The organism is Polaromonas sp., assembly GCF_043778355.1.
Lineage (GTDB): Bacteria > Pseudomonadota > Gammaproteobacteria > Burkholderiales > Burkholderiaceae_C > Polaromonas.
This window is the reverse complement of the sequence record NZ_JAYWHI010000106.1, coordinates 1-44,317: the sequence shown is the minus strand read 5'-3', so window position 1 is coordinate 44,317 and position 44,317 is coordinate 1. Positions and strand designations below refer to the sequence as shown.

31 protein-coding genes are annotated in these 44,317 nt (G+C 60.9%); 15 read left to right on the top strand and 16 right to left on the bottom strand.

All coding sequences use genetic code 11. The features are described 5' to 3' along the window. The 5 genes from urtA to urtE all read left to right on the top strand — a co-directional run. On the top strand, positions 1-1,021 hold a 1,021-nt coding region (gene urtA, locus ACH2CW_RS15520; protein WP_395059747.1), incomplete at its 5' end, for an urea ABC transporter substrate-binding protein. Between the two features lie 200 nt (positions 1,022-1,221). Next, positions 1,222-2,796 (top strand): urea ABC transporter permease subunit UrtB, encoded by a 1,575-nt coding sequence (gene urtB, locus ACH2CW_RS15515; protein ID WP_395059745.1) that lies wholly within the window; start codon positions 1,222-1,224, stop codon positions 2,794-2,796. 1 nt (position 2,797) lies between these two features. Then, the gene (urtC, locus tag ACH2CW_RS15510; RefSeq protein WP_395059743.1) at positions 2,798-3,916 is read left to right on the top strand and encodes an urea ABC transporter permease subunit UrtC; all 1,119 of its coding nucleotides are present in this window, start codon (positions 2,798-2,800) and stop codon (positions 3,914-3,916) included. After that, positions 3,913-4,794: an urea ABC transporter ATP-binding protein UrtD gene (urtD, locus tag ACH2CW_RS15505; protein WP_395059741.1), complete on the top strand. Its 882-nt coding sequence runs from the start codon at positions 3,913-3,915 to the stop codon at positions 4,792-4,794. Before urtC ends, urtD begins: the two co-directional genes overlap by 4 nt. 624 nt (positions 4,795-5,418) lie before the next feature. Next, positions 5,419-6,111 carry an urea ABC transporter ATP-binding subunit UrtE gene (gene urtE, locus ACH2CW_RS15500; RefSeq protein ID WP_395059739.1) on the top strand — a complete coding sequence of 231 codons (693 nt, stop codon included), beginning with the start codon at positions 5,419-5,421 and terminating at the stop codon, positions 6,109-6,111. Between the two features lie 142 nt (positions 6,112-6,253). Here urtE and ACH2CW_RS15495 read toward each other — a convergent pair whose 3' ends face one another. Next, entirely contained in the window at positions 6,254-7,465 is a 1,212-nt protein-coding gene (locus tag ACH2CW_RS15495; RefSeq protein WP_395059737.1) for a cation:proton antiporter, read from the bottom strand. Between the two features lie 110 nt (positions 7,466-7,575). Beyond that, positions 7,576-8,388, bottom strand: coding sequence for a M48 family metalloprotease (locus tag ACH2CW_RS15490; RefSeq protein ID WP_395059735.1), 813 nt, complete (start codon positions 8,386-8,388; stop codon positions 7,576-7,578). A gap of 252 nt (positions 8,389-8,640) precedes the next feature. On the opposite strand from ACH2CW_RS15490, the gene ACH2CW_RS15485 reads away from it, so the two are divergent. Further along, complete coding sequence (locus ACH2CW_RS15485) at positions 8,641-9,078, top strand: DUF3597 domain-containing protein (protein WP_395059733.1); 438 nt, start codon at positions 8,641-8,643, stop codon at positions 9,076-9,078. A 6-nt stretch (positions 9,079-9,084) separates the two neighbouring features. On the opposite strand, the gene ACH2CW_RS15480 is transcribed toward ACH2CW_RS15485, so the two are convergent. The 7 genes from ACH2CW_RS15480 to gcl form a co-directional block, all read right to left on the bottom strand. Continuing rightward, positions 9,085-9,915: an urease accessory protein UreD gene (locus ACH2CW_RS15480; protein WP_395059751.1), complete on the bottom strand. Its 831-nt coding sequence runs from the start codon at positions 9,913-9,915 to the stop codon at positions 9,085-9,087. Between the two features lie 688 nt (positions 9,916-10,603). Next, positions 10,604-11,371 carry an ABC transporter permease gene (locus tag ACH2CW_RS15475; RefSeq protein ID WP_395059731.1) on the bottom strand — a complete coding sequence of 256 codons (768 nt, stop codon included), beginning with the start codon at positions 11,369-11,371 and terminating at the stop codon, positions 10,604-10,606. Further along, positions 11,368-12,216, bottom strand: a complete 849-nt coding sequence (locus tag ACH2CW_RS15470; RefSeq protein WP_395059749.1) for an ABC transporter ATP-binding protein — start codon at positions 12,214-12,216, stop codon at positions 11,368-11,370. Before ACH2CW_RS15470 ends, ACH2CW_RS15475 begins: the two co-directional genes overlap by 4 nt. Positions 12,217-12,332: 116 nt before the next feature. Continuing rightward, on the bottom strand, positions 12,333-13,364 hold the full coding sequence (locus ACH2CW_RS15465; protein WP_395059729.1) for an ABC transporter substrate-binding protein: 1,032 nt from the start codon (positions 13,362-13,364) through the stop codon (positions 12,333-12,335). A 280-nt stretch (positions 13,365-13,644) separates the two neighbouring features. Beyond that, complete coding sequence (locus ACH2CW_RS15460; protein ID WP_395059728.1) at positions 13,645-14,547, bottom strand: 2-hydroxy-3-oxopropionate reductase; 903 nt, start codon at positions 14,545-14,547, stop codon at positions 13,645-13,647. After that, complete coding sequence (gene hyi, locus ACH2CW_RS15455; RefSeq protein ID WP_395059726.1) at positions 14,544-15,323, bottom strand: hydroxypyruvate isomerase; 780 nt, start codon at positions 15,321-15,323, stop codon at positions 14,544-14,546. The genes ACH2CW_RS15460 and hyi overlap by 4 nt, the downstream gene beginning before the upstream one ends. A 38-nt stretch (positions 15,324-15,361) precedes the next feature. Continuing rightward, positions 15,362-17,149 (bottom strand): glyoxylate carboligase, encoded by a 1,788-nt coding sequence (gene gcl, locus ACH2CW_RS15450; protein WP_395059724.1) that lies wholly within the window; start codon positions 17,147-17,149, stop codon positions 15,362-15,364. 111 nt (positions 17,150-17,260) lie between these two features. On the opposite strand from gcl, the gene ACH2CW_RS15445 reads away from it, so the two are divergent. Next, a complete protein-coding gene (locus ACH2CW_RS15445; RefSeq protein WP_395059722.1) occupies positions 17,261-18,175 on the top strand; it encodes a LysR family transcriptional regulator in 915 nt (304 codons plus the stop codon). A 77-nt stretch (positions 18,176-18,252) separates the two neighbouring features. Here ACH2CW_RS15445 and ACH2CW_RS15440 read toward each other — a convergent pair whose 3' ends face one another. Genes ACH2CW_RS15440 through ACH2CW_RS15425 form a run of 4 tightly spaced genes read right to left on the bottom strand, consistent with a single transcriptional unit; the run spans position 18,253 to position 22,848 of the window. Continuing rightward, on the bottom strand, positions 18,253-19,476 hold the full coding sequence (locus ACH2CW_RS15440) for a M20 family metallopeptidase (protein WP_395059720.1): 1,224 nt from the start codon (positions 19,474-19,476) through the stop codon (positions 18,253-18,255). Then, positions 19,473-21,254, bottom strand: coding sequence for a 2-oxo-4-hydroxy-4-carboxy-5-ureidoimidazoline decarboxylase (gene uraD / locus ACH2CW_RS15435; RefSeq protein WP_395059718.1), 1,782 nt, complete (start codon positions 21,252-21,254; stop codon positions 19,473-19,475). Before uraD ends, ACH2CW_RS15440 begins: the two co-directional genes overlap by 4 nt. A 2-nt stretch (positions 21,255-21,256) precedes the next feature. Then, positions 21,257-22,186 (bottom strand): allantoinase PuuE, encoded by a 930-nt coding sequence (puuE, locus tag ACH2CW_RS15430; protein WP_395059716.1) that lies wholly within the window; start codon positions 22,184-22,186, stop codon positions 21,257-21,259. Continuing rightward, positions 22,183-22,848: a GntR family transcriptional regulator gene (locus ACH2CW_RS15425; RefSeq protein ID WP_395059714.1), complete on the bottom strand. Its 666-nt coding sequence runs from the start codon at positions 22,846-22,848 to the stop codon at positions 22,183-22,185. Before ACH2CW_RS15425 ends, puuE begins: the two co-directional genes overlap by 4 nt. Positions 22,849-22,920: 72 nt before the next feature. Between ACH2CW_RS15425 and uraH the strand changes: the two genes are divergently transcribed. The 5 genes from uraH to ACH2CW_RS15400 all read left to right on the top strand — a co-directional run bounded on the left by uraH (position 22,921) and on the right by ACH2CW_RS15400 (position 37,755). Then, positions 22,921-23,274: a hydroxyisourate hydrolase gene (uraH, locus tag ACH2CW_RS15420; protein WP_395059712.1), complete on the top strand. Its 354-nt coding sequence runs from the start codon at positions 22,921-22,923 to the stop codon at positions 23,272-23,274. Between the two features lie 346 nt (positions 23,275-23,620). Continuing rightward, positions 23,621-25,771 (top strand): peptidase domain-containing ABC transporter, encoded by a 2,151-nt coding sequence (locus ACH2CW_RS15415; RefSeq protein WP_395059710.1) that lies wholly within the window; start codon positions 23,621-23,623, stop codon positions 25,769-25,771. 196 nt (positions 25,772-25,967) lie between these two features. Continuing rightward, positions 25,968-27,332 (top strand): HlyD family type I secretion periplasmic adaptor subunit, encoded by a 1,365-nt coding sequence (locus tag ACH2CW_RS15410; RefSeq protein ID WP_395059708.1) that lies wholly within the window; start codon positions 25,968-25,970, stop codon positions 27,330-27,332. A gap of 962 nt (positions 27,333-28,294) precedes the next feature. Continuing rightward, positions 28,295-28,834, top strand: a complete 540-nt coding sequence (locus tag ACH2CW_RS15405; protein ID WP_395059706.1) for a hypothetical protein — start codon at positions 28,295-28,297, stop codon at positions 28,832-28,834. Continuing rightward, complete coding sequence (locus ACH2CW_RS15400) at positions 28,831-37,755, top strand: calcium-binding protein (protein ID WP_395059704.1); 8,925 nt, start codon at positions 28,831-28,833, stop codon at positions 37,753-37,755. The genes ACH2CW_RS15405 and ACH2CW_RS15400 overlap by 4 nt, the downstream gene beginning before the upstream one ends. A 200-nt stretch (positions 37,756-37,955) precedes the next feature. Here ACH2CW_RS15400 and ACH2CW_RS15395 read toward each other — a convergent pair whose 3' ends face one another. Then, the gene (locus ACH2CW_RS15395; RefSeq protein ID WP_395059702.1) at positions 37,956-38,477 is read right to left on the bottom strand and encodes a hypothetical protein; all 522 of its coding nucleotides are present in this window, start codon (positions 38,475-38,477) and stop codon (positions 37,956-37,958) included. 143 nt (positions 38,478-38,620) lie between these two features. Here ACH2CW_RS15395 and xdhC point away from each other — a divergent pair, with 143 nt between their 5' ends. From xdhC to ACH2CW_RS15380, 3 genes are all read left to right on the top strand, one after another. Continuing rightward, on the top strand, positions 38,621-39,517 hold the full coding sequence (gene xdhC / locus ACH2CW_RS15390) for a xanthine dehydrogenase accessory protein XdhC (RefSeq protein WP_395059700.1): 897 nt from the start codon (positions 38,621-38,623) through the stop codon (positions 39,515-39,517). A 125-nt stretch (positions 39,518-39,642) separates the two neighbouring features. Next, a complete protein-coding gene (locus ACH2CW_RS15385; RefSeq protein ID WP_395059698.1) occupies positions 39,643-40,881 on the top strand; it encodes a urate hydroxylase PuuD in 1,239 nt (412 codons plus the stop codon). Positions 40,882-41,083: 202 nt separating this feature from the next. Then, positions 41,084-42,214 (top strand): ABC transporter substrate-binding protein, encoded by a 1,131-nt coding sequence (locus ACH2CW_RS15380; RefSeq protein ID WP_395059696.1) that lies wholly within the window; start codon positions 41,084-41,086, stop codon positions 42,212-42,214. Positions 42,215-42,252: 38 nt separating this feature from the next. Here the strand turns inward: ACH2CW_RS15380 and ACH2CW_RS15375 are convergent, their stop codons facing one another. Next, positions 42,253-43,158 (bottom strand): dienelactone hydrolase family protein, encoded by a 906-nt coding sequence (locus ACH2CW_RS15375; RefSeq protein ID WP_395059694.1) that lies wholly within the window; start codon positions 43,156-43,158, stop codon positions 42,253-42,255. A gap of 114 nt (positions 43,159-43,272) precedes the next feature. After that, positions 43,273-44,208 carry a LysR family transcriptional regulator gene (locus ACH2CW_RS15370; protein ID WP_395059692.1) on the bottom strand — a complete coding sequence of 312 codons (936 nt, stop codon included), beginning with the start codon at positions 44,206-44,208 and terminating at the stop codon, positions 43,273-43,275. Positions 44,209-44,317: the final 109 nt, after the last annotated feature.

The following is a 44,317-nucleotide window of genomic DNA, read 5'->3' as shown; positions in this document are numbered from 1 at the left end:
GTTCGCCGAAAAAACCAAGCAGCTGCTGACCCAGGATAAGGTTTCGGTCATCTTTGGTTGCTGGACTTCGGTGTCGCGCAAGTCGGTGCTGCCCGTGGTTGAGGAAATGAACGGCCTGCTGTTCTACCCCGTGCAATACGAAGGCGAAGAGCTGTCCAAAAACGTGTTCTATACCGGTGCAGCTCCCAACCAGCAGGCCATTCCTGCGGTGGATTACCTGATGAGCAAGGCCGGCGGCGGTGCCAAGCGCTGGGTCCTGCTGGGCACCGACTATGTGTACCCACGCACCACCAACAAAATCCTGCGCGCTTACCTCAAGAGCAAGGGTGTGGCCGACAAGGACATCGACGAGAAATACACACCGTTTGGTCACTCCGATTACCAGACCATCGTGGCTGACGTGAAGAAATTCTCCGCCGGTGGCAAAACCGCCGTGGTGTCCACCATCAACGGCGACTCCAATGTGCCTTTCTACAAAGAACTGGGCAATGCCGGCCTGAAGGCCAAAGATGTGCCGGTGGTCGCTTTCTCCGTGGGTGAAGAAGAGCTGCGCGGCGTGGACACCAAGCCGCTGGTGGGCCACCTGGCTGCATGGAACTACTTCCAGTCGATCAAGAGCCCGGCCAACACCGAGTTCATCAAGAAGTGGGGCGACTACGCCAAGGCCAAGGGCATCGCCGGCCACAAGGACAAGCCTTTGACCAACGATCCGATGGAAGCGACTTACATCGGTATCAACATGTGGAAGCAGGCTGTCGAGAAAGCCAAGTCCACCGACACCGACAAGGTGATCGCAGCCATGGCCGGCCAGACCTTCAAGGCACCTTCGGGCATCGTCTCCAAAATGGATGAGAAAAACCACCACCTGCACAAGTCGGTGTTCATTGGCGAGATCAAGGCCGACGGCCAGTTCAACGTGGTCTGGAAAACACCTGGCCCGGTGAAAGCCAAGCCATGGAGCCCCTACATCGAAGGCAACGACAAGAAGCCTGACGAGCCGGCAAAAATGGCCGCCAAATAAGGCCGTCACCGCGGGTTTCCGGACCTGCGGTGCAAGCCGCACCTGGTTTGCAAAAACAGGTGCGGCTTTTTTTGGTTTGGCCCGGTTCTTGCACTACTCCGGTGCATGAAATGGCGCACTTTTCTCAAGGAAGTTGCAGTCTGGACACCGCAGCAAGCCGTACCCGCAGGCTGCTGTGCCCACCCTACAGGTTCTTTACCATGATGATGCGAACACTCCTTCTATCCGCTGTATTTCTGCTTTCTGCCGGCGCCCACGCCTTGACGCCGGAAGAGGCCAAGGGCATGGCGATCGGCGAAACCGAGACCCGGGTCGAGGCGTTGGTCAAGGCCTCGGCTGTGCCTGACGAAAAAACCGCCGCTTTCATCCAGGCCCTGGCCGACGACAGCGTGAAAACAGCGGGCGACAAGGTGTTTTTGATCAAGAACGAGAAAGGCTACGACCCAGTGACCGGCGCCGGGTTGACGGTGCCTGCCGACGCCGAGGACGTGATCAACAACAACCTGATGCGTGGCGAACTCGACAATGCTTTGGCCGCGCTCAAACTGTTCTCGAAGGAAGAAAAGATCAGGGCCGAGGCCATCAAGACCCTGTCTGGCGGCGCCGATGAGTCCCGCCTGCCGCTGATCGAAAAGGCCTATGCGGCGGAAACCGTGCCGGCCCTGAAAAACCAGCTCGAGATGGTGCGCGCCACCATCCTCCTGAGCAGCAGCGACAAGGCCAAACGTCTCGAAGCTGCCGCCCGGCTGTCGGGCAGCAACAACCCGATCAGCAAGACCGTGCTGATCGCGCGTTTGTCGGAGGAAGACGACCCCGAAGTCAAGAGTGCGTTGCAGGCTTCGCTGCGCAAGGTCGAGTCGGCGCTGGCCTGGGGCGACAAGCTGGGCGCGGTGTTCAGCGGCATCAGCCTGGGCAGCATTTTGCTGCTGGTGGCGCTGGGCCTGGCCATCACCTACGGCCTGATGGGCGTCATCAACATGGCGCATGGCGAACTGATGATGATTGGCGCCTACGCCACCTATGTGGTGCAGGGCTTGTTCCAGAAATACCTGCCCGGCATGTTTGACTGGTATCTGCTCGCGGCGGTGCCGGTGGCCTTCATGGCGTCGGCGTTGATGGGCGCGGCGCTGGAGCGCGGCGTGATCCGATTCCTTTACGGCCGACCGCTGGAGACGCTGCTGGCGACCTGGGGCATCAGCCTTATGTTGCAGCAATTGGTGCGTTCGATTTTCGGCGCGCAAAACGTCGGGGTTGAAAACCCGGTCTGGATGAGCGGCGGCGTGCAGGTGCTGGGCAATTTGTCGCTGCCTTACAACCGCCTCGTCATCATCGGTTTTGCGATTGCGGTGCTGCTGGGCATGGCCTGGCTGATCGGCAAAACGCGGCTGGGCCTGTTTGTGCGCGGCGTCACGCAGAACCGGCCGATTGCCTCGTGCATGGGCGTGAACACGGCGCGTGTCGACACCTATGCGTTTGCGCTTGGTTCGGGCATCGCGGGTCTGGCCGGCTGCGCGCTGAGCCAGGTCGGCAACGTCGGCCCGGACCTCGGCCAGGGATACATCGTCGACGCCTTCATGGTGGTGGTGCTGGGCGGCGTGGGTCAGTTGGCGGGCACCGTGTATGCCGCCATGGGCCTGGGCATTCTGAACAAATTCCTCGAAGGCTGGACCGGTGCGGTGCTGGCCAAGATTGCGGTGCTGGTGCTCATCATCATCTTCATCCAGAAGCGGCCCCAGGGCATTTTTGCAATGAAAGGTCGCTCAGCGGAAGCGTAGTATGAACTTGCCCATATCTTCCATCGTTCTTCCTTCCAAAGGTCCGATGTTCACCCGCGTCGGTTTGAGCGCTTTCATCGTGGCGCTGCTGCTGGTCTGCGCGCTGGCTCCTGCGCTCAACCTGCTGGTGCCCGAAACCAGCATGTTTCATATGAGCACTTACGCCGTGGCTCTGGTTGGGAAGATCATGTGTTATGCCATCGTGGCGCTGGCCATGGACCTGATCTGGGGATACACCGGCATTTTGTCGCTGGGCCACGGCCTGTTCTTCGCACTGGGCGGCTATGCCATGGGCATGTACCTGATGCGCCAGATCGGCCGCGACGGCAACTACAAAAGCGACTTGCCCGACTTCATGGTGTTTCTCGACTGGAAAGAGTTGCCCTGGCACTGGGCCTTCAGCGACAGTTTTGTCGCCACCTTGTTCCTGATCGTGCTGGTGCCTGGCGTGGTGGCTTTTGTGTTTGGCTATTTCGCCTTCCGCTCGCGTATCAAGGGCGTCTACTTTTCGATCATCACCCAGGCCATGACCTTTGCGGCAATGCTGCTGTTCTTCCGCAATGAGACCGGCTTCGGCGGCAACAATGGTTTTACCGACTTCAAGCGCATTCTGGACATGCCGATCGCCACACCCAACATGCGCATGGGGCTGTTCGTGATCACAGGCCTGACCTTGCTGGGTTTCTTCCTGTTTGCCAAATGGCTGGTGCGCAGCAAGTTTGGCCGGGTGCTGCAGGCGATCCGTGATGCGGAAACCCGCGTCATGTTCTCGGGCTACAACCCCATCGGCTACAAGCTGACGATCTGGACCATCTCAGCCGTGATGTGCGGTATTGCCGGTGCGCTGTATGTGCCGCAGGTCGGCATCATCAACCCGAGCGAGATGAGCCCGGCCAACTCGATCGAGATGGCGATCTGGGCTGCGGTCGGCGGTCGTGCCACCCTGATCGGCCCGATTGTTGGCGCCTTCCTCGTCAATGGCGCCAAGAGCTGGCTGACGGTGGCCTATCCCGAATACTGGCTGTACTTCCTGGGCCTGCTGTTTATCGCAGTCACGCTGTTTCTGCCCAATGGGATGGTTGGATTGATCAAAAAGCTGCGCAAGGGAGAGTCCAAATGACGCCAGATCTGCTGGAGCAGGGCGCGCGTCGTATCGAAGAACGCCGCGCTGCGCTGGAGGCTGGCCGCAGCAATACCGAGTCCGGCGGTCGCCACGCCGCAGCGGGCCGCATCGCCACGCCGGGTGAGGTCGATGTCACACACGGCCGGATTCTCTATCTCGAAGATGTGAGCGTCAGCTTCGACGGCTTCAAGGCCATCAACAAACTGTCGCTGGACATCGCGCCCGGCGAGCTGCGCTGCATCATCGGACCCAACGGCGCCGGCAAGACGACGATGATGGACATCATCACCGGCAAAACCCGCCCTGATGAAGGGACGGTTTATTTTGGCAGCACGATTGACCTGCTGCGCCACACCGAGCCGCAAATTGCACAGCTCGGCATAGGCCGCAAGTTCCAGAAGCCCACGGTGTTCGAGCAGCTCACGGTGTTTGAAAACCTCGAACTTGCGCTCAAGACCAACAAGGGCGTGAAGTCGTCGATGTTCTTCAAACTCGACTCTGCGCAAAGCGACCGGCTCACCGAGATTCTGGTGACGATTCAACTCGCCGACAGCGTGAACCGCATGGCCGGCAACCTGAGCCACGGACAAAAGCAGTGGCTGGAGATCGGCATGTTGCTGATGCAGGATCCGAAACTGCTGCTGCTTGACGAGCCGGTAGCCGGCATGACCGACGAGGAAACCGCACGTACGGCTGAACTGTTTCTCACGCTCAAGGGCAAACATTCGCTGATGGTGGTCGAGCACGACATGAGTTTTATCCGGACAATTTCCGAGATCGTCACGGTATTGTGTGATGGTTCCGTGCTGGCGCAGGGCACTTTGGATCAGGTGCAGGCGGATGAACGGGTGATCGAGGTGTACCTTGGGCGTTGATTCCGCCACACCCCCCAGCGGGACGTTCCCCACTTCCCGGGCTCGCCAACTAGCCGGGGGTTGCCCGGCGGCAACTCACTTTTCTTTGTCTCGCCAAAGAAAAGTAAGCAAAAGAAAGGCGACCCTGCTGTCTGCGTCCCTCCGCTTCGCTACGGGCAACCTGCGGTGCTCGGTCCAGCCGGGGCCGGGCTCGAACTCGCTTCGCTCAAACAATCGCCCGTCCTTATCCGTCTGGCCCTGCGCTCCTCGGCGCATACAGAAGGGTGGTGGAGACGGGAACGGATTCGCAATCGGGCCCCGCCGAGGACGCGCTTTGCGCGTCCTCGCCTTCCCCGTATCCGCATTTTCTTTTCCACCCGTCGGGCTGGGCCGAGGAGCGCAGCCGAAAACGGATCAGGGCGAGCGATTGTCTGAGGCCAGCCGAGTTCGAGCTCGACCCCGTTTTCGGCGAGCACCGCAGGTTGCCCGCAGCGAAGCGGAGGGACCCGGACCATCGGGTCGCCTTTCTTTTGGGTACTTTTCTTTGGCGACGCAAAGAAAAGTGCCTCGCCCGCCGGGGCGAGACCCGGCTTGCTGGCGACCCACAGCACCGCGACCCCACCACAAGCCTGACGAGAATTCCCCATGCTGACTGTCAAAAACATCAACCAGTACTACGGCGGTTCCCACATCCTTCGCGATGTGAGCATGGAATCACATCTCGGCAAGGTGACCGTGCTGCTGGGCCGCAACGGCGTCGGCAAAACCACCTTGCTCAAATCATTGATGGGCCTGGTGCCGATCAAGACCGGCAGCATCGAGTTCGATGGCAAACCCATCCAGAGCGCTACGCCGTATGAACGCGCCCGCGCCGGCATCGGTTTTGTACCGCAGGGCCGCGAGATTTTTGCGCGCCTGACGGTCGAAGAAAACCTGCGCATGGGTCTGGCTTACAAAAGTGCCGGCACGCCCATCCCGGCGGAGTTGTACGAGCTGTTCCCGGTTCTCAAACAGATGCTGAACCGCCGCGGCGGTGATTTGTCGGGTGGGCAGCAGCAACAGCTTGCGATTGCGCGTGCACTCGCGGCCAAACCCAAGCTGCTGATCCTGGACGAACCGACCGAAGGCATCCAGCCCAGCATCATCAAGGACATTGGCCGCGTGATCCGCATGCTGGCCGACCGCGGCGACATGGCCATTTTGCTGGTCGAGCAGTACTACGACTTCGCCGAAGAACTGGCCGACGACTACCTGGTGATGGAACGCGGCGAGTTCATCGCGCGCGGCCAGGGCAAGGACATGCAGGCCAACGGTGTGCGGCAACTGGTGGCGATTTGAGGGGGGCCATTGCCTCCTGCGTTGTCATTGCGGACTTGATCCGCAATCCATGCCCGCATACCGGCGATGTGTTTCATGTGAGATGGATCCCGGATTCCCGGATCAGGTCCGGGACAGGCTCGGTCCGGGATGACAAAGCTGCTCATTTCGACCGAAGAATGATTTCTTTCATGCGCTGAAGTTTGGGCGCCACCACGGGCACCGTCAGCATGGTGCTGGCAATCGCCATCAGCAGCAGGGCGGTGAAGGTCTCATTGGTGATGATCTGTTTGTCCAGCAGGATGTTGGCAAAAATGATCATGATCAGCGCCTTGGTCTGCAGCAGCCAGCCGATGATGGAACTCTCGCCCGGCGCCCACTTGAGCACCTTGCCGGCAATGTGAATGCCGATCAGCTTGCCGGCCACCGACGCCACCAGCAGCACCGCTGCGGCGATAAACACCGCTTCGCCACCGACCGACCAGTTGGTGCGCAGGCCGGTGCTCAGGAAAAACACCGGCATCATCACCAGCAGCACGTGATGGCGCAGCATGTCCATGTGCTCCTGGTTGAACCAGTCGCTGTCCATGACGGCACCGGCCAGGAAGGCGCCGACCATGTAATGCAGGCCGGCCCAGTCTGCTCCGAAGGCACAGACGATCAGCCAGATCAGGCCGGCGTACCAGCGGTCGCGCTCCGGCATCCACAGCATCAGTTTGCGGAAGACATAACTGAGCACGGCGAACGCGGCAAGAAAACCGGCTTGCCGGCCAACGCGTTCCCAGTCCATCAGGATTAAAGCCAGCACGCCCCAGATGGCGATGTCGTCCAGACTCGCGTAACGCAGGATGCGCTGTCCGATGGGCTGGCGCAGGATGGCGAGTTTTTCCATCAGCAGGATTAGGATCGGCAGGGCGGTCACGGCGCAGGCCATACCGACACCGGCGACAAATTGCCAGCGCATGCCTTGCGAGCCTACCCACCCCTCATACATCATCATGCCGGCTGCGGCCACGCAGCCGAACAGCAAAGGCATTCCCAGCGCCAGGCCCGCTGTGACACTGCTTTCGCGGCGGTGGGCCCAGGCTTTTTTCAGATCGAGCTCGATGCCTGCGATCCAGACAAATACCATGACCGCCCACCAGGCGATGCCATTGAGCGATTGAACGACGGGCGCGCTGAATACAAAGGCGTAGTAGTCGGGATAGACCTTGCCTAGGATGCCGGGGCCGAGCAGGATGCCGGCAATGATCTGCACCACCACCAACGGCGCGTAGTAGTCGGTCCTGAACAACCGCCAGATCAAATAGGGCACCGTGAAGATGATCGCCATGGCGATCAGGTAAATCTCGGTCGTGGTCATGGCCGTGTGCATGGATCTCCCTCCGTCTTGTTCTTTGTCAGAAGCGCAGGTCGTGGTGCGCCGGACCGAGGGTCACCCGTCAGGCGGCCCAGCAGGGCTGCCTCGCGATCAAGGGCGCAGGGTCAGCGCCGCGCTGCCAGATACAGCGGCGTCACGGTGGGCAGCAGGGCCTGAATTTGCTGAACCCGGCTGCTGTCGCTGGGGTGAGTACTCAGGAAGTCGGGCGCGCCACCGCCACTTCCGGTTGCGCTGCCCATCTTCTGCCACAAGGTCACGCCGGCTTGCGGGTTATAGCCTGCGCGGGCCATCAGTTCCAGGCCGATGCGGTCAGACTCGATCTCGTGGGCGCGGCTGAAGCGGCTGGCAACCAAGGCCTGGTAGGCGGCGCCGGTGATCTGGGAGGCACCGCCGCCCAAGCCCAGCAACTGGGTGCCAATGCCAATGGCGGTTTGTGCGGCAGCGGCCTGCGAGACCTGCTCGCGTGAGTGTTCGCGCAGGGCGTGGGCAATCTCATGGCCCATCACCACGGCGATTTCCTCGTCAGTCAAGTTGAGTTTGCGAACAAGCCCGGTGTAAAACATGATCTTTCCGCCGGGCATGCAAAAGGCATTGAGTTGCTCGCTCTCAATGACGTTGACCTCCCATTTCCAGCCGGGCGCGTCACCGCGAAAGGTGGCCGTTTGCGGCTGGATACGTGCAGCAACGGCACGAACACGCGCCAGCATTGCCGCGTCGGTATTGAGCGCGCCCTTGGCAGCAGCCTCTGTCTTGAGCTTGGCATAGGCCTGCTCCGCCATGGCGTTCAGTTCTGCGGAGGACACCAGCAGCAGCTGGGAGCGTGATGCTCCCACGGCTCCGCTTTCAGTGGTGCTGGAGCAACCGGCGAACACCAAAGTCAGGGCCATCACGACAGGGGTCAGCATGGAAGTTTTCATGGCGTCTCACAGAAAGAAGAAAAAATAAAGAAGGAGGAAAGTGGCTGTAGGGGCATTGGCCGACGAAAACTCATTGTGCGCAGCCCGCAGTCGTTGCAAGTAGGACGCTCGGGCCAGTCGGCGTAGGTGACCATCGTCGAAATCAGGATGCGGATTGAAGGTTTTTTCCGACAAGGGGGCGCGCTTTTGCCTGTTCCCTGGCAACACGTCCCAGGCCTAGGATAAGACTTCACTTCAAAAACGGACCATCCCATGAGCATCCTCAGCAAAATCTTCGGCAAAATTTTCCCTTCGGCTAACGCCCAGACACCTGCGCCTTCCGCAGGTGCTGGTGGCTCACTGTCGCCTGAAGAGGCGGCTGCCGCTTCGGCCGCCTCCGATGCGGCGTCACGTGCTGCAGGTGCTGCGGGTGCTGCTTCCGCGACCATGGCCGAGGTGGATGTGAAAGTGTTGCTGGATGACATGGCGAGCAAAAATTCCCAAAAGCTGAACTGGAAGACGTCCATCGTCGACCTGATGAAGTTGCTGGACCTGGACAGCAGCCTGGGCGAACGCAAGGAACTGGCCAAGGAACTCGGCTACACCGGCGACATGAACGACAGCGCGGCCATGAACATCTGGCTGCACAAGCAGGTCATGAACAAGCTGGCAGCCAACGGTGGCAAGGTGCCTGCCGAACTGCGGGACTGATCAGGCTCAGGCCGACCAGATGCGCGGGCTGGGCGCGGACTGGTCCCAGAAGTGGCGGCGCCAGCTTTTCCAGACCTGTCTGAGCAGACCCATCGCGGGTTCGACCAGAGGCGCCAGCACACGAACCACCACGACCTGCCCGTTCGGGCTGGTCGCCCCCGCTGTGTTGACCAGCGGATGCGCCTGCATCACCGCGCGCGCCACATCCAGCGCCAGCTCACGGCGCTTTCGGTCAAGTTTGCTCCCGCTGGCAAAAAACAGGGTGGCGATACAACGCTGACCGGCCAGGCCCAGCGGGCTGTCCATCAACAAGGGGTCGTCTGCACGAATGCGCGCCCGCTCCAGCCAGACGCCAGGCAACTCAATGTGTTGGCAGAAACTGCCTTCGATAAAGGGCTGACTGGCGCTCGGCAAGCCCAGTGCGGTCAGGTCCCAGCCCATCAGCTCCGCGCCAGGGGCCAGATCCAGCGTGAGGTGGTTTTCCGCCAGGCAGCCGCTGTAACACAGGGCTTCCATCGGCAGCCATTCAGCGCGTGCGCCGGCCTCCAGCCGGATGCGGGTGCGCTGCAGCGCCGTTTCACCCAGTGACTTGTAAAAGCGCGTGGCGCCGGGGGTGGTGATCAGGCCGTGGCTGCCAGTGGCGGCCGTGACTGCAATGTCCAGCGTGTCGCCTCCGACCAGGCCGCCCGGCGGATGCACCAGCACGTTGTGACAGACTGCATCGCCTTCGGGGTACAGGCTTTGCAGAATGCGCAAAGGGCCATCATGGCGGAAGTGCGCAACTGTTTTGCCGGCCTGCAGGGAGTAGTCGAGTGAGAGCGTTGCGTTCCAGGCCATGCGCGATTTTAACCGCGCAAGTGCATGGCTTGATGCGTCGGATGCTATTGAATTTGTAGCTGCTTGCGCCTGATTGGCGTGGGCTACGGGCATATTTGTCTTGTAAGCATAGCCTGAGCGCGGGCTGCTGCTGTTTGCCTTTGCATGTTGGCCGGGGGTTGCCCGGCGGCAACTCACTTTCTTTTTGCGTCGCCAAAAAGAAAGTAAGCAAAGAAAAAGGCGACCCGATGGTCTGGGTCCCTCCGCTTCGCTGCGGGTAACCTGCGGTGCTCGCCGAAAACGGGGTCGAGCTCGAACTCGGCTAGCGCCTCAGACAATCGCTCGCCCTGATCCGTTTTCGGCTGTGCTCCTCGGCCCAGCCCGACGGGTGGGGGAAGAAGAGAAACATCCAAACACCAATACCGAACTCCTCCGGAGTGCAGGAAGCGCGAAGCGCTTCCTGCACGGGAATCCCATCAGGCCGTCATGTTTGCACGCGAGCGCAGCGCACGTGGCCACATGAAGTTCCCATCCATCGCCCAGCGGGGCGAGGGAGGGGCTAGGGGTGGGAGTGGGGAGTTGAAACTACCGCCTGTGGCGGGCCGTGACCGCAGCATGATGCTAAATCTGCTACTAATTCAATAGCTGCCAACCCATACCCGACAAGGGCTGGGTCTCGATTTGATGCCTGAAACGCAGGCCGGCGGCCTCAACCGCCCTGCGTGCCGCGGTGGGCCCAGCCCGTCGTGTGTTTCTCGATGTAGCTGAACAGCTCGTACATGATCATCGCCATCGCACCGATCACCACCAGCCCTGCAAAGGCCAGCGCCATGCGCTGCTGCGATCCGGCGCTAAGCATCAGGTAGCCGATGCCGGAGTCGCCGGCCGTCATCTCGGCCAGCACGGTGCCGACAAACGCCAGCGTGATCGCCACCTTGAGTGAGCCGTAGAAGTAGGGCATGGAGCGCGGCAGGCCGACCTTGATCAGCACGTCCCAGCGTTTGGCACCCAGCACGCGCAACACGTCTTCAAGCTCCGGCTCCAGCGTCGCCAGGCCGGTGGCCATGTTGACGGTGATCGGGAAAAACGAGATCAGGAAGGCGGTCAGGATGCCGGGGCCGACACCGATGCCGAACCAGACGATCAGGATGGGCACGATGGCGGCCTTGGGCACGGCATTGAAAGCGACCAGCAGTGGGTAGACCGCAGCGTAGGCCAGGCGCGAGGAGCCAACCAGAAAACCGAGCATCACACCGACCACGATGGACAGGCCGAAGCCGACCATGGTGACCCAGAAGGTTTTCCAGGCAGCCTGGGCAATCGGGCCGGCAAACTCGGCCATGGACTGGGCAATCGCCAGCGGCGCGGGGAAGATGTATTCAGCGATGTTGAAGACCATGACCACTGCCTGCCACAGCGCAATGATGGCCGCCAGCAGCACAAACGGGGACCAGCGTTCAATTTGTTTCTTGCTCATGGCTGTGTGCCTCCAGCGGCGGGCGCCGGGTTGATGACGGGCGTGCGGATCGCGCCGATGTGACTGCGCAACTCGTGCACGATGTCGCCAAAGGCCTGGGTATACGTGACTTCAAGGTCGCGCGGGCGGGGCAAGTCGATCTCGCGTTTGACCACAAACCGGCCTGGGCTTTTGCTCATCACATAAACGGTGTCGGCCAGGAAGACCGACTCGCGCAGGTCGTGCGTGACCAGAATCACGTTGAAGCGCTGCTCGGTCCAGAGGTCGCGCAATATGCACCACAACTCCTCGCGCGTGAAAGCGTCGAGCGCGCCGAAAGGCTCGTCAAGCAGCAGCATCTTGGGCTCATGGATCAGTGCGCGGCAGATGCTGACGCGCTGCTGCATGCCGCCCGAGAGCTGCCATGGAAATTTGTCTTCGTAACCACCGAGGCCGACCTTTTGCAGCAGCTTGCGCGCGCGCTCCTCGAACTCCTTGCGCCGGCTCTTGAACTGGCTGCGGTAAGGCTCGACGATTTGCAGGGGCAGCAGCACGTTGTCTACCGTGGTCCGCCAGGGCAGCAGCGAAGGCGCCTGGAAAGCCATGCCGGAAATTTTCAGCGGACCGGTGACGGGCTGGCCGTCGATCAGGATGCGCCCCTTCGACGGCATCTTCAGGCCAGTGGTCAGCTTCATGAAGGTGGATTTGCCGCAACCCGAGGGACCAACGATGGCGATAAATTCGCCCTCGCGCACCTTCAGGTCAATGGCTTCGACCGCAAAATGGTTTTGCGCCAGCAGCTCGTCGTTGTAGGCCAGCCAGACGTCGCGAAAGTCAACAAAATGAGCGTCTTGCGTGTCGTGCATGGTGCGTGTCGTTTTCTGATTCACGGGTGTCAGTCAAGGCAACGGCCAGCATTCCGGTAGAAAGGCTGGCCGTGGTGTGATTGCCGCCGCCGGCAGGTTGTGCCGGCGGAGCGGGCTTATTTTTTCGGCAGGACGTTCAGTTCAGCGGTGGTTGGCAGGAAGGAACCGTTCCAGATGGCGGTCGGGTTCACACGCGTCTTGGTGGCAAAGGCATCGGACACCTGGGACGCCATCAGCGACAGGCGCGGGCCCTGGACCTGGCCGAAACCTTCGGCGCGGGCATCCGGGCTGTTGACCACGGTGTCAATGGCCAGTTGCAGGCGACGGGTTTCCAGCGCGGTGTTGATGATGCCGTCGCGGGCCTTGACGTCTTCAATCGCGGCCGCCGGCTTGGCGATCACGTCCTTGACACCCTTGGTGAAGGCCAGCAGGAAGGCCTTGATGGCGGCGGGGTTCTCGCGGATCATTTTCGGCGACGCGATGATGACGTTGCCGTACAGCTTGACGCCGTTGTCAGCATACGGCAGCACCACCACGTCTTCGGCCTTGACGCCGCGCGCTTCGAGGTTGAGCAGTGAGGTGAAGGTGAAGCCGGTGATGGCATCCACGTCACCGCGGGCCAGCATGGTTTCGCGCAGCGGCGGGTCCATGGCGGTCCACTGCACGCCAGAGATGTTGTTGGCCTTGGCGAAAATCGGGAAGGCGCGGCGGCCCGCGTCAAACACCGGGGCGCCGAGTTTCTTGTTGTTGAGGTCAGCGACGGTTTTGATGCCGGATTTCTTCAGCGCCATGACCGAGGCCGGCGTGTTGTTGTAGACCATCATTACGGCGACCGGTTTGTTGGCGGCGTCGGGGTTGTTGGCGTGGAATTCCATCAGCGCGGCCAGGTCGGCAAAACCCATGTCGTAGCTGCCCGAAGCCACACGGGTGACGGTGCCGCCCGAGCCGTTGCCCGCGTCAATCGTGACGTCAAGCTTGGCATCCTTGAAATAACCCTTGGCGGCCGGCGTGACAAACAGCGCGGCCGGACCTTCAAAACGCCAGTCGAGCTGGAACTTGATGGGGGTGTTTTGGGCAAAGGCGCTGCCGCAGGTGGCGGCAGTGACCGCCAGCGCGGCGAGGGTTTGGATAAAAACGCGTTTTGTCATGGGAACTCCAGATGGAAATGAATCGGCTGCTCAAACCAAGCAAAAACAATGCCTGTGCGTTTGCACACATGGTTTGTACACATTTTTTTCAGCCCCTATTCTCTGACATGTTGGACGGGAGAGGCGCGGCCAAGCCTCCGTACATACCCCTTAAAAAGTGGCTTCAAGCGTGCTCGGTGGGCGCTTTTTCCGGGTTTGTCCCGAAAGTGCGGGCAGTTCGCCCCGCGCAGAACAAAAAAAAGCAGGCTGCGCAGCCTGCTGGTTGGTGTCGCCCAGTCGCCTAGGCGTCAGGTGCCACCGGGTGCTGGGCCATGGCTTCAAGCGCCTTGACGAGTGCGGAATGATCGGCATGGCCGTGACCGAGCGCCACGCAGGACTGCATCAGTTGCGCTGCGCCGGCGGTTTGCGGCAGGGCAATGCCCAGCGTCCGGGCGCCCTGCAGTGCGAGGTTCAGGTCCTTCTGGTGCAGCGCGATGCGAAAACCCGGTGCAAAGGTCCGCTTGATCATGCGTTCGCCATGCACTTCCAGAATGCGCGATGAGGCAAAGCCGCCCATCAGTGCGGCCCGCACCCGTGCCGGGTCGGCGCCGGCTTTGGAGGCGAAAACAAGCGCCTCGCCGACGGCGGCAATCGTCAGCGCCACAATGATCTGGTTCGCCACCTTGCAAACCTGGCCGTCGCCGGGGCCGCCGACCAGGGTCACGTTCTTGCCCATCAGGTCAAACAGCGGCTTGACCCGGTCGAAAGTCTCCGGCTCGCCGCCGACCATGATGGTCAGGCTGGCGGCCTTGGCGCCCACCTCGCCGCCCGACACTGGCGCATCCAGCCATTCGCAGCCGAGGGCCTGGATCTTTTTGGCGAAGCCGCGTGTGGCAATCGGGTCGATGGAACTGCAGTCGACCACGGTTTTGCCTTTGGACAAACCCGAGGCCACACCGTTGTCGCCGAACAGCACCGCCTCCACGTCAGGCGTGTCGGGCACCATCACAAAGATGATGTCGGCACGTTCGGCCACGCCGCGCGCCGTGGTGCAGAGGGTCGCACCCTTGTCGGGCAGATCCTGGGGCACCTTGCTGAGGGTGTTGACGAAGAGCATGTGGCCGGCCTGCAGCAGGTGCAAGGCCATAGGCGCACCCATGATGCCCAGGCCGATAAAGCCCAGTTTGAGTCCTGATTTGGTCATGTGTTTGCGCCTGCCATCCAGCCGAGGCCGGCCGTCGTTATGGTTTTGGGTTTGTATTCGCAACCGATCCAGCCCGCGTAGCCGGAAGCATCGATGTGTTTGAACAGCCAGGTGTAATTGATCTCGCCGGTGCCCGGTTCGTTGCGTCCGGGGTTGTCGGCCAGCTGGATGTGGCCTATGCGCGCGATGTTTTTGCTCAGGGTGCTGGCGAGCTCGCCCTCCATGCGCTGTGCGTGGTAAATGTCGTACTGCACAAACAGGTTGGGTGATGCCACTTCGTCCAGAATGGCCAGTGCCTGGTCGGTGCGCGACAGGAAGAAGCCGGGAATATCGAACGTGTTGATCGGCTCGATCAGCAGCCGGATGCCCGCAGCTTGCAGGGCTGATGCCGCAAAACGCAGGTTGGCCACCAGGGTGGCATGGGCCTGCGCGCTGCTGGCGCCTTCCGGTAACTTGCCGGCCAGGCAATTGACCTGCGGGCAGCCCAGCGCCGTGGCGTAGTCAATGGCCCGGTTGACGCCTTCGCGAAACTCGGCAGTGCGTCCGGCGTGGCAGGCAATGCCGCGCTCGCCGGCGGCCCAGTCGCCCGCCGGCAGGTTGTGCAGAACCTGCGTGAGGCCGTTGGTTGTCAGCGCGGAGACGAGTTCTTCCTTGCTGTAGTCGTAGGGAAAAAGATACTCCACAGCGTTAAAACCAGCGGCCCGTGCCGCCGCGAAGCGGTCCATGAAGGGCAGCTCGGTGAAGAGCATGGTGAGGTTGGCGGCAAATTTCGGCATAGGGGGGTTTTCCGTTCGTCCAGAGTGTGTCGAAGGGATCAGTCGAGCATCGCGGCAGCGGCCGTGGGCGCATCTTCCCGGCTGGCGGCCAGGTCCTCGAACTCGATGATGTTGTCGATCTCGGTGCCCATGGCGATGTTGGTCACGCGCTCCAGAATCACCTCGATCACCACCGGCACCTGGAACTCCTTCATCCAGGCTTCGGCCTGCTGGATTGCAGGCGCCAGTTCTTCCTGGCGGTGCACGCGGATCGCCTTGCACCCCAGGCCCTCGACCACCTTGACGTGGTCCACACCGTAAGCCCGGACCGGTTCATCCTGGTCGGTATTGATGTTGTCGAAGCCGAGCTGCACGCAGTAGTCCATCTCGAAGCCGCGCTGCGCCTGGCGGATCAGCCCGAGGTAGGAGTTGTTCACCACCATGTGGATGTAAGGCAGCTTGAACTGCGCACCCACGGCCAGCTCTTCGATCATGAACTGGAAGTCGTAGTCGCCCGACAGCGCCACGATCTTGCGCGTCGGGTCGGCCGCGCGCACGCCGAGCGCGGCCGGCACGGTCCAGCCCAGTGGGCCGGCCTGGCCGCAGTTGATCCAGTGGCGCGGCTTGTAGACATGCAGAAACTGCGCGCCGGCGATTTGCGACAGGCCGATGGTGCTGATGTAGCAAACGTCTTCACCAAAGGCGCGGACCATGCACTGGTACACCCGTTGCGGCTTCATCGGCACGCTGTCGTAATTGGTCTTGCGCAGCATCGTGCCCTTGCGGTGGCGGCAGGCCGAGGCCCATTCGCCGCGGTCTTTCAGCTTGCCCTGAGCTGCCCATTCGGTGGCCACCTCCACAAAGAGTTCCAGCGCAGCCTTGGCGTCCGACACAATGCCGAAGTCGGGCGAAAACACGCGGCCGATCTGGGTCGGTTCGATGTCCACGTGCACAAACTTGCGGCCCTTGGTGTAGACCTCGACCGAGCCGGTGTGGCGATTGGCCCAGCGGTTGCCGATACCGATTACAAAGTCCGAGGCCAGCATGGTGGCATTGCCGTAGCGGTGGCTGGTTTGCAGGCCGCACATGCCGGCCATCAGCGGGTGGTCGTCCGGAATCGTGCCCCAGCCCATCAGCGTGGGGATCACCGGGATGCCGGTGATCTCGGCAAACTGCACCAGCAACTCTGACGCATCGGCATTGATGATGCCGCCGCCAGCCACGATCAGCGGTTTGTCCGCCTCGTTGAGCATGCTGAGCGCCTTTTCGACCTGCGCGCGTGTGGCCGCCGGCTTGTACACCGGCAGTGGCGCGTAGGTGTCGATGTCGAACTCGATCTCGCCCATCTGCACGTCAAAGGGCAGGTCGATCAGCACCGGGCCGGGGCGGCCGGAGCGCATCACATGGAAAGCCTGCTGGAACACACGCGGCACCAAAGCCGGCTCGCGCACCGTGACCGACCATTTGGTGACGGGTTTGGAGATGGACTCGATGTCCACGGCCTGGAAGTCTTCCTTGTGCAGGCGTGCGCGTGGCGCCTGGCCGGTGATACACAAAATCGGAATCGAATCGGCCTGGGCTGAATACAGACCGGTAATCATGTCAGTGCCGGCCGGGCCGGAGGTACCTATGCACACGCCGATGTTGCCTGCGGCGGCACGGGTGTAGCCCTCGGCCATGTGCGAGGCGCCCTCGACGTGGCGCGCCAGGATGTGACTGATCGTGCCCTGCTTGCGCAGCGCCGAATACAGCGGGTTGATCGCCGCGCCGGGGATGCCGAAGGCCTGCGTCACACCTTCTTTTTCCATCACCCAGACGGCGGCCTGCGCGGCTGTCATTTTTGCCATGTCTTGTCTCCTTGTTGGAGGCTCGACTGTAGGCAGCACTTCATCAATGCAGAAGGTGCCCCGAAACCATAAAAGCTATTCCGTGGAGGAATAAGTGACTATCATCAGGCCATGGACAGATTGCAGGTCATGCACATGTTTGTGCGGGTGGTGGAAACCGGCAGCTTCTCGAAAGCGGCGCGCGAATTTTCGACCACGCAGCCCACCGTCTCCAAGCAGATCGCGGCGACCGAAGAGCGCCTGAACGTGCGCCTGCTCAACCGCAACACGCGCGGTGTGAGCCTCACCGAATCAGGCGCGCTGTATTACGAAAAATGCAAGATCATCGTGCGCGAAACCGAAGAGGCCGACAACATCGTGCGTTTGCGCCAGAGCCAGGCGCAGGGCATGCTCCGCATCGGCACCTCGGTGGCCTTTGGCCGGCGCGTGATTGTGCCGCTGGCACTCGACTTCATGAAACGCCATCCGCAAGTCCAGCTCGACTTGAGCTTCGAAGACCGCTACACCGACCTGGTGTCGCAGGGCCTGGATGTGGCGGTGCGCATGGGCAAACTCGCCGACTCCAGCCTGGGTGCGCGTTACCTGGGCGCCAATCCCTGGGTGATGGTCGCCGCGCCGCGTTATCTCAAGAAATACGGCACACCAAAAAAGCCCAGGGACCTGAGCAGCCATGCCGCGTTGATCTACAGCAGCGTGCTGGGCGACGATGTCTGGCGCCTGGTCTCGCCCAAAGGCGAAGCAGTGACGGTGCCGGTGGCGGGCAGGCTGCGCTCCAACAATCTATCTGCCGTGCTCGCGGCGGCGCGTAACGGCCTGGGCATTGCCGCCATGCCGCGTTATGTGGCGGCGGATTCACTGGCGTCGGAGCAGGTGCTGGAAGTGCTCGGCGACTACAGCCTGCCCGAGCAGGAAATCCATGCGGTGTTCCCGTCACCCAAGCTGGTGCCCGGCAAGGTGCAGGCATTTGTGGCCTACCTCCAGGGGCATTTTGCCGAGCGCTGGTGGGAAACCCTGCCAAAGGCATAAAACGGGCATTTTCGTGACGAAAAATGCCCTCAGCCCATGTCCAGTGGGCGTGGGCAGCTATCAAAAAAAGAGCGTTGTCAGCGCAGCAGTTCGTGCAGCGTGCGCGCGATCACCTTTGTGGCCTTGCGCAGGTCGTCCAGCTTCAGGCGTTCGTCGGCGCGTTTGGCATGCGACTCCAGCACCGTGCGCGGCCCGGCGCCATAAATCACGCCAGGGATGCCGGCTTCGGCATACAGGCGCACATCGGTGTACAGCGGTGTGCCCATGGCGGGAATGGCTTCGCCAAACACAGCCTGCCCGTGTTTCTGAATGGCATCGACCAGCGGCTGGTTGCCGGGCAACGGCTTCATGGCGTTGGCCAGCAACAGGCGTTTGATCTCGACCTGGATGCCCGGACACAGCGCCGCCGCATCGGCAATCACTTTGCGTATGCTGGCTTCGACCTCCGCCGGGTTTTCTTCAGGAATCATGCGGCGGTCCAGCTTGAACATCACCTTGCCGGGCACGACATTGGTGTTGGTGCCGCCTTCGATGCGGCCGACGTTCAGGTAAGGATGCGTGATGCCGGGCACCTGCGAGCTGACTTCTTTGTACAGCGCGTTTTGTGCATACAGCGCATTCAAAATCTGCACCGCGCCCTGCAGCGCATCGACACCGCTGGCCGGTATGGCCGCATGCGCCATCTTGCCGTGCACGGTGACTTCCATCTGCAGGCAACCGTTGTGCGCCGTGACCACTTCATAACTGAAGCCAGCGGCGATCAGCAGGTCAGGTCGGGTCAGTTTGTTGCGCAGCAGCCAGCCAGGGCCCATCTCGCCGCCGAACTCCTCGTCATAGGTGAAATGCAGCTCAACACCGCCGTTCAGCGGCAGGCCCAGCGATTCGAGGGCACGCACCGCAAAGGTGAAGGTCGCAAAGTCGGACTTGCTGACCGCCGAGGCGCGGCCGTAGATGTTGCCGTCTTTGATCTCCCCGCCATAGGGGTCGCAGCTCCAGCCCTCGCCGGGCGGCACCACGTCGCCATGCGCGTTCAGTGCAATGGTCAGGCCTTTGCCGTAAGGGCGGCGCACGATCAAGTTGGTCAGTGACTCCAGCCCGTAAGCCTGAACCTCGGCAGCGGGAACCGGGTGTTTCTCAGCCTCGAATCCGAAGGCTTTGAGCAGTTCGGCGGTGCGTTCGGCGTGCGGCGTATTGTTGCCGGGTGGTGTCGGTGTCGCGACGCGGATCAGTTCCTGCAGGAAGCGCACTTCTTCGTCGAAGTGGGCGTCGATCCAGGCGTCAATCTTGTCATCGTCGGTCATGAAGTTTCTGTCGCGAGTTGGGTCAGGAGATGCTGGAAGGCCTGTACGGCCAGGTCGATGTCGTCGCTGGTGGTGCTTTCCAGCGGGTTGTGGCTGATGCCCGAGTTCTGCCCGCGCACAAACAGCATGGCCTGGGGCATGACCTCGTGCAGCTTCATGGCATCGTGGCCGGCGCCGCTGGTCATGGCGTAACGTGGCACGCCCAGGCTGTCGACCGCGGCGTCCCAGCGTTGCTGCCAGGCGGGTGCGCTCGGTGCGGCTGCCGCACGCATGGTTTCTTCCGCCGTGTGCGCCACACCGCGCCGCTCGCAGATGGCAGCGAGTTCCGCGAGCACATCGCTGACCAGGGCGTTGCGCTGCACGTCGTTGGGCGCGCGCAGGTCCAGTGTGAACTGGCAGCGGCCCGGCACCACATTGATGGAGCCACCGGGCACGTTGAGGATGCCGATGGTGCCGACCGAGTCGCCGTCGCGGGCGGCGCGCTGCTCGATATACAGCGCCAATTCAGCCACCGCGACAGCGGCGTCGCGGCGACTGTTCATCGGTGTGGTGCCGGCATGGCTGGCCATGCCGGTGACTTCGCACAGGTAACGCACACCACCATTGATCGAGGTGACGATGCCCAGCGGAATATCGAGTTCGTTGAGTACCGGCCCCTGCTCGATATGCACTTCAACAAAGCCGAGGTAGTCCGATGGATTCCGCTGCAGCGCTTTGATGGCTTCCAGGGTCGCCGGCAGCCCGGCGTGTTGCATGGCTTCGCGCATGCTGATGCCGTCGGCGTCTTTCTGCTCCAGCCAGGCCGGGTTGAACTGACCAATCAGTGCGCCCGAGCCGAGAAACGTCGCCTTGTAGCGCTGGCCTTCTTCCTCGGCGAAGCCGATAACTTCGAAGTCAAAGGGCAGGCGTTTCCCCTGGCGCGACAGTTCGGCCACGCAGGCTATCGGCGTGAAGATGCCGAGGCGGCCGTCGTATTTGCCGCCGTTGCGCACGGTGTCGTAGTGCGAGCCGGTCATCAGGGTTTTGGCGCCAGGCTTTGACGCCTGGTACCGCCCCACCACGTTGCCGACCGCATCGATGGTTACCTCGTCAAAACCGCTGTCACGCATGGCCTGGCTGATCATGGCGGCGGCCGAGCGGTGCGCATCGGTCAGATAGGTCACCGTGAGCTGGCCCTGCTCGATGTAGCCGGGGTCGCTGAAGGCGCCCAGTGCTTCCTGCCAGTCCCAGACCTGGTTGCCCAACAGTGGCTCGACGCCGAACTTGTCGTTTAAGCGCAGTTCTGCGATGCGGTGGATGTTGCGCAGCGACTCGGCCAGCTCGAAGTCGGGGTGGTGGGCCAGGCGTCGTTCGAAGGTGCTGATGATCTGCTGGCGGGTCAGGCCGGTGCCGCGCGGGCCGCGCACCGCGAGGATGAAAGGAAAGCCGAATTTCGCGTTGTAAGCGGCATTGAGTGCCTGGATTTTTTCGAACTCGTCGGGGCTGCAGTTCGTCAGACCCGCCTTGCTCTGTTCATTTGTCGATTCAGCCGTCAGCGACTGGCTGACCATGGCCTTGCCGGCGAGCTCGGGGTGCGCGCGGATCAGTGCCAGTTGCGCCTCATGCCCGGCGTCGTGAACCCGACGCGCCATCATGTGTTTCAGATGCGCCAGTGACCGGAAGGGCCGCTGCGCCAGCGCCGCTTCGGCAATCCACGGCGAGTGTTCATACAAACCGTCGAGCAGGGCGGCGGCCTCTGCAAGCGGCGCGGTATTGATGTGGGCGAGTGTCAGGGCCATGCTTATTCTTTGAAAGGGTGGACGTGTTGCCAGTGCCGGGCAATGTCGATGCGGCGGCAGATCCAGACGCGCTCGTGTTGCTGGATGTGGTCGAGAAATTTCTGCAGCGCCACGATGCGGCCGGGCCGGCCCAGCAGGCGGCAGTGCATGCCGATGCTGAGCATCTTCGGAGAGCTTTCGCCTTCTGCGTACAGCGCATCGAAGCTGTCGCGCAGGTAGGTAAAAAAATCATCGGCCTGCGAAAAACCCTGGGGCAGCGCAAACCGCATGTCGTTGGTGTCCAGCGTGTAGGGCACCACCAGCCGCGGCACCAGTGTGCCGTCGCTGCGTTCGACGTTCATCCAGAAGGGCAGGTCGTCACCGTAGTAGTCGCTGTCGTATTCGAGGCCGCCATCGTCCGCAACCAGCCGGCGCGTGCGCGGGCTGTCGCGGCCGGTGTACCAGCCCAGCGGGCGCTGGCCGGTCATCTGCGTGATGATCTCCAGGCCCAGGCGCATGTGTTCGCGTTCGGTGGATTCATCCACACTTTGGTAGTTGATCCAGCGCAGGCCGTGGCAGGCAATCTCATGGCCGAGCTCGACAAACGCGGCCGTCAATTCCGGATGCCGCTGCAAGGCCATGCTGACGCCGAACACCGTCAGCGGCAATTGGCGTTTTTCAAACTCGCGCAGGATGCGCCAGACACCCGCGCGTGAGCCGTATTCGTAAATGCCTTCCATGCTCAGATGCCGCTCAGGGTAGCTCGGCGGGTTGAACATCTCAGAGAGGAATTGTTCCGAGCCGGCGTCGCCGTGGAGCACCGAGTTTTCGCCGCCTTCTTCGTAATTCAGCACAAACTGCACGGCGATGCGCGCATTGTTCGGCCACTGCGCATGCGGCGGCGTGCGGCCGTAACCGATCAGGTCGCGAGGGTAGGGAGTGGCTTGGGTCATGACAAGGCCATTGAAATATCGTTGCTCGGGACCTTGCGGTCAAAGGTCAAACTCTGTTCGACGTGCAACAGGTGCTCGTCCATCAGGCGCACGGCGAGCTCCTCGTCTTTGGCAGCCAGCGCCTTGACGATCTCGGCATGTTCCTCGCTCGAGTGTTCTGCCGCGGTGGCGCTCTGGTACATCAGCATGATCAGGGCGCAACGCGAGACCAGTTCACCCAGCATCTGCGCCAGCACCTCGTTGCCCATCAGTTCGGCCATGCGCACATGAAAGTCACCGAGCAGCTCGGTGCGCCCGGCCACGTCGTTGCTGGCCACGGCGGCCTTTTCCTGCGCCACATGTTCCCGGAGCGCGCGAATTTTCGCAGGCGTTGCCTCGCGCACGAAGGCGCGTGTCATTTCGGCCTCCAGCATGCGGCGCACTGCAAATACCTGGCGCGCTTCGTTGACGGCAGGTGCCGCCACAAAGGCACCGCGCGCCGGTTCCAGCCGGATCAGCCGGTTTTGCGAGAGCTGGAACAAGGCCTGGCGCACCAGCGTGCGTGAGACGCCAAAATGGTCGGCCAGCTTTTGCTCTGCCAGCTTGGTGCCGGGGTGCAGCCGATGATCAACGATGGCGCGGGTCAGCGCCTCGACGATGGAACTGGTGGTGGATGTTTCCATGAATGCATGATAGCTGAACGCCCAGAAAGTGTATACACTTCTGTTTACCATAGACACACCGGGGAATCATCAATGGGCCTGAGCACACATGTCCTGGACACCATGCACGGCACGCCAGCGGCCGGCATGGCCGTTGAGCTTTACACCACCGACGGTGCGCAGGCGACGCTGGTCAAATCCTTTGTGCTGAACAGCGACGGCCGCAACCCGGATGGTCTGCTGTATAACAACAGCAGCCTGCAGCGCGGCACTTACCGCTTGGTGTTTGATGTGGCGGCGTATTTCAGCGCGCGCGGCGTGAAGTTGCCGGAGCCGAATTTTCTGAACAAGGTGAGCCTGGACTTCGGCGTCGCCGACACCAGCCAGCACTACCATGTGCCGCTGCTGGTCAGTCCGTGGAGTTATTCGACGTATCGGGGGTCGTGAAGAGGTGCGACGGGTTTGCCTGTCTTTATGGGCCTTCGACCTTCAACTGCTCTCGAGTCGGCATGCATGCCGGATCAGGTTCGACCTGAGAAATACCTTCCTGCGTTATTACGGGGTACATGCACAATCCGCGATGCTCCATTTTGGCTAAGTGATTACCCTTAATTCACGTCGCACCCCTGTCAACATTGACAGGGGTCAGCCAAACGCCTTCCTCGTTTTGTAGATAAATCACCATCGTTCGCGATGTGTCAAACGTATGCGTCAGGCATACGAATTGAGGGAGGACCCGCAAGGTATTGTGGGTTGGGGAGCAATGCAAAAAGAATATACACAAGCTGATTTCGTGTGGGCGCTGCAAACCCTGTGCGCGGTACACCGGCGTCAGTTTGATGCGCAATTGCTGCTTCAGCAGTTTCCGCCGCCGTATGACGAAGCCGCCCTGGTGCGCGCGGCGCGTGGCCTGGGTTTCAAGACGCAGCTTCGCGCCATAACCCCCCAGGTGCTGGACCAGTTGCCCATGCCCTTGCTGGTGGAGCTGCGTGATGCCAGTACGCAGCCTGCAGATGCACATGTGGCAGAGGGCGTTACCGACATCGCGCCGCACGTCTTCACCCTCGGCGTCGTGATTGCAGTCAGTGATGACCAGGTTGTCTGGCTACCTGCCAACACCGACTCGCCGTTGACCGACCCCAGGGCTGAATTTGCACAAGCCCTGAGCGGCCAAGCTGTGCTGCTGTACCCGAAAGACGAAGCCGTGCGCGACCCTGACGCTGCTTCTTCTATCGGTCCCTTCTTCGGCTTCAGCTGGTTTGTGCCAGAGCTGCTCAAGCACCGCAAGATCTGGCATGAGGTGCTGGGCGCCAGCCTGGTGCTGCAGCTGCTGGCGCTGGGTTTGCCCCTGTTTACACAGGCCATCATCGACAAAGTGGTGGTCAACCGCACCGAGAGCACCTTGATTGCCTTGGGTATAGGCATGGTGGTGTTCATGCTGTTTACCGCGCTGCTGACCTGGGTGCGCCAGTATGCGATTCTGCACACCGGCAATCGGGTGGATGCGGTGCTGGGTGCGGCGGTTTTTCAGCACCTGTTTCGCCTGCCGCCCAGGTATTTTCAAAACCGGCCCACCGGCGTCATCGCGGCCCGCCTGCACGGGGTGGAAACCATACGCGAGTTCATTGCTTCGGCAGCGGTCACCATCATTCTGGATGTGCCGTTTTTGCTGATCTGTATGGGCGTGATGTTTTATTACTCCGTCACGCTCACGCTCATCGTGCTGGGCATTCTGGCTGTCATTGCACTGCTGTCGTTTCTGGTTGCGCCCATCTTCCAGACGCGGCTGAACCAGCAGTTCATGCTGGGTGCGCGCAACCAGGCTTTTCTGACCGAATACATCGCCGGGCTGGAGACCGTCAAAAGCCTGCAGTTTGAGCCGCAATTGCAAACCCGGTATGACGGCTACCTGGCTACCTACCTGCAGTCGGGCTTTCAAACCAAACAGATCGCCAACACCTACAACGTGGTGGCCAACACGCTGGAGCAGATGATGACGCTCTTGATATTGGTCACCGGGGCCTGGATTGTGATGCACCCCGACACTGTTGCGCTGGCAGCGGGCACCGGCACCGTGTTCACCATCGGCATGCTGGTGGCTTTTCAGATGTTTGCCGGCAAGCTCAGCCAGCCCATGCTGCGTATGGTGGGCCTGTGGCAGCAGTTTCAGCAAGCCAGTCTGGCGGTGGACAGGCTGGGCGATTTGATGAACGTGCCGCCCGAGCCCTACCGCCTGGCGCCCAGCCGCAAAAGTGAGGCACGTTGCGAGATTAAGCTGATAGACATCGGCTTTCGCTACGCGGCTGATTTGCCGCTGCTGTACCGCAACGTCAACCTCACTATTGAGCCCGGCCAAACCGTTGCCATCATGGGGCCCAGTGGCACCGGCAAATCAACGCTGACCAAATTGCTGCAGGGCTTCTACCGGCCTACCGAGGGGCAAATCAAGGTAGACGGCATCGACATCCTGCACCTGAGCGCCAATGAGCTGCGCGCGAACTTTGGCGTGGTGCCGCAAGAGACGGTGCTGTTCAGCGGCACGGTGTACGACAACCTGATCATGGCCAACCCGCACGCCAGCTTTGACGAGGTGGTGCAGGCCTGCCAGATGGCAGAAATTCATGACGCCATCCAGGCGCTGCCGCAAGGCTACCAAACCGAAATTGGCGAGCGGGGCGCCGGCTTGTCAGGCGGACAAAAACAGCGGCTGGCCATTGCCCGTGCCTTACTCAAAAAGCCCAAAGTACTGATTTTTGACGAAGCCACCAGCGCGCTGGACGCACAAACCGCCAACTCCTTTGCCACCACCGTAAACGCCTTGCGCGGCAAGGTCAGCATGTTGTTCGTCACGCATGCGCTGCCCAAGACCCTGCAGGTGGACGAGATATTTGTGATTGGCGGTGGGCATCTGAAAAAAGTTGTTCAAACAAAGGCGGTCGCGTGATAACTACGCAGCTCGTACTGCCCCACCGTCATGCCGGACTTGATCCGGCATCCATGACGCGCGAGAATGGATTGCGGGTCGAGCCCGCAATGACAGCCAGACGAACAGTATTGCTCCTGACCCTCACCCCAGCCCTCTCCCAAAAGGCGAGGGGGCAAGAAAAGCGTATTGCGCGCACCGAGCTGGGTGAAGTGGCATGAGCAATCTGACCCAAGCCCTGACCAAGCGCCTGTTGCCAGACGCCGCAGAGTTTTCCCCCGGCCTGCTGGCCATTCAGGAAAGCCCCATGCCCAAGCTGCCGCGGCTGATCTTTTATATCGTCGCCGTGCTCTTTACCATCCTGCTGGCCTGGGCCATCTTTGCGAAGGTCGATATCGTTGCCGTGGCCGAAGGCAAGCTGGTGCCCATCAGCTACACAAAAATCGTGCAGCCGGCCGAGGCCGGTGTGGTGTCCGACATTCTGGTGAAAGAGGGCGATCAGGTGCAAGCCGGGCAGGTGCTGATCCGCCTGGACCCCACCATGACAGGCGCCGACAGCCGCAGCCTGGCCAGCGAGTTGACTTTGAAGCGCCTGACGCTGCGCCGGGTGGACTCAGAACTGGCGGGCATACCTCTGGCCATCAAAGACGGCGACGAGCCCGCCATGATCGCCCAGGTGCAGGCCCAGGCCAACGCCCACCGCCAGGCCTTCACCGACGCGCTGGCGCAAGAGGTGGCCACCCGCGAGCGTGCTCAAAACGAGCTGCGCGCCGCGCAAGAAACCTTGACCAAGCTCAAAAGCACGCTGCCCAGTTATGAGCAAAGCGCCAAAGCGCACAGCAAGCTGGTGGCGGAAGGCTTCTTGAGCCCGATAGCTGGCAATGACAAAGAGCGTGAGGCGATTGAAAAGTCCCAAGACCTCAAGGCCCAGGCCGCCACGGTGCAAGGCCTGCTGTCCACCATCACCGCGCAAGACAAAAAAATCGCAGGTCTCTCCAGTACCTTCCGCAGCCAACTGCTGATCGAGCGCACCGAAGCCATGGGCCAGCTCGCCAAGCTGGAACAAGACACCCAGAAGATGGGCTACAAGACCGGCCTGCTGGAGCTCAAGGCGCCACAGACCGGCATCGTCAAAGACATGGCCACCACCAGCAAGGGCGCGGTGGTGCAGCCCGGCATGGTCTTGCTCACCCTGGTGCCCAAGGGTGAGCAACTGCTGGCCGAGGTGCAGGTTAAAAACGAAGACGTGGGTTTTGTCCAGGCAGGCCAGCAGGTGCGCGTCAAGGTGGCAGCCTACCCATTTCAAAAGTATGGGCTAATCGAAGGCCACATTCAAACGCTGGCACCTGACGCACAGACCAACAATAGCTACCCCGGCCAGCCTGCACCGCAGGGCTACAAAGCGCTGGTCAAGCTCGACACACAGTTTCTCGAATCCCTCAACGGCGACACCAGCCAGCGCAAGGGGCTGGAGGCCGGCATGCAAGTCGCCGCAGAAATCCACCAAGGTCGCAGGACCATCATGGAATATTTGCTGAGCCCGGTGCAGAAGGTGTCGGCTGAGGCTGGGAGGGAGCGGTGAAACGAGTGTTGAAAGCTGGATTTTTAATTTTCTGGCAAGGAGAAATCGCTATGAGGAAACCGAGGTCTCTGAAGATACTGCATATCGAGGGTCAGGTCTTGATGCTGTCCGCTTCCCGAATCCCGTCCATTCAGAAGTTCCAAGCGTCGAGGAATGCATCGCTGTCTAAGCCTGCTGAGTGCGTCGATGGGATCAAGCGCCAGCACAGGCAACACACGGAGGAACCAAATGCAGACCCCTCATGACGAACAACCGCAACCATCCCCTGACAAAGGGCCGACTCAAACAGGCGGTACCACTTCTCAGGTGGTCGCAATTACTTCCACGAGGCGCCGGCTTTGGGTCGTTCCGTGGCTCTTTCCAATCGTCGCGGTGGTGGCATATAGCCTGTATGTCCAAGACCTGAACAGGCGCACCGCCGAAGCGGATCGACTGGTTGATGAGCTGTGCGAGAAGTACGCCGGCATCACGGTGTACGAACAGGTTGAGGCGCCGGCACATTACTTTCGAAGTCATATGCCAGGAGAGCAGCCCATTACGCCTGGACCGGCAATATTCAAAGAGAGCAACCCGTACGTTTATGCCCCAACCATAGAAGAAGTTGTTCTAAAGGGAAATCCTCATCGAACTGGCTATCCAACAATCTCAATCAGAAAAATACTAATCATCAGAAGAAGTGATGGTTCTGTCTTGTCGAAAAGCACGGACGTACATCTAGTGGGCGGGAACCATTTTTTTGAAACCTTGTTTCTCGACATCATTTCTCCATCGCCAATGCGGTCTAACCGATCGTGCCAGATAAACACCGGAGGGAGCCACGACCAGACCGCCAGTGTTTACACCAACTCACCCCCGTATCAATCCAAATTGTTTCCAGCCACACCCGCTCCGAGGATCACCTATGAACTCCGCGCAAAACACAGTGGTACCCGTCTAGCGGCAGTTTGCTCAAGGAGTGCTGAATGCCCAACGCCCTAACCCTCGTAAAACACTTTTTACCCTGGACCATCATGCTAGCGTTCTTGGCTGGCTTGGCCTCCTGCCCGTACAGCCAATGGCAAATAGATAATGCGGACAAATTGGTCAATCAACTTTGCGAGAAGGATGCGGGCATCTACATCTACGAGCGAGTTGAGGCGCCTGCAAGTTACTTCAAAGTGAAGGGAGAGCTTCCCCAAACGCCGCGGGAACAGAACCCGCCCGACCTGAGCCATCCATATGTGACGAGGCTGAGCGCACCCGAATATTTTCTGAAGGGCAATCCCGCGGTGGTCAGAACAGAAGTCTTGATCGTCAGGCAAAGCGATCAGAAGATCTTGTCGCGCCAAGTCGGGTACTCGCGCTATGGTGGAGAGCCAGCATTGCTTCAGTCCTTTTCACCCATAGCATCACAGCATCACTGCAGACATTTTGTTGGCAGCGGAAGTGATCTTAAATCAGCGACCTACGTCAACTCGCCTTCGTTTGATTTGGCAATCAATAAACCGAGGATTTTTCGATGAATAATGCGAAACACCTTCTCGATCTAGCCGAGACCGCACACGCAGCCTACGGTCAATACTTAACGGCAGGTGACATAGAACAGTTGGGGCCGCTGCTCAATCTCAATGGCTCTGGTCACGGTTTCGCAACCGCTCAAGCAGACCGCTTCAGCAAGCGCTTTGCAGTTGCAGTCCCAACCTACAACGATATTTCACCTACCGGTGCCAGCAACTCCAGCTTTGATGCAACCGTTTTTCGCGGAATAGCGGCAGACAATCTCAACCAAATCACTCTCGCAATCCGCGGCACACAGCAGCTGCTCGACCTCCCAGAAAGCGCGTCTATCAGCCGTCACGGCGCCGCATTCGCGCAAATTGTCGCAATGCACAACTGGTGGCAGCGCGTTGGCACGCCGGCTGGAACAGCCGTAGCACAGTTTCGTGCTTTAGAACACACCGTAGGGTCCTCCACGTATTCTGTATTTTTTGAAGTAACTCGCGTTGCCGACGTGACATCGACCGGTGAGGTTGCGCAGCTGCTCATGGAGGATCCCGACAGGAAACTGAATGTGGTTGGCACATCTTTGGGTGGACACCTCGCCATGGCTTTCGCTGGCCTATTTGGAAGCCAAATTAGTCAGGCGGCGGCATTTAACAGTCCTGGCTTTGCGCCCAACAGCGACGTGGCTAATCTGTTCTCGGCATTGGGAGGTCGCGTGCCGATAGCTGGTTCACCGAACGTCCTGAATTTCATATCAGACGAAGCCAACAAGTCCGGAGCGAGCCTCGAGCTTATTGCGGGCATGCACAGCATTCCTGGGCAACGTGTCAATGTCCCCATAGAGGACCAATTTTTGACAAATGTCCCGGACCCAAAGTTCCCTAGCTACAACCACGATCAACGGCAGGTAGATGACGCCCTCACGCTCTACGCCGTTCTCTGCCGTATGCAACCTGATTTCGGCCTGGACTCCCTTCGGATTTTGATGAGAAATGCTGCAGTCGGTCCGGCAGCAAGCCTGGAGAATCTGGTTAACGCTACGGAGTCCTTCCTGGGACTGTCCAGGTCTTTGTTGCCGGCCAGCAACGCTGGCCGTGATGCCCTGCACTCTGCAATGGGACGGCTGGGCACGGCCCTGGATGGGCCACTGTTGGCCAGTTTAGGAAATCTCCTTGTGCGTGCCAGCAGCGCGGACCTGCGCGCTGCCGCCCGCAATGACTTCTCTGCCCTGGTTGCCTTGCAAGACCTCTCCCCGATTTGGATCAGCGGCAAAACCGCCGCAGCCGATGCGACCTTGGCGACGTTGTGGCAAAGCAAACACGCAGCTGACTACGCTGCTTGGCAAGCCGATAAGACAACAGCGAATGCTGAAACCTTCACCGATCAGTGGATCGCCGACCGGGCAGCGATGCTTGGCGCCCTGGTCGAACGCAACAAGACAGATGCCGGCATCGTCTCCAGCACTCAAAACACTCTCTACGACGACAAGGCCAGCAATACCCAAGTACTGCTCGGTGCAGGCGACGCGCAGCGTACCCAGTACCTGTTTGGCGGTGAAGGTGCCGACCCGCTGGACGGCAAAGGCTACGCCGACCATTTATACGGCGGCGCAGGCAACGACACCCTGGACGGCAAAGGCGGAAACGACCACCTCGAAGGCAACACCGGCGACGACAACTTACAAGGCGGCGAAGGCCAGGACACCCTGCTGGGCGGGTTCGGCGACGACCAGCTCGACGGCGGAGCCAGTGTCGACATCCTCAAAGGTGGTACCGGCACAGACACCTACACCCTGCGCGCCAGCGACAGCGGCATAGACACCATTCTTGATGCAGACGGCTTGGGTCAGATCAAGGTGATTGCCTCCGGCGACGGCGAAACTGTTTTAGGCGTAACCGCCATTAAAAAATTAGCCAACGGCTCGTCTGCCGAAACCGGCACCTGGCAAAGTGAAGACAAAAGGTTTACCTATACCGTACGCGCCGAACCGGATGGCAGCAACACGCTGAGCATCAGCGGCGGCGGCATCAACGCCGTTGTGCAAAATTTCAACTCCGGCAATCTCGGCATTACCCTGCCCGGGACAGCGCCCAGCTCGCCAACGCCCACCACAGGTCAGCAGATTCTGGGTGACCTGGCTCCCGTGGATTTCGATGCCGTTGCAGAGGGCGTTCAGACACAGCGTGACGCGCTGGGGAACATCAGCGCCGATCCAGAGCAGAGCAAACCAGGCCTCGCCGACACCCTGTACGACAGCCCAGACAGCGACGAGATCATTGCAGGCGGGGGCAGCGACCGCATCAACGCAACACGCGGAGGCGACGACTGGATCAAAAGCGGCAGCGGGAGTGACAGTGTCGAGGGGGGCGCTGGCAACGACCTCATCGAGCTGGGCACTGAGCGCGACTACGGCTCGGGCGGAGCTGGCGATGACCGGATATATGCCGACACACTGCGCCCGATCGACGAAGTACTGGCGCAAACCGTCGCAGCGCTTGACGATCAGGCCGATACCCTGGACGGCGGTGATGGTGACGATACGCTGGTGGGGGATGCGGGCAGTGACACGCTGTACGGCGGTTCAGACCAAGACCTGATGGTGGGCGGCGCCGGAGACGACCGTGTGTTCGGCGGCACTGGTGCGGATACCCTCTTGGGCGGCAGTGGCGCCGATAAACTGGACGGCGACGGCACCACACACGACCCCAGCTTGCCCGACCACGCCGCCGCCACTGAGCATGGCAACGACTACCTCGATGGTGGTGAGGGCAATGACGTCTTAAACGGCGGTGGCGGCAATGACACGCTGCTGGGAGGCCAAGGCAACGATGCGATTTTTGGCGATGAGGCCTTGGCCGCCCACAGCCCAGGCTACCTCAGCGGCGAGTTCCATGGCAACGACTATGTCGATGGCGAAGAAGGCAACGACTACATCGAAGGTAACGGCGGCGCCGACACCTTGTACGGCGGAGTGGGTGATGACACTTTGTGGGGCGATGCAGCGGCCACCCTCAAGCTGGCGGGTCAGTTTCATGGCGCAGACTACATGGATGGGGGGGACGGTAACGACAGCCTGAGCGGTGGCGGCGCGGACGATACCTTGTATGGCGGAGCGGGCAACGATCACATCTCTGGCGACCAGTCTGAGAGCGGGAACCCTGCTGATAGGGTCCTTGCGGGCGACTTCCATGGCCGCGACTACATCGATGGCGAGGACGGTGACGATAGTCTCTTGGGAGACGGTGACGACGACACCCTACTAGGCGGCGCGGGCAAGGATCTGCTCTACGGGGACAGCACCGAAACCTTCCTGTCTGGCCAGTACCATGGCAATGACTACCTTGACGGCGAAGGCGGCGACGACACCCTGTACGGTGGCGGTGGCGACGATACCCTGCTTGGCGGAGATGGCGACGACATCCTGTATGGCGACGACAAGCCGGAGAACCTGGCCAGCGAGTTCCACGGAAACGACAACCTCTACGGCGGGGCCGGCCACGACACCCTGATAGGAGGTAGCGGGGCTGACTATATGGACGGCGGGGAAGGCGACGACCGCTATGAAGCCGGCGCTGGCGACACCGTTACCGATGCCAGCGGCAGCAACACCTTGACGCTGGACGACGGCGAGCCTTACACGGTCAGCGCCAATGGAAACGACTTGCTGCTGCACTACGGCGACAGCGGGGACCTGCTCTTAGGCGGCGCGTTGAACGGCAGTATCTCCACTATTGACGGTGTTGAACTGAACGAATGGGTACAGGGGCGTTTACGCCAAAGCGTCAGCCTGTCCACCACCGGAAACAATCAAGTCCTGAGTGGCGGCTCTGGCGCCGACCAGTTGACTGCCTTGCACGGTGGAGCCATCTTGCTCGGTGGTGGGGGTAGCGATAACTTGCAGGGCAGTGCAGGTGACGACTCACTGGAAGGTGACACGGGCAACGACAGCCTATCCGGCGGAGACGGCAACGACATGCTGCACGGCGCCAGCGGCAACGATGTGATCGACGGTGGTGCGGGCGATGACTGGCTGCATGCGGGCAGTGGCCTAGACACTTTGCGCGGCGCCGCCGGCCTGGACACCTATGTGCTGGGCTACGGCATGGGCCAGATGACATTGATCGATGATTCGGCGGAAGGCTCAACTATTCAACTGGATACGTCTGGCCTCCAACTGCAAAGCCTGAGCGCCAGGCGTGCCAGCAACGATCTCTTGGTTGAAGTTCGCGGCACCGAGACGAGCATGCGAATCAAGGACTACTACGGCGCGCCGCAAACCTCGTGGTTGTTCAAGGACTCAGCAGGCAATACGCTGCCGGCGCAGGCGGTGATCGATGCGTCAACACCCCAATGGGGCAGCTTGCAGAGCGGCCTGATCCAGGAGTTCAAGGCTTGGGGAAGAAGCAGCATAGGGAATAACTATTTTGAGCAAGGTTATACCCAGCAGGCCGACGGTAGCTGGCTGCGCCCCGCATATTCGAGTGGGAACGACAACCCCGAGTTCTACAATACTGGCCGCGAGACGGTGCTGCATATTTCGTACAACCATCGCTTACTTTCGGACCCAGGCAATACCTGGACCACAACGTCTTCCAGCGTGATCAGCGCATCGTGGAACACTAGCCAATGGACGCAAAGCAATCACATAGCCAACGACACACGTATCTCCTTTGACGAGCAGTCGCAGGCCATTTCTGATGAATTCATTACCTTGAACCCGGTAAGCAGCAGTTCCGCCGATCAAGCCGCATGGAGCGCCGTGACTTGGCTCAACTATTCAACCGCCACACAAACGTCCGCTTGGAGCGCACCCTACGCGTACCAGTGGCCGCAAAACGGGTCGGCGGTCGAGGTAATCACGGAGCAGCGCAGAACAATTTCCACCTACAGGGACTACCTCGGCAGGGGCAGTGCCCTGTCGGTAGAGGACCCAGGCGCGACCGCCGTGTCTGGGCCTTTGCCAGGCTATGTTCCGATTGCCCTCACCCACAACTACCTGAACTACAACCTGGGGGAAACCATACTTTCAGACGGCAACCACACCGTGGTGGCTGACGCTTATTCGGCAGTGGTGGGAGGGGTTGGCGACAGCACCATTTACGGCGCCGGTTTTGCGTATGGCGGTACCGGCAATGCCCGACTGATTGGCGGTGAAGTTCTGATGGCGGGCAACGGCGACCAGTATCTGGAGGGCGGCCGAACCATGGTGGTTGGCGATGGGCACACCACGGTGGTAGGCCGGGGTGGCAGCCGCATTCTGGTAGATCCGAACAATGCCGGCATGGATCTGATCACGAGCGACTTTAGCCAGCCACAAGACAGCGATGAAAACGGACTGGCCGATGTTCTCGATTCGATTTATCGGGCGCAAGGCATTGAGGACTGGGAGGTCAGCTACCAGTACGGGGGAAAGTACTTTCTTGATGTGTACGAGTATTACCGAGGTTACTTTGATTCTGTTGAAGATGCGCGTGGCGTTCTGGATAGCTTGGGCTTATCTAACGATGCGCTCAGTTTTGTCGAGCCATTGACAGTTCTGCTCAAAGCACCTTACGCGGGTGATGGATTTGAGCTTCCTCGTACACGAAGCGAATACTACGAGACGCATCCGTTTGAAGTGGTTAGGCTGACTGCGAACAATTTCGCGGCGCTCCAGCCCTTCTTCAATGCCGAGTTATTGCCGATCGAAACTGTCACCTTCGGCCCTGGGCTGGCATTGGCTGATATCTCGTTCAACTGGGGCGAAGAGATTGCTTCGACCGATGGCATATTGCGCGTGACGCTAGATCTGCGGTGGGGTAGCGACCAGGGCATCCGCATCATGATTCCCCGCACTGGCGACGTTCTGAATAGCACGGTGCAGCAGTTTGAATTTACGGACGGCACCACCCTGACCCTCGCCGATGTGATCGCGATGGCGCCGCCGGCGCCCAGCTTCAATCCCGGTTATTTCCAGTTTCAAGCGGGCGATGGCCACCAAGTGCGCGACCCGAGAGGCATGGCTGGTATCGAAGCAGGTGCCAGCGCGATAGGTGATGTTCAAGTTCAGGTCGATGGTCTGGACTTGCTGGTTTCCATCAATGGCGGGAGTGACAGCTTGCGGCTGACGGGCTGGTACAGCGACCCGGACGACTTGCCCGGCACCTTGCTGGCTTTGGGCAACGGTGCTTTTGTCACCTCTAGCGAGTTGACCGTCTTAGGACTCGTGATGGACGGCAGCGCCGGAAACATGACCTTGTACGGCGTGCCCGGTTTCGCCACGACCTTTATAGCTGGCCTCAACACAAGTTTGATAGGCCAGTCTGGCAACGATACCTATGTATTCAATGCTGGAAGCGGAGCGGTTCATATCTCCGACCCGGGCGGTGGGACACTGCGTTTTGGCAGCGGCATAACTCCAGGCATGGTGAGCCTCGGTTTGGGCTCCTTGCTGCTCACCATAGGAGATCAGGGCGACGCGATTCACCTCGACGGGTTTGATGCGTCTGAAGCGGATAATTTTTGGAGCGTCCAGAGTTTTGAGTTTGCCGATGGCACCGAACTCGACTTTGACGAACTTCTGGAGCGAGGCTTTGATATTCGCGGCACGGCGGGTGCCGACACGCTGACTGGCACCAATGTCAATGACCGCTTTCACGCAGGCGAGGGGGCGGACCGAATGACGGGTGGTGACGGAGACGACACCTACTACGTTGACAACACTGGCGACGTGATTGTGGAAAGAGCGGGTGAAGGCACAGACACCATCATCAGCACGGTCAGCAAGACTCTGAGCGCCCATGTGGAGAACCTTACCCTGGCCGGTAGTGATGCCATCAACGCCACCGGCAACAGCCTGGACAACATCGTCATTGGCAACGCCGCCAAAAACACTTTGAGCGGTGGCGCAGGCGCTGACCGTATGCAAGGCGGTGCGGGCGACGACAGCTATTACGTTGACAATGCTGGCGATGAAGTGCTTGAAGAGCAGGGCGAGGGCACAGACCGCGTCATTTCCCCCATCAGCTTCACCCTGGGTGCTGATGTGGAAGACCTGCAACTCTCAGGCACAGGCAACATCAGCGCCACTGGCAATGCGCAGGCCAACAAACTCACCGGTAACAGCGGCGCCAACACCTTGACAGGTGGTGCAGGCGACGACCGCCTGACCGGCGGCTTGGGTGCCGACCAGATGCTGGGCGGCGAAGGCGACGACTTGTATGAAGTGGACAACACGGCGGACGTGGTTACCGAATTCGCTGGCGAAGGCGTTGACACGGTAGAGGCCAGCGTCACCTACACCCTGGCCAGCGAGGTCGAGAACGTCATTCTCACGGGCCTGGCCGCCATAGACGGTACAGGCAATGCGTTGAACAACCTGCTGCAAGGCAATGCGGGCGACAACACCCTCACAGGCGGCGCGGGTAACGACACCCTGAACGGCATGAAGGGTGCGGACACACTGATAGGTGGGACGGGCAACGACACCTACCTGTTTGAAGACGATGTCGACACGATCGTAGAAGAGCTTGATGCCGGGCGCGACACCCTGATCAGCCGCCTGTCCGCCAGCTTGGCGGCCAACGTCGAAGACGGCGTGCTGCTCGGCTCAGCGACCCACTTGACGGGCAACGAACTGTCCAACGTACTGACCGGCAACAATGCCGCCAACACGCTCGACGGCGGTACCGGCGCCGATGTGCTGATGGGCGGCAAAGGCAATGACATTTACCTAGTGGACAGCCAGGCCGACACCGTCGTTGAGAATGCCGCAGAAGGATCAGACACCATCCAGTCCAGCGTCAGCTACAGCCTGGGTGACAACGTCGAACACCTCACGCTGACCGGTAACGCCGAAGCAGGCATGGGCAACGAGCTGAACAACAAACTCACAGGCAACGCCGGCTCCAACAAACTCTGGGGCGGTGCTGGCAACGACGAGATCGACGGCGGCGCGGGTGCCGACATCCTGTTCGGCGGGCTGGGCAACGACAAGTACTGGGTGGACTCGTCCGATGACCTGGTGGTGGAGAACGCAGACGAAGGCACAGACACCGTCTACGCCAGCGTCTCCTACGCCCTGACTGACAACGTTGAACGCCTGACCCTGACCGGCAGCGACAACATCAACGCCATTGGCAACGCAGGCAACAACCGCCTGGAGGGCAATGCTGGCAACAACATCCTGTTTGGCGGGCTGGGTAACGACACCTATGTGTTTGGCCGTGGTTCGGGCCACGACATCATTGCCAACTTTGACGCTGGCAAACCTTCGGGCGACATGGTGCAGCTCGGGGCCGGCATTGTTGACGCCGACATCAGCATGCTCAGGCAAGGCAACGACCTGGTGCTGAGCATCAATGGCACCGCGGACCAATTGACGGTGGCCAGCTATTTTGAAAACGGTGGCAAAGGCGCCAATGCCCTGGAGAAGATCCGCTTTGCCGACGGCAGCAGCCTGAACCACGCGGCGGTGCTGAGCCGAACCGCCGTGGACAGTGGCGGGACATCCGAAGCCCAGGCCTTGCCGGTAGAAGTGCGCACCGGCAACCCGACAGCCCTGTTTGATGCACCTGACCCAGCGGCCACAAAGACCGGCGATGCAACAACCGAGCCGCAAACCGTGGCCGAATCGATTGCAGCGGCACGGGAGCGCTTTGAGCAAGGCCTGCAGGCGTTGAAGTACAGCGTAGATGAACAAGGCAGCTTCGGCCGCAGTGAGTTTGCCCAGCGCAGGGCTTTGCCTTTGCTGTGGAACCTGCAGGATGCCTTGCTGGACATGCAATTGGCCAAAAACCCGGACGGACGCTTTACGGCAGACATCTCGATGGACAGCCGGGGTTCGCGCGACCTGGGCCTTGCCATCGGCCTGCTGGGTGGGGTAAGGGGTATGAGCGGGCGGCTGGACCAGGTGGCCAGACCGTCAGAGGTGCAGCAGTTTGATCTGGCTCGGATGCAGTGAGGTGTCCTCGCAGGTCGATGGGTCACTGCGGCAGGCATGCCGGCTCGGGTCCGGCATGACAAGCGTGGGCCACTCTGAGTGCTCTCTCACTCAACCAGGGGCCGCGGGTCCGGCTTCGCCGTCCCGCAGGCGCAGCGGCTCCCTCGGGGGACACCCTTCGACAGGCTCAGGACGAACGGAATATCGCGAAGGTGGAGGCCTTAATTTTGGCCTTCAGTCAGCGTATCCAGCTGAAACTTCCCGCTTTTGTGCCAAAGCCAGGTGTCGGTATAAACCACCTTGCCCATGCGCACCGGCGCTGGAAACGGCGAGGCGGCCTTGATGGTGCGTTCGATCTCGGCAATCACTTCCGGCGCATGGCGCGGTGCGCGCATCCAGTCGAGTTTGGTGACGATGCCGACCTGGTTGATCTCGACGTTGATCACGCCCACCGCATACAGAAGTGGCGGCATCCTGCCCTTGTAGATGCGGTCGGCGTTCAGGCCGTAAATGTGGGTGGCGCCGCTTTCGCGGTAGAGGCGCGGGGTCGGGGCTGCCGAGTTGCGGGCCGAGCCACTGGGGCCGGCTATCGGGCCGATCACAGGGCTGGGCGTGGGCGTGGGCTGGGGTTGCGCCACGGACGCTGCGGGTTCGGGCGGTGTTTTGCAGGCGGAGATGACGGCGGCAACTCCAGCAGAGGCCAGGGCCAGCAGCCAGAAACGGCGGGGAGTGGGCTCAGACATACGTCTCCTTGTGGTTCGTCGGGTCGCGGCTGTTATTGTGCAGGCTGACCGGGGTGCGCTTGTCACCGACACCGGCTGCCCGGAGACTGAATTATGCGTTCTGCGAGCCTTTGACAGAGGCCGCGTATCAGAGGGTTTATACCGTGAGTCAGCTCAATGATTTGTTTTTAGCCCGGCTGAATTTGGCCCCCGCCGTGCTGGTCAGTGTGACTGCCACCGAAGGGTCGGTGCCGCGTGAAGCCGGCACCTGGATGGCGGTGTTTGCCGATGGCGTTGTCGGCACCATCGGTGGCGGCCACCTGGAGCACCAGGCGATGGCGGCGGCACGCGCGCAGTTGCAGGCGGGGCCGGCCCAGGCCGAAAGCCGCTTCGTGCTCGGACCCTCGCTGGGGCAATGTTGCGGTGGCGTCATGAACTTGCGTTTTGAAACAGTTGGGCCGGCGGATGTGGCTGCGTTGCGACAGCAACTGCCCGTGAATTTACAGCCGCTGGCCTTGTTCGGCGGCGGCCATGTTGGCCACGCGCTGGTGCAGGTGTTGTCGCGGCTGCCGTTTGCGCTGACCTGGATCGACAGCCGCGACGGGATTTTCCCGCCGGAGCTGGCCAGTTTTTCCGCCGGACCGCCCCAAGGAAAAATGCACCCCCTCGGGGGGCAGGAAGCTACACAAAGTGAGCGACCGTGGGGGCCCAATATCACGTGTGAGCATTCGGACCCGGTGCAAGGCGCGGTGCGCGGCCTGGCGCCGCAATCCAGGGTGCTGATCATGAGTTTCAGCCACGCCGAAGACCTGGACATCGTCGCCGAGTGCCTGAAACGCCAGCGCGCACACAAGGACTTGCCCTACATCGGCTTGATCGGCAGCAAAACGAAGTGGGCGACGTTTCGCCACCGCTTGCAGGCACGCGGTTTCAGCGATAAAGAGCTGGCGCAGGTCACCAGTCCGATTGGCTTGCCCGGCATCCACGGCAAGGAGCCCGAGGTAATCGCGGTGTCCGTGGCGGCACAGTTGTTGCTCATGCCATCGGCAACGAAGACCTGAGTTTTTGCATCATGCACTCAGTTTGTATACACTTTAGTGGACAGGTCGCAGCGGAGCATCCAGTGTTCGTGGCCGAAATTCTGCTCAGAGCGCCCGCAGTGGTGAGCAGGCTTGAAAGTTGAGTCATGGAAAGTTACTACCTGGACTGGGCCAACCTGCTGCTGCGCTGGGTCCACGTCATCACCGCCATCGCCTGGGTGGGCTCCTCGTTTTACTTTGTCTTTCTCGATTCGAGCCTGACGCCGCCGGTCGATGAAGACCTCAAGAAGCAGGGCGTCAGCGGCGAACTGTGGGCGGTGCATGGCGGCGGTTTCTACCACCCCGTCAAATTTGCCGTCAAGCCGCCTGAACTGCCGAAACACCTGCACTGGTTTTACTGGGAGAGTTACAGCACCTGGTTGTCGGGTTTTGCGCTGTTTACCGTGTCCTACCTGTGGAACGCCAGCACCTACCTGATCGACAAGTCGCTGATGAATTGGTCGTCTGGCGCCGCCATCGGTGTGGCGCTGTCGTTTTTTGTGGTGTTCTGGATGTTGTACGACGGCATCTGCCAGGTCTTTGGCAAGCGCAAAAACGGCGATGCCATCGTCGGCGCCTTGGTGTTTCTGTTGGTCTGCGTGGCGTCCTGGCTGGCTTGTCACTGGTTTGCCGGGCGGGCCGCGTTTTTGCTGGTGGGCGCGATGATCGCCACCGCCATGAGCGCCAACGTCTTTTTCTGGATCATTCCCGGCCAGCGCAAGGTGATCGCCAGCATCAAGGCCTGCCAGCCGGTGGACCCGGTGCACGGCCAGCGCGGCAAGCAGCGCAGCGTGCACAACACCTACTTCACCTTGCCGGTGCTGTTTGCCATGCTCAGCAACCATTACAGCTTCACCTATAGCCACCCGCAGAACTGGCTGGTGCTGATTGTCATGATGCTGGCCGGCGCGCTGATCCGCCAGTTTTTTGTGATGCGCCACGGCTTCAAGCTTGGGTGCAACGGCAACCCCTTGCCCTATGCGCTTGTCGGTGTGGTGCTGATTCTGGGCGCGATCGTCTGGATGAGGCCACCGGCGCCCGCCGCAGTCGCGGTTGCTATTAATTCAGGAGCTAGTCACGAAGGACTGGTAGGGGCTGGAGGCCAAAATGACTATATAAATCTGCAGAAGGTGATGGAACAGCGCTGTTACCAGTGCCACGGTGCCCAGTTGCAGATGAAAAATGTCCGGCTGGATTCGCCCGCGCTTCTCAAGCAGCATGCGCAGGCTGTGTACCAGCAGGTGGTGGTGAGCAAAATCATGCCCATGAACAACGCCACCGGCATGCTCGATGAAGAGCGCGCGCTGGTCCGGCAGTGGTTTGAGGGCGGCGCGAAGACGCCCTGAGCGTATGCACCGCCTTCGCGCAGCGTAAGCCCAGTGCATGGCTTGCGTCGGCATGCCAACTGAGGCTGTAAGTTCTCCGTAATATCGCGTATCGACGCTGGCCTTGTGGCATGCTTCAATGCGCTACCGCAGCAAACAGCTTGCTGTGGGCAGGTCGGCACCGTCGAAGTGCCGCCGTCGTTGACAACCGAGGAGACAAAACATGACGCATACCCAGTTACTGGTTCGCACGCTCGTTAGCACCGGCCTCGTGGCTGCCTCGCTGGCAGCAGGCGCCGCCCAGATTGTTATCGGGCAGGTGGCGCCCCTGTCGGGGCTGGAAGGCACACAGGCACGGGCTTACTCCACCGGTATCCAGCTCGCCTTGACCAAGGCCAACAAGGCTGGCGGCGTCAATGGCCACACTTTCAGCCTGGTGCGCAAGGACGATGGCGGGCGCCCCGCCGACAACCTGGCTGCCACCAAGGCACTGCTCAGCGAGAACCGGCCGCTGGTGCTGGCCGGCTACTTCGGCGACCGCATCGTCGGCGAGCTGGTGAGCTCGAAACTGCTGGAAACCGAAAACATCGCGCTGGTCGGTTACCGGGTCAACGAGATTCGCAGCGAAGCCCCTTTGGTCTACAGCGTGCGTGCCAACCTGCGCGATGAAATCAACAAAATCACCGAACACCTGGTGACCGTGGGTGTGACCCGGCTGGGCCTGTTCTACCCGGATGGCGCTGGCGCGGCAACGCTGCTGACGGCCATGGAAGAGGTGATGAAAGCCCGCGGCGCCAAGCTCACGGCCAAGGCCACCTATGTGCAGGGCACCAACAAGGTCCCCAACGCGGTGGTCGACACCTTCATCAATGCTGCGCCGCAGGCCATCATCGTGGTCGCCAGCGGCGCTGCTGCCGCAGCTTTCATCGAGAAATACCGGCTCGATGGTGGCACGGCGCAGTTGTTTGCCCACTCCGGCGCGGACATCGAGCAGATTTCCCAGCGTCTCGGTGAGGACCAGCTCAAGGGGTTGGCGATCACGCAGGTCACACCCAACCCGTACAAAATTTCCGGGCGGCTGTCCAAGGAGTTCAGCGACATCGCCGCCAAGACGCCCAACCTGGAGGTGCCGGTCAGCTACGCCATGATGGAAGGGTATATCGCCGGCGCGGTGATCGTCGAAGCCGCACGGCGCATGGGTCCAAAAATCTCGCGTGAGGGTTTTGTCAACGCACTCGACAGTGTTGATGTTGATCTGGGCGGCTACAAGGTCGGTTTCAAACCCGGCATGCGTTCCGGTTCACGTTTTGTCGAGCTGAGTATCGTGACCGCCAGCGGGCGCATCCGGCAATAAGGTTTGGCTTGGCGCCGGGCGGACAGCAGCGTTGTTGGTTACGGCTTTTTGAGCAGGCCTGAGACAAACTCGGTGGTCACTTTGTAGGCGTCGGCCATTGCTTCGGGATTGTTGCCGACCATCACCGGGCCAATTTTTCGGTTGACATTGTTGATGTGCGGCGGCATCGGAGCGTCGAAGCTATGGTACGCGTCCGGGTAGATCTTGATGGAAAAAGGGGCGCTGCCGGCTTCCTGCCGTTGCGACAACGCCTGGCAGGGTGCCGCCGGGTTCCACGTGTCTTTCTCGCCCACAAACATCTGGACGGGCGCGTAAGGCGCAAAGCGATTTTCCACCTGGGTGCAATCGGGGTAAAACATCACCGCGCCTGCAAAGCCGGCCCCAGGCGCTGCGGCCAGTGCATTGGCTTTGTTCATGCCTTGCAAGCCCGCAGTAGCTCCCCATGTGACCGTCACAATCTGGTCGCCCGCCACAGTTTGCAAGCCGCGCAGGTAAGCCAGGCCGCCCAACGAGTCTTTCAGTCGCGTGATCGGGTCGATGTGCGCCCGGGTACAGACCTCGTCGAAGCCCCTTGGCGTAAACCCGTCCACCATCAAAACGGTCACGCCCATGTCGTTGAGCAGTTTGCCCATGCGTCGGTATTTGACCTTGATGCGTTTGCCGTCCGGCGCCATCAAGCCTTCGCAGGCCGGGGTCAGCACGGCTCCCGGTGTCTTGCCGCCTGATTCGGAGGCAGGGGCTTTCAAAAGATAACCCGTGATGACTGCCGGCTTCGAAGAGAAGATACCGCTGGTGGCCAGGCTGTCCACGTTCACCTTCTCATAAGCCGGCATGGGAGCGGACCCGGCTTCTTCCTGTCGGTTCTCCGGCGCTGGCTTTTGCGCATGGGCGAACGGAAGCAGACCGCACAGACCGAGTAAAACGGGCGAAATCTTATAAAACATACAACTCCCCTGTAGCCGGATTGATGGTATCGGATAAACCTGCAGAGAGGGGCAAAGAATATCGCGCGAGAGCTTTGTTAGCGTCCTCCCTACGTTGATCTTGCTCGGAGCGGCTTACCAGCTGCTCACCAAGCCCGCAGAGCGGGTCGAGGTTTTCTCAAAGTGGCTGGCCAGGTAGTCGACGAAAGCCCTGACGCGGGCTGACACCTGGTGCCGCTGCGGCCAGACCGCATGAATGTCGGCCGGCGGCGACTGGTAGTTCTCCAGCACCTGGCGCAAGCGGCCGCTGCGCAGGTAACGCGCGATGTCCCACTCAGCCCGCATCACGATACCGTGGCCGGCCAGCGCCCAGTTCACCGCAATCTCGCCGTCGCTGGTGCTCAGGTTGCCGCGTACCTTGACGGTTTCCACCCGTTTGCCCGCGCTCAAACGCCAGATGCCATAAGCCTCGCCGCCCTGGCGTATGCCGATGCAACTGTGTTGTGCCAGCTCATGCGGCAGCTTGGGCGCTCCGCGTTTGGCCAGGTAGGCGGGTGACGCGCAGAGCAGGCGGCGGTTGGGTGCCAGCTTGCGGGCGACCACACGCGCGTCCGGCGGCTCACCGAAACGCACACACACGTCAAAGGCATCGTCGTCGGCCGGTGGCGGGTTGACCGTGAGCTGGAGCTGGATCTGCACCTCGGGATGTAGCTTGGCAAAACCCGAGATCAGCGGCGCGATGTGGGTGCGCCCAAACCCCAGCGTGGCGTTCACGCGCAGCAAGCCTTTGGGCGCCGCCACCGCACTGGACACCAGTTGCTCCATGTCGTCGATTTCGGCCAGGATACGCCTGGCGTGGCCCAGGTACAACTCACCCTCGGGCGTCAGGCTGACGCGCCGCGTGGTGCGGTTGAGCAGTTGCACACCGAGCCGGCCTTCCATCTGCGCCAGGCGTTTGCTGACGGCGGGCGTGGTGACATCGAGCTCACGGGCGGTGGCCGAGAAACTGGCGCAGCGCGCCAGCAGGCTGAAAAACGCCATCTCGGAAGGCGCGGAGACGGGTGTGGACATGAAATGACTCTTAACTCAAAGTAAACAATAAGATAACTTTAGACGCTTTGTTTGAGCAGTGCAATCCGTAAAGTGAGGGCATTGCAACGACCCGAGGAAACCCCGTGAA

Excerpts from the sequence above, each read along its gene's own strand:
- urtB (WP_395059745.1), top strand. The coding sequence starts at position 1,222 with ATGATGATGCGAACACTCCTTCTATCCGCTGTATTTCTGCTTTCTGCC.
- urtC (WP_395059743.1), top strand. The coding sequence starts at position 2,798 with ATGAACTTGCCCATATCTTCCATCGTTCTTCCTTCCAAAGGTCCGATG.
- urtD (WP_395059741.1), top strand. The coding sequence starts at position 3,913 with ATGACGCCAGATCTGCTGGAGCAGGGCGCGCGTCGTATCGAAGAACGC.
- urtE (WP_395059739.1), top strand. The coding sequence starts at position 5,419 with ATGCTGACTGTCAAAAACATCAACCAGTACTACGGCGGTTCCCACATC.
- ACH2CW_RS15495 (WP_395059737.1), bottom strand. The coding sequence starts at position 7,465 with ATGCACACGGCCATGACCACGACCGAGATTTACCTGATCGCCATGGCG.
- ACH2CW_RS15490 (WP_395059735.1), bottom strand. The coding sequence starts at position 8,388 with ATGAAAACTTCCATGCTGACCCCTGTCGTGATGGCCCTGACTTTGGTG.
- ACH2CW_RS15485 (WP_395059733.1), top strand. The coding sequence starts at position 8,641 with ATGAGCATCCTCAGCAAAATCTTCGGCAAAATTTTCCCTTCGGCTAAC.
- ACH2CW_RS15480 (WP_395059751.1), bottom strand. The coding sequence starts at position 9,915 with ATGGCCTGGAACGCAACGCTCTCACTCGACTACTCCCTGCAGGCCGGC.
- ACH2CW_RS15475 (WP_395059731.1), bottom strand. The coding sequence starts at position 11,371 with ATGAGCAAGAAACAAATTGAACGCTGGTCCCCGTTTGTGCTGCTGGCG.
- ACH2CW_RS15470 (WP_395059749.1), bottom strand. The coding sequence starts at position 12,216 with ATGCACGACACGCAAGACGCTCATTTTGTTGACTTTCGCGACGTCTGG.
- ACH2CW_RS15465 (WP_395059729.1), bottom strand. The coding sequence starts at position 13,364 with ATGACAAAACGCGTTTTTATCCAAACCCTCGCCGCGCTGGCGGTCACT.
- ACH2CW_RS15460 (WP_395059728.1), bottom strand. The coding sequence starts at position 14,547 with ATGACCAAATCAGGACTCAAACTGGGCTTTATCGGCCTGGGCATCATG.
- hyi (WP_395059726.1), bottom strand. The coding sequence starts at position 15,323 with ATGCCGAAATTTGCCGCCAACCTCACCATGCTCTTCACCGAGCTGCCC.
- gcl (WP_395059724.1), bottom strand. The coding sequence starts at position 17,149 with ATGGCAAAAATGACAGCCGCGCAGGCCGCCGTCTGGGTGATGGAAAAA.
- ACH2CW_RS15445 (WP_395059722.1), top strand. The coding sequence starts at position 17,261 with ATGGACAGATTGCAGGTCATGCACATGTTTGTGCGGGTGGTGGAAACC.
- ACH2CW_RS15440 (WP_395059720.1), bottom strand. The coding sequence starts at position 19,476 with ATGACCGACGATGACAAGATTGACGCCTGGATCGACGCCCACTTCGAC.
- uraD (WP_395059718.1), bottom strand. The coding sequence starts at position 21,254 with ATGGCCCTGACACTCGCCCACATCAATACCGCGCCGCTTGCAGAGGCC.
- puuE (WP_395059716.1), bottom strand. The coding sequence starts at position 22,186 with ATGACCCAAGCCACTCCCTACCCTCGCGACCTGATCGGTTACGGCCGC.
- ACH2CW_RS15425 (WP_395059714.1), bottom strand. The coding sequence starts at position 22,848 with ATGGAAACATCCACCACCAGTTCCATCGTCGAGGCGCTGACCCGCGCC.
- uraH (WP_395059712.1), top strand. The coding sequence starts at position 22,921 with ATGGGCCTGAGCACACATGTCCTGGACACCATGCACGGCACGCCAGCG.
- ACH2CW_RS15410 (WP_395059708.1), top strand. The coding sequence starts at position 25,968 with ATGAGCAATCTGACCCAAGCCCTGACCAAGCGCCTGTTGCCAGACGCC.
- ACH2CW_RS15405 (WP_395059706.1), top strand. The coding sequence starts at position 28,295 with ATGCCCAACGCCCTAACCCTCGTAAAACACTTTTTACCCTGGACCATC.
- ACH2CW_RS15400 (WP_395059704.1), top strand. The coding sequence starts at position 28,831 with ATGAATAATGCGAAACACCTTCTCGATCTAGCCGAGACCGCACACGCA.
- ACH2CW_RS15395 (WP_395059702.1), bottom strand. The coding sequence starts at position 38,477 with ATGTCTGAGCCCACTCCCCGCCGTTTCTGGCTGCTGGCCCTGGCCTCT.
- ACH2CW_RS15385 (WP_395059698.1), top strand. The coding sequence starts at position 39,643 with ATGGAAAGTTACTACCTGGACTGGGCCAACCTGCTGCTGCGCTGGGTC.
- ACH2CW_RS15380 (WP_395059696.1), top strand. The coding sequence starts at position 41,084 with ATGACGCATACCCAGTTACTGGTTCGCACGCTCGTTAGCACCGGCCTC.
- ACH2CW_RS15375 (WP_395059694.1), bottom strand. The coding sequence starts at position 43,158 with ATGTTTTATAAGATTTCGCCCGTTTTACTCGGTCTGTGCGGTCTGCTT.
- ACH2CW_RS15370 (WP_395059692.1), bottom strand. The coding sequence starts at position 44,208 with ATGTCCACACCCGTCTCCGCGCCTTCCGAGATGGCGTTTTTCAGCCTG.